58 protein-coding genes, 2 tRNA genes and 1 other annotated feature (2 of these 61 only partly in view) are annotated in these 57,671 nt (G+C 36.0%); of the genes, 41 read left to right on the plus strand and 19 right to left on the minus strand.

All coding sequences use genetic code 11. The annotated features are described in order from the left end of the window. The 4 genes from LA20249_RS01205 to LA20249_RS01220 all read left to right on the plus strand — a co-directional run. Positions 1-1,596, plus strand: partial view of an ABC transporter ATP-binding protein gene (locus tag LA20249_RS01205; RefSeq protein ID WP_057739217.1) — the 3' portion only. 162 nt of this gene lie to the left of the window's left edge; only the last 1,596 of its 1,758 coding nucleotides appear in the window; its start codon lies off the left edge, out of view; it ends in the stop codon at positions 1,594-1,596. Next, positions 1,589-3,385, plus strand: a complete 1,797-nt coding sequence (locus tag LA20249_RS01210; protein ID WP_057739218.1) for an ABC transporter ATP-binding protein — start codon at positions 1,589-1,591, stop codon at positions 3,383-3,385. The genes LA20249_RS01205 and LA20249_RS01210 overlap by 8 nt, the downstream gene beginning before the upstream one ends. A 111-nt stretch (positions 3,386-3,496) precedes the next feature. Then, on the plus strand, positions 3,497-4,348 hold the full coding sequence (locus LA20249_RS01215; protein ID WP_057739219.1) for a DUF3737 family protein: 852 nt from the start codon (positions 3,497-3,499) through the stop codon (positions 4,346-4,348). Positions 4,349-4,359: 11 nt separating this feature from the next. Next, positions 4,360-5,526 carry a MalY/PatB family protein gene (locus LA20249_RS01220; RefSeq protein ID WP_057739220.1) on the plus strand — a complete coding sequence of 389 codons (1,167 nt, stop codon included), beginning with the start codon at positions 4,360-4,362 and terminating at the stop codon, positions 5,524-5,526. A 68-nt stretch (positions 5,527-5,594) separates the two neighbouring features. On the opposite strand, the gene LA20249_RS01225 is transcribed toward LA20249_RS01220, so the two are convergent. Together LA20249_RS01225 and LA20249_RS01230 are read right to left on the minus strand one after the other, a co-directional pair. Further along, the gene (locus LA20249_RS01225; protein ID WP_057739221.1) at positions 5,595-6,269 is read right to left on the minus strand and encodes a hypothetical protein; all 675 of its coding nucleotides are present in this window, start codon (positions 6,267-6,269) and stop codon (positions 5,595-5,597) included. An 83-nt stretch (positions 6,270-6,352) separates the two neighbouring features. Then, positions 6,353-7,069 carry an alpha/beta hydrolase gene (locus LA20249_RS01230; RefSeq protein ID WP_057739222.1) on the minus strand — a complete coding sequence of 239 codons (717 nt, stop codon included), beginning with the start codon at positions 7,067-7,069 and terminating at the stop codon, positions 6,353-6,355. An 82-nt stretch (positions 7,070-7,151) separates the two neighbouring features. Further along, positions 7,152-7,385, plus strand: a binding site (T-box leader). A 57-nt stretch (positions 7,386-7,442) separates the two neighbouring features. On the opposite strand from LA20249_RS01230, the gene asnS reads away from it, so the two are divergent. The 4 genes from asnS (at position 7,443) to LA20249_RS01250 (ending at position 11,130) form a co-directional block, all read left to right on the plus strand. Further along, positions 7,443-8,834: an asparagine--tRNA ligase gene (asnS, locus tag LA20249_RS01235; RefSeq protein ID WP_057739223.1), complete on the plus strand. Its 1,392-nt coding sequence runs from the start codon at positions 7,443-7,445 to the stop codon at positions 8,832-8,834. A gap of 207 nt (positions 8,835-9,041) precedes the next feature. Beyond that, a complete protein-coding gene (locus LA20249_RS01240; RefSeq protein WP_057739224.1) occupies positions 9,042-9,551 on the plus strand; it encodes a MerR family transcriptional regulator in 510 nt (169 codons plus the stop codon). A gap of 241 nt (positions 9,552-9,792) precedes the next feature. Beyond that, a complete protein-coding gene (locus LA20249_RS01245; RefSeq protein ID WP_057739225.1) occupies positions 9,793-10,158 on the plus strand; it encodes a VOC family protein in 366 nt (121 codons plus the stop codon). 18 nt (positions 10,159-10,176) lie between these two features. Then, a complete protein-coding gene (locus LA20249_RS01250) occupies positions 10,177-11,130 on the plus strand; it encodes a zinc-binding dehydrogenase (protein WP_057739226.1) in 954 nt (317 codons plus the stop codon). A 49-nt stretch (positions 11,131-11,179) separates the two neighbouring features. Here LA20249_RS01250 and LA20249_RS01255 read toward each other — a convergent pair whose 3' ends face one another. Further along, on the minus strand, positions 11,180-11,593 hold the full coding sequence (locus tag LA20249_RS01255) for an Lrp/AsnC family transcriptional regulator (RefSeq protein ID WP_057739227.1): 414 nt from the start codon (positions 11,591-11,593) through the stop codon (positions 11,180-11,182). A gap of 264 nt (positions 11,594-11,857) precedes the next feature. On the opposite strand from LA20249_RS01255, the gene LA20249_RS01260 reads away from it, so the two are divergent. Continuing rightward, positions 11,858-12,787 carry an ATP-binding cassette domain-containing protein gene (locus LA20249_RS01260; RefSeq protein ID WP_057739228.1) on the plus strand — a complete coding sequence of 310 codons (930 nt, stop codon included), beginning with the start codon at positions 11,858-11,860 and terminating at the stop codon, positions 12,785-12,787. Next, complete coding sequence (locus LA20249_RS01265; protein WP_057739229.1) at positions 12,787-14,316, plus strand: ABC transporter permease/substrate-binding protein; 1,530 nt, start codon at positions 12,787-12,789, stop codon at positions 14,314-14,316. The genes LA20249_RS01260 and LA20249_RS01265 overlap by 1 nt, the downstream gene beginning before the upstream one ends. Positions 14,317-14,388: 72 nt before the next feature. On the opposite strand, the gene LA20249_RS01270 is transcribed toward LA20249_RS01265, so the two are convergent. Both LA20249_RS01270 and LA20249_RS01275 read right to left on the minus strand, forming a co-directional pair. Beyond that, entirely contained in the window at positions 14,389-14,658 is a 270-nt protein-coding gene (locus LA20249_RS01270) for a SemiSWEET family transporter (RefSeq protein WP_083477970.1), read from the minus strand. Between the two features lie 199 nt (positions 14,659-14,857). Then, complete coding sequence (locus LA20249_RS01275; protein WP_057739230.1) at positions 14,858-16,042, minus strand: acetate/propionate family kinase; 1,185 nt, start codon at positions 16,040-16,042, stop codon at positions 14,858-14,860. A 209-nt stretch (positions 16,043-16,251) separates the two neighbouring features. On the opposite strand from LA20249_RS01275, the gene LA20249_RS11720 reads away from it, so the two are divergent. After that, positions 16,252-16,395, plus strand: a complete 144-nt coding sequence (locus LA20249_RS11720) for a hypothetical protein (protein ID WP_164477435.1) — start codon at positions 16,252-16,254, stop codon at positions 16,393-16,395. 70 nt (positions 16,396-16,465) lie between these two features. On the opposite strand, the gene LA20249_RS11800 is transcribed toward LA20249_RS11720, so the two are convergent. Further along, positions 16,466-16,798 (minus strand): HPP family protein, encoded by a 333-nt coding sequence (locus LA20249_RS11800; RefSeq protein ID WP_236900094.1) that lies wholly within the window; start codon positions 16,796-16,798, stop codon positions 16,466-16,468. Continuing rightward, complete coding sequence (locus tag LA20249_RS01280; protein WP_235806774.1) at positions 16,776-17,369, minus strand: hypothetical protein; 594 nt, start codon at positions 17,367-17,369, stop codon at positions 16,776-16,778. Before LA20249_RS01280 ends, LA20249_RS11800 begins: the two co-directional genes overlap by 23 nt. A 306-nt stretch (positions 17,370-17,675) precedes the next feature. Here LA20249_RS01280 and LA20249_RS01285 point away from each other — a divergent pair, with 306 nt between their 5' ends. The 8 genes from LA20249_RS01285 to yjeM all read left to right on the plus strand — a co-directional run bounded on the left by LA20249_RS01285 (position 17,676) and on the right by yjeM (position 23,390). Continuing rightward, entirely contained in the window at positions 17,676-17,969 is a 294-nt protein-coding gene (locus tag LA20249_RS01285; RefSeq protein WP_146983792.1) for a hypothetical protein, read from the plus strand. 142 nt (positions 17,970-18,111) lie between these two features. Further along, a tRNA-Gln gene (locus tag LA20249_RS01290) sits at positions 18,112-18,183 on the plus strand. A gap of 191 nt (positions 18,184-18,374) precedes the next feature. Beyond that, complete coding sequence (locus LA20249_RS11960; protein WP_257790476.1) at positions 18,375-18,506, plus strand: hypothetical protein; 132 nt, start codon at positions 18,375-18,377, stop codon at positions 18,504-18,506. An 86-nt stretch (positions 18,507-18,592) separates the two neighbouring features. Then, positions 18,593-18,781, plus strand: coding sequence for a CsbD family protein (locus LA20249_RS01295; RefSeq protein ID WP_057739232.1), 189 nt, complete (start codon positions 18,593-18,595; stop codon positions 18,779-18,781). 182 nt (positions 18,782-18,963) lie between these two features. Then, positions 18,964-19,896 (plus strand): IS30 family transposase, encoded by a 933-nt coding sequence (locus tag LA20249_RS01300; RefSeq protein ID WP_083477941.1) that lies wholly within the window; start codon positions 18,964-18,966, stop codon positions 19,894-19,896. A 172-nt stretch (positions 19,897-20,068) separates the two neighbouring features. Next, positions 20,069-20,395 carry a heavy metal-binding domain-containing protein gene (locus LA20249_RS01305; RefSeq protein WP_057739233.1) on the plus strand — a complete coding sequence of 109 codons (327 nt, stop codon included), beginning with the start codon at positions 20,069-20,071 and terminating at the stop codon, positions 20,393-20,395. Between the two features lie 9 nt (positions 20,396-20,404). After that, complete coding sequence (locus LA20249_RS01310) at positions 20,405-21,835, plus strand: C69 family dipeptidase (RefSeq protein WP_057739234.1); 1,431 nt, start codon at positions 20,405-20,407, stop codon at positions 21,833-21,835. A gap of 40 nt (positions 21,836-21,875) precedes the next feature. Next, complete coding sequence (yjeM, locus tag LA20249_RS01315) at positions 21,876-23,390, plus strand: glutamate/gamma-aminobutyrate family transporter YjeM (protein ID WP_057739235.1); 1,515 nt, start codon at positions 21,876-21,878, stop codon at positions 23,388-23,390. A 115-nt stretch (positions 23,391-23,505) separates the two neighbouring features. Here the strand turns inward: yjeM and glyA are convergent, their stop codons facing one another. Then, positions 23,506-24,744 (minus strand): serine hydroxymethyltransferase, encoded by a 1,239-nt coding sequence (gene glyA, locus LA20249_RS01320; RefSeq protein ID WP_057739236.1) that lies wholly within the window; start codon positions 24,742-24,744, stop codon positions 23,506-23,508. Between the two features lie 3 nt (positions 24,745-24,747). Continuing rightward, a complete protein-coding gene (locus LA20249_RS01325) occupies positions 24,748-25,560 on the minus strand; it encodes a DNA/RNA non-specific endonuclease (protein ID WP_057739237.1) in 813 nt (270 codons plus the stop codon). A 392-nt stretch (positions 25,561-25,952) separates the two neighbouring features. On the opposite strand from LA20249_RS01325, the gene licT reads away from it, so the two are divergent. The 3 genes from licT to LA20249_RS01340 all read left to right on the plus strand — a co-directional run bounded on the left by licT (position 25,953) and on the right by LA20249_RS01340 (position 30,270). After that, positions 25,953-26,795: a BglG family transcription antiterminator LicT gene (licT, locus tag LA20249_RS01330; protein ID WP_057739238.1), complete on the plus strand. Its 843-nt coding sequence runs from the start codon at positions 25,953-25,955 to the stop codon at positions 26,793-26,795. Positions 26,796-26,915: 120 nt separating this feature from the next. Then, positions 26,916-28,814 carry a beta-glucoside-specific PTS transporter subunit IIABC gene (locus LA20249_RS01335; RefSeq protein ID WP_057739239.1) on the plus strand — a complete coding sequence of 633 codons (1,899 nt, stop codon included), beginning with the start codon at positions 26,916-26,918 and terminating at the stop codon, positions 28,812-28,814. Between the two features lie 16 nt (positions 28,815-28,830). Further along, a complete protein-coding gene (locus LA20249_RS01340; RefSeq protein WP_057739828.1) occupies positions 28,831-30,270 on the plus strand; it encodes a glycoside hydrolase family 1 protein in 1,440 nt (479 codons plus the stop codon). 121 nt (positions 30,271-30,391) lie between these two features. Here LA20249_RS01340 and htpX read toward each other — a convergent pair whose 3' ends face one another. Beyond that, positions 30,392-31,303 carry a zinc metalloprotease HtpX gene (gene htpX / locus LA20249_RS01345; RefSeq protein ID WP_057739240.1) on the minus strand — a complete coding sequence of 304 codons (912 nt, stop codon included), beginning with the start codon at positions 31,301-31,303 and terminating at the stop codon, positions 30,392-30,394. A gap of 12 nt (positions 31,304-31,315) precedes the next feature. Beyond that, entirely contained in the window at positions 31,316-31,864 is a 549-nt protein-coding gene (locus LA20249_RS01350) for a LemA family protein (protein WP_057739241.1), read from the minus strand. Between the two features lie 167 nt (positions 31,865-32,031). Between LA20249_RS01350 and LA20249_RS01355 the strand changes: the two genes are divergently transcribed. From LA20249_RS01355 to LA20249_RS01365, 3 genes are all read left to right on the plus strand, one after another. Next, on the plus strand, positions 32,032-33,108 hold the full coding sequence (locus LA20249_RS01355; RefSeq protein ID WP_057739242.1) for a serine hydrolase domain-containing protein: 1,077 nt from the start codon (positions 32,032-32,034) through the stop codon (positions 33,106-33,108). Positions 33,109-33,300: 192 nt separating this feature from the next. Further along, positions 33,301-34,140, plus strand: a complete 840-nt coding sequence (locus LA20249_RS01360) for an aldo/keto reductase (RefSeq protein WP_057739829.1) — start codon at positions 33,301-33,303, stop codon at positions 34,138-34,140. 190 nt (positions 34,141-34,330) lie between these two features. Next, positions 34,331-36,103, plus strand: coding sequence for an oleate hydratase (locus LA20249_RS01365; RefSeq protein WP_057739243.1), 1,773 nt, complete (start codon positions 34,331-34,333; stop codon positions 36,101-36,103). 78 nt (positions 36,104-36,181) lie between these two features. Here the strand turns inward: LA20249_RS01365 and LA20249_RS01370 are convergent, their stop codons facing one another. The 7 genes from LA20249_RS01370 to LA20249_RS01400 form a co-directional block, all read right to left on the minus strand. Further along, positions 36,182-36,808: an NUDIX hydrolase N-terminal domain-containing protein gene (locus tag LA20249_RS01370; protein WP_057739244.1), complete on the minus strand. Its 627-nt coding sequence runs from the start codon at positions 36,806-36,808 to the stop codon at positions 36,182-36,184. A 33-nt stretch (positions 36,809-36,841) separates the two neighbouring features. Then, positions 36,842-37,678, minus strand: a complete 837-nt coding sequence (locus tag LA20249_RS01375) for a helix-turn-helix domain-containing protein (protein WP_057739245.1) — start codon at positions 37,676-37,678, stop codon at positions 36,842-36,844. 198 nt (positions 37,679-37,876) lie between these two features. Next, positions 37,877-38,614: an oxygen-insensitive NADPH nitroreductase gene (gene nfsA, locus LA20249_RS01380; protein WP_057739246.1), complete on the minus strand. Its 738-nt coding sequence runs from the start codon at positions 38,612-38,614 to the stop codon at positions 37,877-37,879. Further along, complete coding sequence (locus LA20249_RS01385) at positions 38,614-38,991, minus strand: nuclear transport factor 2 family protein (protein ID WP_057739247.1); 378 nt, start codon at positions 38,989-38,991, stop codon at positions 38,614-38,616. The genes nfsA and LA20249_RS01385 overlap by 1 nt, the downstream gene beginning before the upstream one ends. 559 nt (positions 38,992-39,550) lie before the next feature. Then, positions 39,551-39,623 (minus strand) — tRNA-Glu (locus tag LA20249_RS01390). Between the two features lie 53 nt (positions 39,624-39,676). Further along, positions 39,677-39,898 (minus strand): hypothetical protein, encoded by a 222-nt coding sequence (locus tag LA20249_RS01395; RefSeq protein WP_057739248.1) that lies wholly within the window; start codon positions 39,896-39,898, stop codon positions 39,677-39,679. Further along, positions 39,898-40,590, minus strand: a complete 693-nt coding sequence (locus LA20249_RS01400) for a CPBP family intramembrane glutamic endopeptidase (RefSeq protein ID WP_057739249.1) — start codon at positions 40,588-40,590, stop codon at positions 39,898-39,900. The genes LA20249_RS01395 and LA20249_RS01400 overlap by 1 nt, the downstream gene beginning before the upstream one ends. 97 nt (positions 40,591-40,687) lie before the next feature. Between LA20249_RS01400 and LA20249_RS01405 the strand changes: the two genes are divergently transcribed. From LA20249_RS01405 to LA20249_RS01415, 3 genes are all read left to right on the plus strand, one after another. Then, complete coding sequence (locus tag LA20249_RS01405; RefSeq protein WP_057739250.1) at positions 40,688-42,409, plus strand: ABC transporter ATP-binding protein; 1,722 nt, start codon at positions 40,688-40,690, stop codon at positions 42,407-42,409. Next, positions 42,409-44,280 (plus strand): ABC transporter ATP-binding protein, encoded by a 1,872-nt coding sequence (locus tag LA20249_RS01410; RefSeq protein WP_057739251.1) that lies wholly within the window; start codon positions 42,409-42,411, stop codon positions 44,278-44,280. Before LA20249_RS01405 ends, LA20249_RS01410 begins: the two co-directional genes overlap by 1 nt. Before the next feature lie 138 nt (positions 44,281-44,418). Then, positions 44,419-45,387 (plus strand): serine hydrolase domain-containing protein, encoded by a 969-nt coding sequence (locus LA20249_RS01415; RefSeq protein WP_057739252.1) that lies wholly within the window; start codon positions 44,419-44,421, stop codon positions 45,385-45,387. A gap of 71 nt (positions 45,388-45,458) precedes the next feature. Here the strand turns inward: LA20249_RS01415 and LA20249_RS01420 are convergent, their stop codons facing one another. After that, complete coding sequence (locus LA20249_RS01420; RefSeq protein ID WP_057739253.1) at positions 45,459-46,802, minus strand: Mur ligase family protein; 1,344 nt, start codon at positions 46,800-46,802, stop codon at positions 45,459-45,461. A gap of 152 nt (positions 46,803-46,954) precedes the next feature. Here LA20249_RS01420 and LA20249_RS01425 point away from each other — a divergent pair, with 152 nt between their 5' ends. The 13 genes from LA20249_RS01425 to LA20249_RS01485 all read left to right on the plus strand — a co-directional run. Further along, positions 46,955-47,533, plus strand: a complete 579-nt coding sequence (locus tag LA20249_RS01425) for a thymidine kinase (RefSeq protein WP_057739254.1) — start codon at positions 46,955-46,957, stop codon at positions 47,531-47,533. A 21-nt stretch (positions 47,534-47,554) separates the two neighbouring features. Next, positions 47,555-48,652 (plus strand): peptide chain release factor 1, encoded by a 1,098-nt coding sequence (gene prfA / locus LA20249_RS01430; RefSeq protein WP_057739255.1) that lies wholly within the window; start codon positions 47,555-47,557, stop codon positions 48,650-48,652. After that, positions 48,597-49,478, plus strand: coding sequence for a peptide chain release factor N(5)-glutamine methyltransferase (prmC, locus tag LA20249_RS01435; RefSeq protein ID WP_083477942.1), 882 nt, complete (start codon positions 48,597-48,599; stop codon positions 49,476-49,478). The genes prfA and prmC overlap by 56 nt, the downstream gene beginning before the upstream one ends. Before the next feature lie 2 nt (positions 49,479-49,480). Next, entirely contained in the window at positions 49,481-50,491 is a 1,011-nt protein-coding gene (locus tag LA20249_RS01440) for an L-threonylcarbamoyladenylate synthase (RefSeq protein ID WP_057739257.1), read from the plus strand. A gap of 11 nt (positions 50,492-50,502) precedes the next feature. Then, entirely contained in the window at positions 50,503-51,132 is a 630-nt protein-coding gene (gene upp, locus LA20249_RS01445; protein WP_057739258.1) for a uracil phosphoribosyltransferase, read from the plus strand. Positions 51,133-51,219: 87 nt separating this feature from the next. After that, entirely contained in the window at positions 51,220-51,930 is a 711-nt protein-coding gene (atpB, locus tag LA20249_RS01450; protein WP_057739259.1) for a F0F1 ATP synthase subunit A, read from the plus strand. Positions 51,931-51,953: 23 nt separating this feature from the next. After that, the gene (gene atpE / locus LA20249_RS01455) at positions 51,954-52,166 is read left to right on the plus strand and encodes a F0F1 ATP synthase subunit C (RefSeq protein ID WP_010020175.1); all 213 of its coding nucleotides are present in this window, start codon (positions 51,954-51,956) and stop codon (positions 52,164-52,166) included. 76 nt (positions 52,167-52,242) lie between these two features. Then, the gene (gene atpF, locus LA20249_RS01460; protein ID WP_371861831.1) at positions 52,243-52,764 is read left to right on the plus strand and encodes a F0F1 ATP synthase subunit B; all 522 of its coding nucleotides are present in this window, start codon (positions 52,243-52,245) and stop codon (positions 52,762-52,764) included. Then, on the plus strand, positions 52,751-53,299 hold the full coding sequence (gene atpH / locus LA20249_RS01465; protein WP_057739260.1) for an ATP synthase F1 subunit delta: 549 nt from the start codon (positions 52,751-52,753) through the stop codon (positions 53,297-53,299). The genes atpF and atpH overlap by 14 nt, the downstream gene beginning before the upstream one ends. A gap of 15 nt (positions 53,300-53,314) precedes the next feature. After that, positions 53,315-54,853, plus strand: a complete 1,539-nt coding sequence (atpA, locus tag LA20249_RS01470; RefSeq protein ID WP_057739261.1) for a F0F1 ATP synthase subunit alpha — start codon at positions 53,315-53,317, stop codon at positions 54,851-54,853. Between the two features lie 17 nt (positions 54,854-54,870). Continuing rightward, positions 54,871-55,788 carry a F0F1 ATP synthase subunit gamma gene (locus LA20249_RS01475; RefSeq protein ID WP_057739262.1) on the plus strand — a complete coding sequence of 306 codons (918 nt, stop codon included), beginning with the start codon at positions 54,871-54,873 and terminating at the stop codon, positions 55,786-55,788. 20 nt (positions 55,789-55,808) lie between these two features. Then, the gene (gene atpD / locus LA20249_RS01480) at positions 55,809-57,260 is read left to right on the plus strand and encodes a F0F1 ATP synthase subunit beta (protein ID WP_057739263.1); all 1,452 of its coding nucleotides are present in this window, start codon (positions 55,809-55,811) and stop codon (positions 57,258-57,260) included. Between the two features lie 17 nt (positions 57,261-57,277). Further along, on the plus strand, positions 57,278-57,671 hold the 5' portion of the coding sequence (locus LA20249_RS01485; RefSeq protein ID WP_057739264.1) for a F0F1 ATP synthase subunit epsilon. The gene runs 35 nt beyond the window's last position; only the first 394 of its 429 coding nucleotides appear in the window; it begins with the start codon at positions 57,278-57,280; its stop codon lies off the right edge, out of view.

Consider the following 57,671-nt stretch of genomic DNA (forward strand, 5'->3'; position numbering starts at 1 on the left):
TTTCTTCTAGTTAATATGTTGGTCTTTTTAGGAACAGCTATTGCACAGTATTTATTGCGCTATTTATGGCGGAAGATGATTTTTGGCAGTTCTTTTGTTTTGGAAAGAGACTTAAGAAGTCGACTGTATCGCCAATTCATGAAGATGGATGCAACTTTTTATCAAAAGTGGCGAACAGGTGATCTAATGGCTCATGCGACTAATGATATTGATGCGGTTCGTGAAGTTGCTGGACCAGGTATCTTAACGTTAGCTGATTCTATTATTACCGGTACTTCGACAATCCTGGCAATGGGATTAATGATCAGCTGGAAATTAACTCTCTGGGCAGTTTTACCATTACTATTATTGGGAATTATGGCTAATGTCTTAGGTGGAAAAGTTCATGATGCTTTTTCCAAGTCTCAAGCAGAATTTTCCAATATTAATAATAAGACTCAAGAAAGTATCGTTGGTATCAAGGTTCTTAAAGCCTTAGGTCAAGAAAAAGAAGACGAAGAGGATTTTAATAAGTACGTTGAAGATAATATCAAAGCTAATAAACGTTCTTATAGGTTGGATTCATTGTTTGATCCTATGACCACATTGATCATGGGGATTTCATATGTTGTAACAATTATCTTGGGTGGTCTGTCAGTACTTAATAAGCAGATCACAATTGGTCAATTGGTTTCTTTCATTACATATATGGCTCAATTAACTTGGCCAATGTATGCAGTTGGTAGTTTATTCAATGTTTTGGAACGTGGTTCAGCTAGTTATGATCGAATCAGTGAACTGTTAGGTGAAAAATCTTCTTTGGTTCATCCAAAGCACGCAGTGGAATCAGCTCCAGATGGAACTTTGGATTTCAATGTTCATTCATTTCACTATCCAGATGATTCAGCAACAGCTTTGCAAAATGTGCATTTTCAATTAAAAGAAGGGGAAACTCTAGGTATTGTTGGTCCTACTGGTGGTGGTAAATCAACCATCATCAGCTTATTAATGCGTGATTTCGATCATTATGACGGCGCAATCAAAGTTGGTAATCATGATATTCGTAAATATGATGTTGATAATTATTTGAATACGATTGGTTATGTTCCTCAAACTAATTTCTTATTTTCAACTAATATTCGTGACAATGTTCGTTTCGCTAATATTGAAGCTAGTCAAGAAGAGGTTGAAAAAGCTAGCCGGGTGGCTGATTTGGATACTGATATTGAAAAAATGCCTAACGGCTACGACACTCAAGTTGGTGAATTAGGTGTTTCCTTGTCAGGTGGTCAAAAGCAACGTTTGGCGATTGCTCGGGCCATCTTGAGTAATCCTAAATTGTTGATTCTCGATGATTCGCTCTCAGCGGTCGATTTCAAAACTGAACGAAATATTGAACAAAGAATTGCTCAAAATCGTCGTTTTGCGACAACAATTATTGCAGCAAGTCGTTTGAGCTCAGTGGAAAACGCTAATCAAATTCTTGTGATCGACCACGGAACGATAATTGAAAAAGGTAATCATCATGAATTATTGGCTCAAAAGGGTTGGTATTATAATACGTTCCATTTGCAAGAGAAAACAGCCCAATTAGAGGGGAGGTTGAACAATGGATAATAATGAGCAAGAAAATATTCTAAAGAAAGTTCGGTCCCTGTCACGCAAGGATCAGAACGCTATTTTGAAATGGCTCTTTAAATTCGCTTGGAATTTTAAGTTGCAATTTGGAGTTGCCATTGGATTTGCTTTAGTTTTAAGTATCATCAATATTATGTTGCCACGAATGTTGCAATACTATATGGATAATTATTTGACTAATCAAAGTACGGCCTTGAGATTGATCGTAGGTTTTGCAATTCTGTATGCCTTCGGAACAATCGTTCAAGCAATCGTGCAATTTATCCAGAACTTCTTCTTCTCAATGGGTGCAGAACGGACTTTGGAAAGAATCCGGAGCCAATTGTTTCACAAGCTGCATACGTTGGGATTAAAGTATTTCGATGTCACGCCAGCAGGATCAATCGTTTCACGAGTTACCAACGATACTAAAACGCTTTATAACTTTTGGACCTTATTTTTGATGGTGATTATTGCACTTTTCTCAATGATATCGGCCTTTATTGCTATGGCTTCAGTTAATCTTTGGTTAGCTGTTTTGACAGCTTTGTTTGTGGTCTTGTTGTACTTAGTAGTCTGGATCTATCAACACATCAGTTCAAAGATTTACCAACGACTACGTGAGTATTTGAGTCAGATCAATACAAAGTTGAATGAATCATTGATGGGTATCAGTATTATTCAACAATTCGGTCAACAAGGACGTAAAACTTCGGAATTTGAAAGTAAGAACAATGCTTATTATCAGATGCGTTCACAAATGATCAATGTTAATTCATTCCTTTTGAACCCAATGATCAATTTGATGTTTACCTTAGCTGAATTAGTAGCTCTATTAGGCTTTGGAATTCAAAGTATGAACAGTCTGGTTGCTGCAGGTGTGATTTATGCTTTCATTTCTTATCAACAAAACTTTTTCAACCCGCTTTCAAATGTGATGAACTACATGTCGTTTTTCCAAGACGGTTTAGTTGCGGGTTATAGGATTATGCGGATGTTCAATAATCAATCCATTGCTCCTAAACAAAATGAAGATAGTCAAAGTAAAATTACAGAAGGTAAGATTGAATTTCGTCATGTAACATTTGGTTACAATCCAGATGAACCTGTTTTGAAGGATATTTCATTTACAGTTGAACCTGGAGAGAATGTGGCTTTCGTTGGTCACACAGGTAGTGGTAAGAGTTCAATTATTAATATCATGCTGCGATTCTATGAATTTGGCGAAGGTCAGATTCTGATTGATGATTACGATATTAGAGACTATTCTACGAAAGAATTGCGTCAAAAATTAGGTCTTGTGATTCAGGAGCCTTATTTGTTCTATGGCGACATTGCTAAGAATATCAAGATGTTCGATGATACGATCACGGAAGAGGAGATTGAGCAGGCTGGGAAATTCGTTGACGCTGATGAATTTATTCAAAAATTGCCAGAAAAATACCACGCTCCGGTAACTGAACGTGGCGGTGGTTTTTCGACTGGACAAAGACAATTGATTTCCTTTGCTAGAACAATTGTCCGTAATCCCAAAGTATTGATTTTAGATGAGGCCACGGCCAATATTGACCCTCAGACTGAGCAAAGTATTACGAGAAGTTTAAAGAAAATGCGTGATGACCGTACGACAATTTCGATTGCTCACAGGTTATCAACAATTCAAGATGCTGATCAGATTATGGTTTTAAGTGCTGGTGAAATTGTTGAGCGGGGAACGCACGAGGAATTATTAGCCAAGGGTGGCAAGTATGCTGAACTTTATGCCTTACAATCGGTTGAAAATAATTAATTATAACTAAAATGCATGGAACACTATTTGAAATAAGTATTTAACATATGTCGCTTTATGAACGACAATTGGATTTATAAAGATTTTATAAAAAAGGTTTGGTAGATATTAATGAAAAAAGAAATAAACGAGGGTTACTTTGAGGGTGAACGTCCTCTATTCAAAGCTCATGATGTAAAGGTTTCTGACACAACCTTTGGTGAGGGTGAATCCCCACTTAGAGAGTCACGCAATGTGGATTTAAAAGACGTAGTTTTCAAGTGGAAATATCCACTTTGGTATGCTAAGGATATCAAGGTTGATGATTCAATCTTTGAAACGATGTCACGCTCTGGAATTTGGTATACCGATAATATTGAGATCAACAATTCAGCTTTACAAGCTCCTAAATTGTTCCGTCGTGGTTCACATATAACATTGAATAATGTTCATTTCGCAGACGCTGAGGAAACCTTGTGGACTTGTAATGACATTAAATTAAACGACGTTCAAGTTAACGGAAATTATTTTGGCAAGGATAGTAAAAATATCTATGCTGAAAATTTAAACGTTGTCGGTAATTATGTTTTCGATGGTGCAAAGAATATCGAAGTTCACAACTCGACTTTTGTTTCCAAAGATGCTTTTTGGAATTGTGAAAATGTTACGATTTATGATTCTAAGATCAATGGTGAATATTTAGCTTGGAATACCAAGAATTTTACGTTGATAAATTGTACAATTGAAAGTGATCAGGGTCTTTGTTACATTGATGGCTTGAAGATGATCAACTGCAAGCTCTTGAGAACTGACTTGGCATTTGAATACTGTTCAAATATTGATGCTGAGATTACAACTAATGTTATGAGTATTAAGAATCCTATCAGTGGTTCAATCAAGGTGAAATCAGTTGATAAATTAATCTTTGATGATCCTGAAATTGATAAGAACAAGACCACGATCAGAGAGGCTCAAAAAGTTTAAGGAGTGGCTGTATGAAGTATGATTTTGAAACGTTGAATAAGAAACGAGCTGGAAATTCAGCTAAATGGGATGTTGGTAAGAATGAATTGCCAATGACTATTGCTGATATGGATTTTCCTACGGCACCAGAAATTGTGAAAGCCTTGCAAGAAAAGGTTGCGATGGGATTATTTGGATATGAGGAAATACCTGATGAATATCGTAAAGCTGTGGCCGATTGGTATGAAACAGAGCACGGCGTTCGACCAAAAGAAGATTGGATGATTTTTGCAACTGGAGTAGTGCCTTCAATCTCCTCAGCGGTACGTCGTTTAACTTCTTTGGGTGATAATGTCTTAGTCCAAGCACCAGTTTACAATGTCTTTTATAACTCAATCGTTAATAATGGACGTCACGTTGTCTCAAACGATTTAGTTTATCTTAAAGAGAGTCATCAGTATGTAATTGATTTTAATGACTTGGAAGAGAAATTAAGTGATCCATTGACGAACATGATGATTCTATGCAATCCTCATAATCCAGTCGGTAAGATTTGGACTGTTGAAGAATTAACTAAGATTGCTGGTTTGTGTTTGAAATATGATATTAAATTGTTTAGTGATGAGATCCACGGTGACATTACTTTTAACAAGGATGGATATAATCCGGTCTTTGGACTAGAAGATAAGTATTTGAAAAATGTCGTTGTGGCTGTATCGCCAAGTAAAACATTTAACGTTGCTGCCTTTCATGCTTCAACAGTAATTGTCCCTGACAGCAATCTAAGAGCTCAAGTGAGCCGCGGTTTAAATAGTGAAGAACTAGCCGAACCTAACTTAGTAGCTGTTCCTGGAACAATTGCCGCTTATACAAAGGGACATGAATGGTTACAACAATTGAAGCAAAAGGTTTTGGCTAATCGTAAATTAGTACTAGACTTTCTAGCGGAAAATATTCCTGATATCAAATGGGTTGAGGGTGAAGCTACATATTTACTTTGGTTCGATGTTTCTCAAATCACTGAAGATGTCGATGAGTTGACCGATTTCATTCGTCAAGATACTGGCTTGATTGTTACCCCTGGAGATGTTTACGGTGGGGACGGTCAGCACTTCATTCGAATGAACATTGCTAGTCCAACTGAAATGATTCAGGATGGTTTGGATCGTCTAAAAAAGGCTATAAATGATTATAAATAGGATAGAACGAATAAAGGACCCTGATAAAATGTCAAATACATTTCATCAGGGTCCTTTTGTAAGTTAAATTAATTTGCTTGTTTGGGTTTATAGGAATTGGACAGCAATAAAGTATATGAATTAAAGCCGAAGAAAGCAATAATTACTACTAATCCTGTCATAAGAAAACCTAAGAACATAAAACCGATTCCTAATACTAAACCAATCAAGGCAAAAAGCGACATCAATATTTTAGAAAGATTGACTAAACTCTGTTCGTTTTTGAAAGTATGATGATAGAGTTTATCGAATTGTTTAATTTTCTCATTGACGATTTCGGGCTGATGTAATTCCAGAACAATTCCATAAGGTTCAAAACCATTAGAGATCTTATCCTCAAACGAACCGGAAACGACTTCTTTATATTGACCACCGGTGATTCTAATTGTCGGATAAGCACCGTGATTTATCATTTTTTCCAATTCGGAATTGAGAGGATAGGTCCCAATAATAGTGGCTTTTGAGTCCGGTATTTTAGCTAAAACTTCAATGTTTTTTGAAGTCAGATGTAAACTAATATTAGCTAAGTCCAGATTAGTGATTTGTTGAATCTTAAAGATAAACTTGTTTCTTAAGATCTGTTTATCATTCTTTCCCTCAAAGACATCGTTTGGATTGATTGTTTTTACATATTTAATATATTTCGTTATGAAATGGTTAGCATTTTTAGTTAAATTTAAATTTTTACTCAATAAATTAGTCATGTTTCCCCCAAAAATTGTAACGACTAAAGTTAGTATAACAAAAATGTATGCGCTTTTGTTGAGAAATATGAAAGCGCTTTAATTTATTTAATAATTTTTTGATTTAACCAATTTATTAAAAGTTGACTTATAATATTTTGCTGTTTTTGATTACTGATTGAAGCTTGTCTATCACCCTTTTGTGTGCCATAACTACCAAAGCCGGCGTGATTTCCACCTGAGATACTTGTGTAGATTGTTTTATCAGGAAGGAACTTCTTGGCTTTTTGATAGTTTTTGTGCTGTAAAACGCCATCTTGGGTAGCTGTGATTGATAAAACGGGGACGGAGGTTTTCTGTAGGTTACCTTTTTTCTCAGGATAACTGGCTAAGAAGAAAACGCCTTTGAGATTTTTTTGATGATTATGAGCATATCGACTAGCCATGGTTCCACCTAAAGAGTGACCACCGATAACGTAGCCGGATTTCTTAGTTATTTTATCTGCAGCATTAGTTTTTAGAACAGCTAAATCTAGGGGAAATCTGACGATATAAACGTTGAATCCTGCTTCTGAGACTTTTTTAGCCCAAATACTGTAACTCTTGGGCTCGACTAGGGCTCCAGGGTAAAAAATGATACTAGGATTTTGGCTGTTGCCGGAAAATTTTGTGATTCCATTAGTAGTTGTGGCTACCTTACTAGCATTGACGGCTGAGGCAGTGGGCTGATACTCTTTATTTTTAACGACAGCGATTGAAGCAATCAGTAAAATAAGGATAGTTGCGACAATGCCTAGTAACCATTTATAAATCTTTTTCAAAATGAATTCCCTCCTTTATCTATTAATTATATTCTACTTTACAAAGCGACTTAAAATATGCTACATTTAAGAAAATTAATATGTCAAAATATTAAAAAGAAGGAGTACTGTATACTTTATCCACAGGGAGTTAAGAGTAGTGAGAACTTAACGTGTCGGTATATAGGAAAAACATCTTTGGTTTTCTAGCTGAAATTTTTAAGAGTAGGCTCAGACGTAACCCAGTACGTTATAACTGGAGAGTATATAATGTACTTTTGAGGTGTTTTTTACAAAAAACTTGGGTGGTACCGCGGAAAGATCTTTCGTCCCTTTTAATGGGGATGAAGGATCTTTTTTTGTATGCAGGATTCTAAAATTAAAGGAGAAGGTTATGCAAAACGTTTTAGTTAAAGATCTATATAAAAAAGAATTTGCTGACGGTGACAAGATCACTGTTTCTGGTTGGATTCGGACAATCAGAGGTTCAAAGAGAGTCGGTTTTATCGAATTAAACGACGGTTCATTTTTCAAGAATGTTCAAGTAGTTATTACTAGTGACATGGAAAATTATGCTGAAGTAGTCAAATATCCTATCAGCACAACTATTAAAGTTGTCGGTGAATTAGCTTTGACACCTAAAGCACAACAACCATTCGAGATTCACGCAACCGAAGTCATTGAGGAAGGTAGCTCCGACGCAGATTATCCATTGCAAAAGAAAGCTCACTCATATGAATTCATGAGAACAGTAGCTCATCTTCGTCCTAGAACTAACACATTCTATTCAGTATTCAGAATTCGTTCACTAGCAGCTTTTGCTATCCACGAATATCTTCAACACAATGACTTTGTTTACATCCACACACCAATCATCACTAGTTCCGATGCCGAAGGTGCTGGGGAAATGTTCCAAGTAACAACTCTTGATATGAACAATGTTCCTAAGACAGACGATGGCAAAGTTGACTACAGTGAAGATTTCTTTAGAAAAGAAACTAACCTAACAGTTAGTGGTCAACTAGAAGTTGAACCATTTGCTCTAGCCTTCAGAAATGTTTATACCTTTGGACCAACTTTTAGAGCTGAAAACTCCCATACAGGACGTCACGCTTCAGAATTTTGGATGATTGAACCAGAAATGGCCTTCGCCGATTTGAAAGATGAAATGGACTGTTCAGAAGAATTATTGAAGTATGTAATCAACTACGTGATGGATCATGCTAAAGAAGAATTAGACTTCTTGAATGAAAATGTTGATAACACATTGATTGATCGCCTAAAGGCTACTGCCAATGAACAATTTGCTCATGTTACATATACAGACGCTATTGATATCTTGGAAAAGGCCACTGATGTTGAATTTGAAGTTAAACCATATTGGGGCTTAGACTTAGATTCTGAACATGAACGTTACCTATCAGAGAAAGTCTATAAGAAGCCTGTTTTCATTACTGACTATCCTAAAGACTTCAAGGCATTCTACATGCGCGCAAATGACGATGGTAAGACCGTTGCTGCAGCTGACTTATTGGTTCCAGAAATTGGTGAGTTGATCGGTGGGTCACAACGTGAGGAACGTTTGGACAAACTAGAAAAGAGAATGGCCGAACTTGATATGAACGAAGAAGACTACAAGTGGTACTTAGAATTACGTAAGTACGGTGGTACAGTTCACTCAGGATTTGGTATTGGATTTGAAAGATTAGTAATGTATATCACAGGTATGGAAAATATCAGAGATGTCATCGCTTATCCAAGAACACCTGGTAACGCTGAATTTTAAGAGATAGAAAAAAGGAACTCAGAAATTAATTTTTCTGGGTTCTTTTTTACTTGCTTAATAATAAAATCTTTCATTCCTAACTTTATTGTGGTTGATCTGCTGGCAAGGAAATTTTACGTAAGCCTTTAATTAAATAGTTATTTATTAAATACGTGTGTTACAATACTGCCTAAACTATGGTTTAAGTCAAGAAAGGGTTGAAATATTTTGCGATATTTAATTGGCGATGTTGCTAAGAAGTTGAATTTACCAACGTCTACTTTAAGATTTTATGATAAAAATGGATTATTGCCATTCGTTGATCGTGATCAAGCTGGTCGACGTTCATTTAAAGATAATGATCTTAATTTTTTAGAAGTAATTAATTGTATGAAAAAATGTGGAATGACTATTAAAGAGATTCGTCATTTTATTAATCTTTGTATGAAAGGAGATATTACTCTTCAAGAAAGATATGATCTACTTAATAGCGAAGAAGAATCAGTAAAGAGTCAAATTGAGAATTTACAAAATCAATTAGATTTTTTACATTATAAAATGTGGTATTTTAAAACCTCATTGCAAGCTGGTACTGAAGAGATTCACATGGTCGATACAGATGAAGGTGAAAGGGTAAATCCTGATATTCATGAACAATATCAAGAGGCTCTATCAAAGTGTCAAGATATTAAGGAATTAATTGAATATCAAGAACAGTATCAATCAGAATATAAATAAATAGATATTAAATCTTAACTAATTCACTACCTAAGATACAAAAAATGGGTAGTGATTTTTTTATGCAATCTTACAAGTTAAAGGTCATTATGCTTTTGTGTCTATTAGTGTTTGGTTAAATTTTACAATTTGTAGCTTTAAAAAATAAAATATTTAGTCAGAATACTTTATTTTATGTATTCGGTTATTAAACCTTTTGTCTTAAACTATTTTAGGCAGTTAAGAAAGAAGGAATTTCAATATGAACAACAATAATGTAAATTGGTTTGAAATTGGAACAGATCATCCTCAAGAAACGATGGACTTTTATGGAAAAATGTTTGGCTGGAAATTCCAAGAATATACAGATATGGAAAATGAATACTATAATATTATTGAACCAGGTAATGAATATCCAACCGGTGGTATTTTGGGTACAGCCGGTAAAATTGCTGAATACTCGACATTCTATACCTTGGTAAGTGATGTTGAAACGGCCATTAAGGCAGCCAAGGATAATGGAGCAAGGGTTATTTGGGGTCCAGTTACTGATAAGACAGGTTTAACATTTGCTAGATTGAATGATAATACTGGGCATCAATTTGGAGTATTTTCAGCAGGCAAATAGAAAGGTGGTATTAATTTTATGAAAGCAGTTGTCGTTTCTAAAGCTGGTGGTCCTGAGGTATTGGAATATAAAGAAGTTCCAACGCCAGAGGTAAAAGCTGGTTGGTCATTGGTAAAAATTAAAGGATTTGGAATTATTCACTCAGAAATTTTCACACGTCAAGGTAAGTCCCCGTCTGTGAAATTTCCAAGGATTTTGGGTATTGAATGTGTCGGTGTTATTGAACAAACTAGCGATCCAAAACGTCTTCCAGTTGGTCAAAAGATTATCGCCATGAACGGTGAAATGGGACGAGATTTTGATGGAAGTTATGCAGAATATGCACTATTACCAAACAAAATAATTCATCCAGTAACAACTAATATACCTTGGGAAGACTTAGCGGCCATTCCAGAAACCTTTCATACTGCTTATCGAGCATTATTGCAGCTTCAAATCGATAAGGCCAATTCATTATTGATCCGTGGAGGAACTAGTGGTGTTGGAATAGCAGGCTTGAAGTTAGCTAAGGCAATGAACCCTGATATTAAAGTTTTTGGTACTTCAAGAAAAGAAGCTGCTAAAGAAGAGGTTCTTCAATTGGGTTATGATGGTTTTGTGTTGGATGACCATCAGAAGTTACAGATGAGTAAACAAGTGGATAGAATTTTTGATTTGGTTGGGGCTGCCACAGCTATAGACTCAATGAACAATTTGAAGCCGTTTGGTATTGCAAGTATCACTGGTGATATGGGTGGAATTTGGGATATTGAACATTTTGATCCAGTCACGAATATTCCAAATGATCGTTATATGACATCATTTGCTAGTTATGTAATTGACGAAGAACAATTAAATGATCTTTTGAAGTTGATTTCTGATAAAAAAATAGATGTTCATCCAGTTAAAGTATTTTCTTTAAAGCAATTACCAGAAGCACATGAATTTTTAGAAAATCAAACTAAACCAGGAAAAGTAGTTGTTTTGCCATAAAAAAAATTCACAATCGTTATTAATTAGTCTAACGGCTGTGAAGTCTTATTTAAATCAGTTCGGAAATAACATCCAAAACTTTGTAATTGGCGTATTTATTTAATTTTTCTAAAAAATCATTTAATTCAGAACTGGAATGGAAAGCTCCATGAATCATATAATTCATTTCACCTGATATTTTGTAGTGATGACGAATGAAGTTTCTTTGAGAATGGATAAATTGTAGATATTTCTCGTGGCTATAATATTCCATTTGGGTTTCGATAAAAACTTGGTGGGTGTAGCCCATTTTATCTAAATTGACTTCAATTGTGTAACATTTGATAACACCTTCAGCTTCTAATTGCTCAATCCGAGTATTAACAGCAGGAGGAGTCATATTAACGATTTTTGCTAGTTCAGTTTTAGTGATACGACAGTTACGGTTTAATTCTTTGAGTATTTTTTGATCAATATTGTCCATGTTGTTTCTCCCATTAATATAACTATACTATATGATAAGTTTTTTATAAAAATGAAATGTTTGATTATATCAATTGTTACAGGGTAAACGTTCATCCTACAAAGGTTTTCTCTTTAAATCAAATTCTTGACTGTAACGTTCATGTATAGTTTATGCTTTATAAATTGATGGGTTACAAATATCAAAGTATAACTGTGCTAATTTTTTGTTTAAAAGTCGGAATATATTTATTATTAAGGTAAGTTAAAAGAGAGGGGAAACAAATTGATAACTTATAAGGGTGTCGGAATGAAATATGGTCAAAATACCATTTTGAATGATATCAATTTGACCATCAATGATGGAGAATTATTTGTACTAGTTGGGCCTAGTGGTAGTGGTAAGACGACGCTTTTGAGAATGTTAAATCAATTAACGATTCCTACTAGTGGGGATGTTTACTTCTCTGGCAAAAGAATCAAGGATTACGATGTTCAACAATTGCGACTAGATACGGGTTATGTTTTACAAGATAGTAGTCTGTTTCCTAATCTAAGCGTTGAAGATAATATTGCTATTCAATTAGAACAAAAAGGTGTTACAAGAGCTAAACGGCGCAAACGGGCTGCTGAATTATTAAAATCAGTTGACCTTGATCCGGTTAAGTACGCTAAGAGAATGCCGGATGAATTATCTGGTGGTCAACAACAGCGTGTGGCAATTATTCGAGCCTTAGCGACCGAACCGAGTTTGGTTCTGATGGATGAATCATTCAGCGCTTTGGACCCGGTGTTACGACTTAAGTCACAAGATCTTGTTTTGAAATTGCATAAAGAATTTAAAACGACAATTGTTTTTGTGACGCATGATATGCAAGAAGCATTACGGATGGGCCAGAGGATTGCCGCCTTGAATCAAGGAAAGATTCAACAGATTGGAACACCACATGACATTATGCAAAATCCTGCCAATGATTTTGTTAAGAACTTTTTTGGCTCTAAAACGCCGCATTGGTGGAGTATGGATTTCTTGGTGGGCTCGGAAATGTTGACTCAAGTTAATGATAAAGATCTCCCTCAAATCAACAAATTTAGCGATTTAGTTGACAAATTAAAACAAGTTCCTGAATTGAAATTTCAGTATCAGGATAAAAACTACGTTATAACGACGACGCAATTACTAGAATATTTTCAAAAAGAGGGGGGTAATCAATAATGCAAATGTTAATGCAAACGATGGTCAGTCAGCGTGCTGAAATTTTAAAATCGTTATATCAACACATTGAGATCTCCTTTATTTCTTTGTTGATTGCTATGTTAATTGCGATTCCAGTGGCAATCTTGTTACGAAATCACCGTCGATTTGGTGAGATTGGGTTACAAATAGCTGGAATCATTCAAACAATTCCTAGTTTAGCTTTATTAGGACTGTTGATTCCTATTGTCGGAATTGGAACGGTACCTGCGGTAGTCGCTTTGACAATGTATGCAATTATGCCACTGTATCAGAATACTTATTCCGGATTGACGAATATTGATCCTAATTTGGAAGAAGCTGCTGTAGCCTTTGGATTATCGAAGTGGAAACGACTGCAACGTTTAGAGTTTCCTTTAGCTTTACCGATGATTATTTCAGGAATTAGAATTGCCTTAGTTATGATTATTGGTACGGCAACATTAGCTGCCTTTATCGGTGCCGGTGGTCTGGGTGATTATATTATGTTGGGAATTCAACAGAATAATAATTACTACTTAGTTATCGGTGGTGTTTTGTCAGCTTTACTAGCTTTTATTTTCAGTGGTTTGTTGAAGTATATGGGTTCATCGAAGAAACGAATTTACACTGGTGGCGTTGTGATTTTGGTGCTTTTGTTAGGATTGGGCGGTAGTAAAATTTATCAAGCCGTTAAACCTCAACCAGTTCAAATAACGATTGCCGGTAAATTAGGCAGCGAGCCTGAGATTCTAATGAATATGTATAAAGACTTGATTCAAAAGGATAATCCGAATACCGAAATAACTTTGAAACCAAACTTTGGTGGAACCTCATTCCTATATAAAGCCTTGAAGCGAAATCAAGTTGACATTTATCCAGAATTTACTGGTACTGTTTTGGAGTCATTAGTAAAGTACGATAAAAAGACTCCTAAAGACCCTAAAAAGATTTATCATATTGCTAAAGATGAATTGGCCACAAAAGAAAATATGCGTTTCTTGACGCCAATGAAGTATGAGAATGGTTATGATTTAGCAGTTACTAAAGAATTTTCAGAGAAATATCATGTTACTAAATTAAGTGATCTAGAGCGTGTCAATGACAAAGTCAAGGCCGCTTTTGATCCTGATTTCTCTAACCAAGCGGATGGATACTTAGGATTGAAGAAAAAGTATAATCTTGATTTTGCCCAAGTAACACGAATGGAGCCAACCTTACGTTATAAGGCGATTGCTAATAAGAAGGTTAACTTAGTCGATGGTTATACGACCGATCCACAAGTTGAACAGTATAATTTGGTAGTCTTAAAGGATGACAAGCACTTCTTCCCACCTTATCAAGGAGCACCATTGATGAATGAGAAGTTTGCTAAAGATAATCCTGGTATTGTGAAGAGTTTGAATCGTTTAGGCGGTAAGATCTCGACTGAGGATATGCAAGATATGAATTACCAAGTGACCGTCAAAAATAAGAAGGCAAGTGTTGTAGCACATAATTATTTGGTTAAAAAAGGTTTGTTAGACAAATAAGAATATAGAAAAAAGTCGATATAACAATGATTTCATAATTGTTATATCGACTTTTTTTATTTAATAATTTTTCTAACTGAAACTAAATACAGCGGTGATAAATGTTGCTGCACCAAGAAAAATTCCGGGAACATTAGCCCAAACTATTGGCCAATCTTTTTCCTTTTTCATCAAACCATAGGCTGTCCAAATTGTACAGTTGATAAAGGCAACGAGTGGTTGGATGGGATTTCCCTTACTGCCTGATAGGTTGGAGATAATCTGTGGGATATAAGAAACGTACATTAGAACAGACATAGCGCTAGCAATTGTCCCGATTCTTTCTACTTTTTCTGGATTGATTCTCCGCAAATTAATTAACTTCCTTTCATTCCTCACAGCTTTTTTTGTCTTCAGGTAATTGTTGGACAAAGTCGTTATTGTTGAACAAGACTTCTGTGCCAAACGACCGTATATACAACCTAAATCAGACGATTTGTCTTGTCAATCAAGACACTGTTTCATGAAACAATTGTGAAGAATTTGAAGCGGAAGTTAAAAATTATTTTTCTAAAGAAGCAACTTGTCTAACCATCATCAATTCTTCGTCGGTTGGAATCAAAAGAACTTTGATAGCTGAGTCAGGATTACTGATGAGACCTTCTTGAGCAGCTTCGTTTAATTTGTCATCAATTTTTACGTTAAAAATTGATAGTTCTTCGATGATTTGTTTTCTCAGCCAAGCGTTGTTCTCGGCAATACCACCAGCAAAGACCAAAGCGTCAGCTTGATGCAATTCAGTTAAGAAACTTCCGGCGTATTTGACGACACGGTTAACAAAGATGTCGATAGCCAACTTAGCTTGTTTATTAGTGGATTCTTGAGACTTGATGTCACGCATATCGGAGGAAAATTCAGAAATACCCAGAAGACCGGATTTTTGATTGAAAATATCTAAGACTTCGTTAGGATCTTGAAGTTTCAATTGTTTCATCAAATAAGGAACTAAAGCGGGATCAATGTCACCCGAACGTGTTCCCATAGTGACACCATTTAGTGGCGTGAATCCCATTGAGGTATCAAATGCTTTCCCATTTTTAACTGCGGCTAGTGAAGCACCGCTGCCTAAGTGCATTGTGACTAAATTGAGTTTTTCTTGGGACTTGTTTAGTAGTTCAGCGGCACGACTGGTTAAATAACTGTGGGAAATACCGTGTTCTCCGTAGCGACGGATCTGATATTTCTGAGTTAATTCATAAGGCAAACTGTAGATGGCGTTTTTTTCAGGCAGGTCGGTGAAGAATTGACTGTCAAAGACGGCATACTGTTTAACATTAGGAAGGGTTTGGGCCATAGCTTTGATACCCTTGGCTTCCATAGGATTGTGTAGTGGGGCAAAGTTACTTAATTGTTGGATTTGTTTCAATACCTCTGGTGTAATTTCAACGGCATGTTTAAAGACTTGTCCTCCAGCAACGACTCGATGAGCTACAGCGGTGATTTCAGAGAGATTCTTGATAATGTTGCGTTTTTGTAACTCGGTGAAAACCATTTGTGAGGCTTGACCTTGAGTTAATTTGTCTTTGGTAATTTCATCTTTTTTACCAGCATATTTAATCTTGAATAGAGAATTTGGAGCATCTATTCTTTCCACGGTACCACTGGCAAGGATTTTTTCGGAAGGCATTTCGAACAACTTCCATTTTAAAGATGAGCTACCAGCGTTGACGACCAATGTTTTTTGCATTACAAAACCACTCTTTTCTTTGAATTGAGATACTTATCATTAAATATGGTATATAAATAGTCCAGTCATTGCAACAATTGTTCGATGATGGGTTTAAATACTTGTAGAAAAATATTGACTTATGTTGATAGCATATTTCGTGCGTAATTTACTGGAATTTAATAATATTAGATTATAAATATTATTAAGGAAAGTTACGAGGTGGAATAATGAAAACTCTTAAATCAGTCTTTAAATTCATGGCAATAAGTACGGTAGTAGTTGGTGGTGTTTTAGTTGGAGGAACCATTTTAACCGCCAAAGGAATTGATAAAGCAGGCAATAGCTTGAAGGAAAAAATTCATAATAGCTAATCAAAAGACCGCTATAACAATCATTAGGTGTGATTGCTACAGCGGTCTTTTATTGGATTCTGTTTTAAAATTATTCAGTAACTTTTATAGGTGAGAAGTATTTCTTTAAAATTACAATAGTACCAAGGAAAAAAGTTGTGGCTAGTATTGCTGTAACAGGGAGCATGTGAAACATATTTTCTGGCAGAACTAAGGCTAATAATGGAAAGGCAAAGGCTGCCGGAAGTTTGATTCTAAGCAATTGTAATAGGACAAAGACTAATGGTAAGGCGATAATAGCGCTCAATAACCAGGAACTAAGGAATGTGTGCACCAAAACTCCGATACTAGCGGCCCCTACAAGGGCTAGAAAATGTTTACTAGCCATTTTTAAGCTATATTCAGGTTTCTTGTAGGACTTCAAAGAAAACTACCATTACAGGAGGGATAGCGGCCATCTGTGAAAAGCCAAAGAACCAGACTGCTCCTACCCAGACAAGAGCCATAATGGCAAAAATTATCATATGATGTTTTTTCATAATAGAACTTGGTGTTGTATTTTTATAGTTCCCTTGTAAGAAGACCCCACAGGTTAAAACAAGTGTGAAAAGTAAAATTGCAACGATAAATGACCAATGGGTAGCGTTGATAATAATAGGTAATAAGCCGGTTGCAAATGAAGGAGCAAGGTTAGAATGGAGAACGCGCAACAAAATTAACATTAATAGTAAACCAAGCAAAACCTTTTGGGCATATGAAATTGTTAGTTGGTTAACTAAGAAACCAATTATTGCCGTGCCAGAAGGTGCTAAAAATATTTTTAGTGGCTGATTTATCCAAGTTCCGTTTTGATATATCCAGGTGCCAGCAGTCAAAGCTCCAATTTCTGGCAAAATAATTTCCATATCATTCAACATCGTGGCACTAGCCACCATGATAATAATAAATGAAAACCCTATAAGATAATTTTTCTTCTCAGTAGTACTTAAATGCATGTGTTAGTTCACCTTTCTTTAATAATAATTGCATGTAAATTTGTTGAATGTTTTCAGCAAAACTAGATAAGTCTAACACAGAAATATAACTTTTGAAAATATTTAATATATATTATAGGAATATAAGTAACTGAAATAATTTTTCTTATAGTTGATAAATATGAATTTGGTATAAAGGTTTACATTTTGGATAGTAGTGTATATTTAGCCATAAAAAGCCTTTAGAATAGGATTTGGGTAAGGAGGAAGTGAAGATGTAATTACTTAGTTGATAATATTATGATGATGAAAAAGGGGAAATTTATTATGGATGAATGCAAGGAAAAGAACTTAACGAGAACTTACAATATGGATGACATTGATGATCTTTTATGTGAATTGGATGATTCAAAAATTCGGATCAATGCGTTGATGGATTATAACTTGAAAATAAAACGCGTAGACGATGAACAAATGAATAAGGATCTACTTTCACATGAGTATAAAAGATTAAGCCCAATCATTGAGCTTTTGAATACTGAGATATTTGAATCAATCGATAAATCCATTAAAATTCTTGAGGCTGGTTCCAAAACAGAAAAAGAACTAAATGAAAATTAGCTTTTTTAGGTCCACCTTGACCGCAAAAAGTTAAGATGCTCCTTTTTTTGTTAAAAAAATGGTGAAAATAATAGTAAATTGGAGCTGAATACCTATTTGCTATTGACATTGGAGTGTTTTTTTTATAACATTTTATTGTTAATGGGCATTCGCCAAATGGTAAGGCAGCGGACTCTGAATCCGCAATTTATTGGTTCGAACCCAATATGCCCAATAAATTGAATAGAAATTGTTAATATTATGATTAGATAGTCATCACATTACTTAGGTGGTGGCTTTTTTTGTATTATTAATATTTTTTGTAGTTTTCTTTTTTAAAGTAATTTTTAAGGATTCTTTAAAAAATGGGTTTTATAATTTAAGTATTATAAAATAAAGATATAAGTAAGAAAGCAGGTGTAGCAATTGACAAGAATTGACAGAGTACACCAAAGAAGAAAAGAACAACGTTTAAACCGTAATTTAATGATCATTAAGGTGTTTATCTTAGTTACTGTCGTTTACTTTATTTGTCAAGCTGTTTTAACGATCAACTAAACAGAGGGCTAATATCTTGTTCAAGTAAGCAGTAATTTGCTAATCTCTATATATAAACAAATTATTTATATGAGAGGAGTTTTATTATGAGTATTGAAAGCAAGAAAGATATGATCAAGGGTAAAACAAATCAAGCTGTAGGTAAGGCCACTGGCAATGACAAGCAAGAGGCAAAAGGTAAAGCTCAAGAAGCTATGGGTAAGGCTAAGGATAAAGTTGATGAAACTGTTGACAAGGCTGCCCATAAAGTTAATGAAAAAACTGATAATAATTAAGACAAATTAAAACTGCTCGATTTAAAAATATTTAGTTATTTTTAAATCGGGTAGTTTTTTTGTTTGGTAGATTGTAAGATTAAATAGAATTCTACCCAGACGAAAAATTTGGATAGAAAAAGGGCAATGGACCCGGTATTGTTTTAAGTGACAAAACTATAAACAATAGGAGTCCATTACCCATGAGTCACATTTTAACATTATCGGATAGAACTGTCATCCAAACGCTGCTTAAGGTTGGTTACTCACAAAAACAAATTGCTGAAGAAGTTGGTGTAGTTCCTTCAACCATCAACTATGAACTAAAGCGCTGTCCTAAGGGATACTATGACGCTGATCAAGCTCAGGAAAACTGCGAAAAGAAGCTAACTCACCGGGGGCGGAAAACTCTTCTAACAGAGAATTTAAGAGAATTCGTCCGTGGGATCATTCTCGAACAGCGGTGGAGTTTTGAAGTCATCGCGCATATTCTCCAAATGCCATTCAAAACCCTCTATAACTGGCTGGACAAGGGCTGGTTGGACATCAAACGCGAGGTCCTTCCAGACCACGGTGTGCGGTACCGAAAGAGCCACGACGGTCGTGGTCAGTACACACGTGGGGCGAAGTTTATCAACCAACGCCCGGACGAGGCTAACCTGCGTCAAGAGATTGGTCATTTTGAAGTCGATACCATTCTATCAGGAAAAACCAGGGGCGAGGTCCTAGCTACCTTTACTGATCGTAAGTCCCGACTAATGATTATTCGTCGTTTACCGGGACGTGATAGTAAAGCTATGACTAAGGCAATCCTAGAGCTTAACGAGGAGTTGCGCGGCTTGATCAAGTCAATCACCAGTGATCACGGTAAGGAATTCGCAGGCTTCAAGGAAATTGAAGCCTGCGGAATTGCCCATTATTTTGCCCACCCGTATGCGCCACATGAACGCGGAACCAACGAACGGTTGAACCGCGAGATTCGGCTACACATTCCAAAGAACCAGCCAATTGAGAGCGTTACGGACGAAGAGCTGACTATGATCTCAAAGTACTTAAACTGGCGTCCCCGGAAATGTTTAGGGTGGAAAACGCCACTCCAAGTCTTCTTTGGTGACTTGTCCGAAAAATTCGATTAATTGTTGCAATCTACCGTTTGTTAAAGATTTGTACAACGAAATATAGTTATTTTGTTGTTGCCGTTTACATTGTAATAAGACCATTAAAATTTTCCAGCGAAGGCTTATAATTTGTCCTAATTGTGTTACATTATTTAATGGAGTGAAATAAATATTTTTGTGAGGTGAATAAATGGAGAAAAGCGAGATATTAGTGACGACAACTGAACATGTTCCAGGACATGATTATGAGATTATTGGCGAAGTCTTTGGTTTGACGACTCAGTCCAAAAATGTTGTAAAAAATATCGGCGCAGGTTTCAAAAACATTGTCGGTGGCGAGATTAAAGCTTATACCGAATTACTGACAGAGGCACGTGACATTGCAATTGATCGTTTACGACAGAATGCAGTGAAAATGGGTGCTGATGCGGTGGTAATGATGCGTTTTGATTCAGATTCTATCAGTGCAGATATGGAAACAGTTGCGGCATATGGTACCGCAGTAAAATTTAAGTAAGGTGATTTTATGGCATTAGAATATAACAAGAGCTCTTTGTCCGCATGTACGAGCATTTTGATTGGGAAGAAAGCTACTGTCGATGGTTCTACTATTATTGGTAGAAATGAAGACGCTAAAGCATCTTGGCCCAAACATTTTGTGATTCACGAGCACAAAGAATCTACTGAGAAACAACGATTTGTTTCTAAAGCCAATGATTTTCAAATGGACCTACCTAAAATTCGCAATAAATATTCTGCCACTCCTGAATGGACCTTCAAAGAAGGATTGTTTGAAGAGGATGGTTTTAACGAATATGGCGTTGGAATGAGCGCGACCGAAAGTGCCTATTCGAACCAACGTGTTTTAGGCGTTGATCCTCTTGTCGAAAATGGTATTGGTGAGGAAGCTATGATTACAGTAGTTTTGCCTTATGTAAAGACAGCTAGAGAAGGTGTTTTACGTTTAGGTGAAATTGTTGAAAAATATGGAACTTGTGAAACTAACGGAGTCTTATTCTCAGATCAAAATGAGGTTTGGTACTTCGAAAATGGATCAGGTCATTATTGGGTAGCACAGCGTATTCCCGACGATAGTTACGCTGTTGTTGCTAACCAATTGGCAATCCAAGAGATTGATTTTAATGATGAGAATAATTTCTTGTATCATCAAGATATTCAAAAATTTGTTTCTGACAATCACTTGAATACTCGACCAAATACTTTCAACTTTAGAGAAATTTTTGGTACACATAATTTATCAGATGAGATCTACAGCACGCCTCGTGTATGGTGGGGTCAACAGGAATTTTCTGGCAAAACCGATGAAAGTCCCGAGAGTGAGAATCTGTCCTTTATTAAAAAGGCTGATCGTCTCTTGAGTGTCGATGATGCAAAGAATTACTTGTCTTCCCATTTTCAAGGTACGCCATATGATCCATTGAATAAATCTGACGATAACAAACGTTACCGTCCAATTAGTTTGGCTAAAACTCAAGAGTCACACGTCTTACAAATCAGACCACAGATGGCTCCTGAAATTGCCTGTGTTCAGTGGTTAGCCATGGGTGTTGCTTCACAGAGTGTCTATGTTCCATTTTATATGGGAATAAATAATACTCCTGAAGCATACAAAATTGGAGAACTACCATATGACAGTAAGTCAGCTTATTGGACGTATAAGTTGGCCGGAGTTTTATTAGATGGTCATTATAATGAACTTGGAAAAATGTTCCAAGATAAGCAAGAAGCTATCAATATCACGCTATACAATAAGTTGCATGAATTTGATCAGCAAGCTTTAAGCAAAGATGATGAGGAATTACCTAATTATTTAACAAAAGCTTCATTTGAAATGGCAAAAATTTCACTTGATGGTTATAAAGAGCTAATCGCTCAATTAATTACGGACTCGACTGATTTTTCACCTCTAAACTTCAAGACAGATATGAATTTATAAAAAATTTGTACATTGAAAATTGAATGAGGGGTTTTATAAAATGAATGATGGTAACTCGCCGAAAAAAACAATCACGTTATTTGGTTTAATAATGATGATTTTCACGGCGATCTTTGGATTCGCTAATACAACTGTAGCTTATGAGCAGATGGGATTAGCAAGTATTATTTGGTACGTTTTCGCTGCTTTGTTCTTCTTTTTACCAGTAGGATTTATGATGGCAGAATATGGTTCCGCTTTTAATGAAGCAAAAGGTGGAATTTATTCTTGGATTGACGGTGCCGTTGGTGCTAAATGGGCCTTTATCGGTACTTTCATGTGGTTAGCTTCATGGGAAGTTTGGTTAGTTTCGACTTCTTCAAAAGTTTGGATTCCGTTGTCCACAATGTTTACAGGACATGATTCAACTCAGACTTGGGGTATGTTTGGTTTAAGTGCAACCCAAGTAATCGGTATTTTAGCCGTTTTGTGGATCGTTTTTGTCACATACACAGCTACACAAGGTATGGATAAGATTTCGAAAGTTTCTAGTTTCGGTGGAATTATGACAATTGCTTTAAATGCTATCTTCTTTATTTTGAGTTTGGCAGTTTTGTTCATGTCAGGATTCCACACTGCAGAACCAATTCACGGATTAGATACATTTATCCACTCTGCTAATCCAGCGTTTGCGTCACCACTAGGGATGGTCTCATTCATCGTTTATGCAATATTTGCTTACGGTGGTATGGAATCAGTCGGTGGTGTCACTGATAGTATGAAGAATCCTAAAAAAGATTTTCCTCGCGGTGTGTTAATTTCTGCCGCTGTTATTACCTTGCTTTATTCATTGACGATTCTATGTTGGTCAATGAGTGCTAACTGGAATGCAGTTGTTTCCAAAGGCAACGTTAACCTAGGTAATATTACTTATGTTATGATGAGCAACTTAGGCTATGAATTTGGAACGCATATTGGATTAGGAAGTGCTGCCGCAATTACTTTAGGGGAATGGCTAGCGCGCTTTACTGGATTTGATATGTTCATCCTTTACATGGGTGCTTTCTTTGTTTTGATCTATTCACCATTGAAGTCCTTTGTTCTAGGTACACCAAAAGACTTTTGGCCTGCAAAAGTTACTAAGTTAAATAAACATGGTATGCCAGCCTACGCTATGTGGGTCCAAGCTATCGTTGTCATTGTCTTGATTTTGATCGTTGATATGGGTGGTAAGAATGCTAAAGCTCTATACAACGTTTTGACATTAATGGCTAATGTTTCAACGACTGTTCCATACTTATTCTTAGTTGGAGCATATCCATTCTTTAATTTAAATAAAGATATTGAAAAGCCATATTTGTTCTATAAGAATAAAACCGCTATGTGGACTGTAAGTATTATCGTCTTCTTAGTGTTGGCTTTCGCAATTATCTTTACATTAATCCAACCAATTGTTGAAGGAGCATATACAGATGCACTTTGGACAATTATTGGACCAGTTGTCTTCGGTCTAGTTGGATTTATACTTTATTACAGGTATGAACATAAAAATAAAATAGCTAAAACTACAGATTAATTAAAGTATTATAAATTAAGGTTCAGAAATCGAAATTGATTTCTGAACCTTATTTTTTATATCAATAATTTTATGGTCAAAAAAAACAGAGCCTAAACTCTGTCTTCGTTAATTACTATTCAACTGGATGTTTATCTGTCAAAGCCTTTGTCCGGGCATCTAATTTCTTTAATTCTTCTGGATCATTGTGGTATTTAATAGCGTCAACGATAATGTGTGCTACTTCTTCACAATCCTCTTCATTAAAGCCTCTTGATGTAATAGCGGGTGAACCTAAACGTAAGCCAGATGTAAACTTAGGTGGCAATGGATCATTAGGGATGGCTTCCTTGTTAGTTGTGATGTGGATTGAATCTAATAAGTTTTGAACTTCCATTCCATTCAAACCGCTGTCGGTTAAAACGACATTCAACAGGTGATTGTCTGTACCACCGGTTAGAACTGATAAGTTGTCGGCTTCATTGATTACTTTTGCCATGGCCGCAGCGTTTTTCACAACTTGTTCCATGTAGGTCTTAAATTGTGGTTGGAGATCCTCACCAAAAGCTACAGCTTTACCAGCAATCACATGTTCCAAGGGTCCACCTTGTGTTCCAGGGAAGACGGCTGAATTCAATTTTCTACCGAGTTCTGCTTTAGCAAGAATCATACCACCACGAGGGCCACGAAGTGTTTTATGGGTTGTCGTAGTGACAATGTCAGCTACGCCTACTGGAGTAGGATGAAGACCAACAGCAACAAGACCTGCAATATGGGCCATATCGACCATCAAATAGGCACCAACGGAATCGGCAATCTCACGGAATTTTTTGAAGTCGATGATACGACTGTATGCTGAAGCACCAGCGACAATTAAATGTGGCTTAACTTCTTGAGCAATTTTTAAAACGTCATCGTAATCTATTAAACCTTCAGCGTTAACTCCGTATGAGTGAAAGTTATACATTTTACCAGAGAAATTCACTTTTGACCCGTGAGTCAAGTGTCCACCAGCGTTTAGATCCATGCCTAGAACTGTATCACCGGGCTTTAAAACGGCCTGGTATGCGGCAGCATTGGCTTGGGATCCTGAATGTGGTTGAACGTTGACATACTCTGCGTTGAAGAGTTTCTTGGCACGATCAATGGCAATCTGTTCGATTCCGTCGATATATTCACAACCACCGTAGTAACGATGTCCGGGATATCCTTCAGCGTACTTGTTAGTTAAAACTGAACCTTGAGCTTTTCTTACGTTGTCAGAAACGATATTCTCGGAAGCAATCAACTCAATATTTCTATTCTGTCGTTCTTCTTCCTTTTTGATTAGATCAAAAACCTCTGTATCTCCTGTACTATATTGCACTACGACCATCTCCTAATAATTATTATTAACTACACTTGTACCATCGCTATAATTAATCTTAACACCTTGTTCAACGTTAAAAATGTACACATTGAACGACACTGCCTTGTCAGGTTGGCCATCGGAGGTCATTGATTCAGCCATCATCTGCACGCCACGAGCAACTAATTCATTATTTCGATAAATTGGTTTGACCCGATATCGAATATAGTTATTAGGATTTTGTTTTAGGTAGTAAGCAATATCATTTTCGTGTTTGAGCATTTCTGGTGAGTTCAGTGAACGTGTTCCGGTCATCAAATTCTTAGGATTATTGTTTTGTCCACTTAATTGATAACCGATCAGGTGTGAACGATTATATAGCCAGCCACTCTTAATCCGCTTGTTGTGCCAACCGGTTGGGTTGACGTAAAGTGCTTCACGTTTTTGAGTAGGCATTAAGCTCTTGCTTAACAGTGCATCAGCTTGAATTGCGCGATTAAGATTATCTAAATCAGCAAATTCTTGCCAGGGACCATTTGAGACATTTAGTTCGGATTTTGTGAAGGTAGGAACATTTCCATTAACAGCTATTTCTTGTTGATCAGAATAGGTGAGGTTAGCTAGATTCGAAGTTGAAGTAGTTTTAGCTTTTTCTACTTGCTTGGGATCGTCACCAGTTTTAACACCATTATTCTGATAGTTTTCATAAACCCCTGAGCCACCAACTACAATCAGTAGTAAGCCTAGTGATACTAGTTTGCGGTGCAGACGTTTTTTCGGTTTGACCATGAATGTTGTGAACAACACGATGGCGCCTAATAAAACAAGTAATAACATATACATAAAATCGTTCCCTTCACGACGAAGATTTTAGCGAATCTTCATGTATGATTTTATCATAGATTTTCAGAAATCTTGAACAATATTTGTGAAATTACTGAGATTTATTCGGAATTAATACAAATAAAACTAGAATTATTTTGAGTAATGATTATAATTTTATATGCCAAAAGGAAGAATAAGAATATTTTTATTTGACAACGCATACATAAAAAATTACAATACATATTAATGTTGCGTGTTACTAAGTATTAGTAAGCGTTAGCAATTATGACGTAGATCAAAAACAATAAGGTATTAGTAATAAGGTGTTATCTATTCTTGGTAATTGAGCATGACTTATTCTTAATAAAGTATCTTAAGTTATGAAGCTACTTTTGAATAGGGGTGACCACTTGAAAATTGAACGTACACTTAATAACAATGCAGCAATTGCCACGAATCAGAATGGAGTAAATGTTCTCGTCATGGGTCCCGGAATAGCTTTCAATAAGAAAGTGGGGGATCAAGTCGAAATTGCTAAAGTGGAAAAGACTTTGTTTTTGAATGACAAGGAGACGATGAACAAGTTTACCGACTTGGTTATTGATGTTCCGATGTCAGAGGTTGATATTTCTGAACGAATTATTAACTTTGCTAAAATAAAGATTGGTAAAAAACTGAACGAAATCATTTACGTTAATTTGACAGATCATATTCATATGGCTATCAAACGCGCAAAAGAAGGAGTGTTCTTGAGCAATCCTTTGAAATGGGATATAGCACGTTTTTATCCTGATGAATTCGCAGTTGGTCAAAAGGCTGTCCAAGTAATTAATGATTCTCAGGAAGTTGGATTGGCAGATGATGAAGCAGCGTTTATCGCCGTTCATTTCGTCAATGCAGAGAATGAGGACAGTTCGCAACAGAATTTAGCCTATGGAATTACTAAGATAGTTAAAGAATGTGAGGATATTGTTAAAGATTATTTTCACACTGAGTTTGATGAACAATCATTGAATTATTATCGTTTCATAACTCATTTAAAGTTCTTTGCCCAAAGAATTTTGCAGGGTAAGCACTATGATGATGAAGAAGACGATGACTTATTAGAAACACTGGAACACAGATATGCTAAGCCATACCAGTGTTCACAAAAAATAAAAGAATATATTTCTGAAAAATATAATTTTACGATCACGAGTTCGGAATTGTTATATCTGACTGTTCATATCAGTCGATTAGTTAAGAACTTGTAAGATTATATTTGTAGGGTGTTATCGCAAATGCGAGCATGACCTGATTTGTTTCCTTAGTGGAAATGGATGAGGTCTTTTTTATTTGTTGAAATAAAAATTATTTTTATAGGAGATAGAAACATGAGTGCAAAAGATTCTGCTAAGCAGATCTATGACGAAGTTGGCGGAGAAGCCAATATTAATTATTTAACTCATTGTGTAACAAGATTAAGATTTCGTCTAAAGGATGAATCTAAAGTTGACGATGAGAAAGTGAAACAGATCCCCGGTGTCATGGGAATCAATCATCAAAATGGCCAATATCAAGTTATTATTGGTAATGCTGTTTCGGATTATTACGATCAGGTGGTTAAGTTAGGTAACTTTCCAACTGATGAGAGTGCTGATGCCACTGATAATACTGGTAATGAAAAAAAGGGTAATCTCTTTGATCAATTTACTAGTTTTATTTCATCTTGTATGTCGCCTTTGATTCCTGCCTTAATCGGTGGTGGGATGATCAAGGTTATCTTGATTCTGTTGACGACGGTCGGTTGGATGAGTACTAAGAGCCAAACTTATACGATTATTAGTGTCTTCGGTGATGCACCATTCTACTTTTTGCCTATCGAGTTAGCTATAACAGCTTCTAAGTATCATAAAGTAAATCAGATGATGGCTGTTATCGCTGGTGCTATTTTGATTCATCCTGATTTTATTTCCTTGGTAAATTCAGGGAAGACCATTCATTTGATGGGATTGCCAGTGACTGCTGCTAGTTATTCTAGTTCAGTTATTCCAATTTTATTGATTGTTTGGGCTATGAAGTATTTAGAGAAATTTCTTGATAAAGTCGTTCCTGCTAGTTTTAAGAGTATTTTGAAACCACTATTGGAAATTTTTATCGTCGGTGTCGTTTCTCTAGTTATCATTGGACCTATCGGTACATGGGCTGGTGAATTATTGTCAGGAATTGTCTTGTTGATACAGAAACATGCTGCTTGGTTAGCTATGCCATTGATGGCTGCCTTTATGCCACTTATCGTTATGACAGGGATGCATTGGGCCTTTTCACCAATTTTCTTAGCTGCTTCATTTGCTACACCAGATAGTTTGATTCTACCAGCAATGCTTGCTGCAAATATTGGACAAGGTGCTGCTAGTTTGGCCGTAGCTGTTAAAACTAAGAATAAGAATACTCGTCAAGTTGCTTCAGCTGCTGCGGTTTCAGCTCTTTTAGCTGGTGTCACTGAGCCAGCTCTTTATGGTGTTACTTTGAAATATAAGAAGCCTTTATATGCTTCAATGATTTCAGGTGCTATTACAGGATTGTTTATGGGAATTGTTAATTTGAGATCATTTGCTTTCGCTGTTCCTTCAATTCTATCTATTCCCCAATTTGTTAATAATAAGATTCCAAGTAACTTCATCTATGCCATTATCGTGTTGATTGCTTCATTTATCATAACTTTTGTTTTGACAATGGTTTTAGGATTCAACGAAGAACCTCAAGTTGCTAGCGCCACAGATACAGATAGTAAGAAGAATAATGATGTTGCTGCAACTAAGATTGAATCAGGAGCTAAGGAAACAAAGAAAGTTTACAGTCCAGTTAAAGGTGAGCTGATTACGTTGGATAGCGTCAATGATCCAACTTTTGCTCAAAAAATGTTGGGTGATGGCGTGGCTGTAATTCCTGAGGATAACAATTTCTACGCCCCATTTGATGGTGTCGTCGAAACGGTCTTCCCAACTAAGCATGCTATTGGTTTGAAGAGTGATACCGGAATTGAAATGTTGATTCACATTGGTTTGGATACGGTTGAGTTAAAGGGTGAGCCTTACGATGTGAAGGTTAAAGACAAGCAAAGAATCAAGAAGGGTGACTTACTGGTTGTCGCTGACTTAGCTGCTATTAAAAAGGCTGGGTATGATACTGTTACACCTTTGGTTGTTACTAATTCAAAAGAATTTGTAGAAGTCGTACCAAATGAGAAGACGACAGTTGATAATGGTACTGTTGCATTCTATGTTGTTTAATTTGAAAGGAGAAAATATGACTAAATTTCCTAATGATTTTTTGTGGGGTGGCGCTACTGCTGCTAATCAATTAGAAGGAGCTTATGATGAGGATGGCAAGGGTCTTTCGATTGCTGATGCTTTGCCGGGTGGTCCGGAAAGATTCAGTATTGTAAATCAAGCTAACTTTGATTGGAAGATTGATACTACAAAATATAAATATCCTAATCATAAAGGGATTGATCACTATCATCGCTATCAAGAGGATATTAAATTATTCGCTGAGATGGGATTCAAATGTTATCGTTTCTCGATTGCTTGGAGTCGGGTTTTTCCAAACGGTGACGATAAAGAACCTAATGAAGCAGGATTGAAATTTTACGATAGATTAATTGATGAGTGTTTGAAATATAAGATTGAACCAGTAATCACAATTAGTCATTACGAGATGCCGCTTAATTTGGTAACGGAATACGGTGGTTGGAAGAATCGCCAGTTGATCGATTTTTATGAGAATTATGCTTCAGTCGTTTTGAATCGTTATGCCAAGAAGGTCAAATATTGGATGACATTCAATGAAATCAATTCAGCTTTGCATTTCCCAGTAATGGGACAAGGCTTGGTCAAGTCCAATGGTGCCGATGAAAAGAAAAATATTTATCAAGCTTGGCACAATCAATTTGTTGCTGGAGCAAAGGCTGTTAAGATTGCTCATGAAATTAGACCTGATTTGATGATTGGTTGTATGTTACTTTATGCAACGACTTATGCTTATGATTCTAATCCAGCTAATCAATTGGCTGCTTTGAAAGAGAATCAAGCTTTCAATCAATTCTGTGGTGACGTTCAAGTTCGAGGAACTTATCCTGCCTATACTGAATCTGTCATGAATCGTTATGGTTTCAGTTTTAAAGATCTCGATGTGACGGCTGATGATTTGAAAGTATTGAAGGAAAATCCGGTTGATTACATTGGCTTCTCTTATTACATGTCGACTGCTATCAATGTGACTGATAAGAGTTTGGAAACTGCTAATGGAAATCTTGTTGGAGGAGTAAAGAATCCATTCTTGAAGGCTTCTGATTGGGGATGGCAGATTGATCCAACTGGTTTGAGAATTGCTTTGAATGAATTGTACAATCGTTATCAAAAGCCCGTCTTTGTAGTTGAAAATGGACTAGGAGCAGTTGATAAACCTGACGAAAATAATTTTGTGCAAGATGATTATCGAATCAGTTATCTGCGCAAGCACATTCAAGCTATTGCGGGTGCCTTGGAAGATGGCGTTGACGTAATGGGATACACTCCTTGGGGTTGTATTGATTTGGTCAGCGCTTCAACTGGTCAGATGAGTAAACGTTATGGTTTCATCTACGTTGATTTAGATGACGAAGGTCATGGTAGTTTAAATAGATATAAAAAAGCTTCATTTAATTGGTATCAAAAGGTTATTGAGACTAATGGAGAACAACTTTAATAATATTAAAAGGTCAGTGTGGGATTCCACATTGACCTTTTTTTAGCTAGACGTAAAAAAAGACTATTTAAAGTCATTCAAAATCGAATTACTTTAAATAGTCTAAATATTTTTATAGTAATTATTCAAAAGTCTTTTTCAAAGCTGCGATTCGATCATCCAATGGCGGATGGGTATCAAAAAGTCCCGAGAAATGTTTTTTCTTGTTAGGATCGTCAATGTACAAAGCAGCACTAGCATCATCGACACGTTGCATCGGTTTTGTACTTTCCTTTAATTTCTCTAAAGCGTTGATCAATCCTTGTGGATTTCTCGTCAACTCAGCACCAGAGACATCAGCTAAATATTCACGGTTTCTAGAGATTGCCATCTGGACCAAACTAGCAATCAGTGGTCCTAAAATAGCAAACACTAACCCAACTAACCAGAGCACGACACGAATGGCCCCAGAATTATCATTGTCACGATCATTACTACGATTCATTGGAATCCACCAACGATAGGCGTTTCCGATGATAGAACAGATCAAAATAATGGCTGAGGACAAAGCTACAGAGATTGTTGAGACTCTAATGTCGTAATTTTTAACGTGAGAAATTTCGTGGGCTAATACACCCTCGAGTTCTTCACGATTCATCATTTGATAAAGTCCACTAGTTACGGCAACTGCTGCATGCTCTGGATCACGTCCGGTAGCAAAAGCATTGGGGCTAGGGCCGTCAATGATATAAATTTCTGGTAAAGGAATGTCAGCTACCATGGAAAGGTCCTCGACAATATGCCAAAGATCAGGTGCATCTTTAGCCGATTCCAACTTCTTGGCACCATTCATTTGCATTACGATGCTAGTTGATTGGAAATAGGTGATTAAGGTGTAAACGATGGCGATTACTAATGCAATGGCAATTCCAGAGTAGATATTGTCAAAAAAGTAAGCACCAATGAAACTTCCTAAAGCAGCCAATAATAGAAAGAAGAAAAAGAAAATAAAGTAAGTCTTGCGTTTATTACGATCAATTTGTTCGTAAATCATCCTAGACCTCTACTAAAACTTAACTTTTGGAGCTTCTTTATCAGCGTCAGGGATTTGGAGAAAGTCCATTTCTTTGAAACTGTGAATACTAGCAATAATGTTGCGTGGAAAAGTTTGGATTGCGGTGTCATAAGCTTGAACTTGACTGTTGTAAGCTTGACGTGCATAAGATACTTTATTTTCAGTATTGGATAGTTCTTCCATTAATTGTGAAAACTCTTGATTAGCTTTCAAATCGGGATAATTTTCTGCCAAAGCAAATACTTGTCTCAAAGCGCCACTCAAAGCACTATCGGCTTGGACTTTGTCTTGAAGCGTATCAGCGTTAGTAACATTATTTCTCAAATTAACTACGTTACTAAGAGTTTCCTTTTCATGTGTAGCATAACCTTTAACAGTTTCTACAAGGTTAGGAATTAAGTCAGTCCGACGCTTCAATTGAACGTCAATTTGTGAACTGAATTCACGGGCACGGTTGCGGTATTTAACTAAACTATTGTACATACCCGCATAAGCGATAATTACTATCAGAATAATAACAATTATGATTATTGTTTTCATTTAAATCTCCTTCTTTTCGTGTTGGCTATATTTTACCATATTGCATTCAGACACGTATTAAACACGACTGAATAAAAAAATAGGTTAATTAGTATTACTTTTCTGAAAAATAAATTATAATCAGAAGTTAGGGAAGATATTTGAGCGGTTTTTAAGGTGAATAATATATGAAAAAAATGTTTTTACCCATTTTGATGTTTTTAGCAGCTATTTTAGGAATCGTACCGACGACGTCTTCGGTTGGAGGTTCAGTAGATTCTAACTATAGTAGTGAATTCGGTCAAAAAGCGAACGCAATTTTAGATAAAAAAAGTTTTTCCGGTAGTGTATTGGTTGTTAAAAATGGCAAAATAATATTTCAGGCTAGCCGTGGCTATTCAAATTATGGAATTAGTCTTTCTAATACAATAGATACATCGTATGAGATAGACTCAATCCAAAAGTCAATGACTGCCGCAATGGTCATGAAAGAAATTCAGAATAAAAAATTGAGTTTAACTGATAAGTTATCTAAATTTTATCCTGAGATACCTGGTAGTAATAATATTACTATTAAAGAAATGATGGACATGACTTCGGGATTGATCTTAAAGGGTGGTGTCGGTCCTACTAAAGTTATGTCAGATACTGATATTATTGATGAAGATATTAAGAATATCCGTTATGTCAATGTGTTGCATGGCAAATGGGATTACTCAGCTATTAATTTTAATTTGCTAAGTGGTATTCTGGAAAAATTAACTGGAAAAAGTTATCGTAAATTGTTTACGGAGAGTTATATTGATAAATTAAATTTGAAACATACCATTTTTGCCTATGATGAATCTCCTAAAATTCAAAAAGCTACAGGTTATAATAACCCAGACCCTCTATCTCCAAGTCTGAATTATAAGAATGTATTTGATGCAGATAAGTTCTTAGAGTATGACGAATTGGGAACTGGTCAAGTCTATATGAGTGTTTATGACCTCTATAAAGTAGAACAATATATCACTCAAGGCAATATGTTGAGTGCCAAATCTAGAGACCAACTATATGCGCCTGGTAGTATTAGCACTTATGGTGGTGGGCTATATCATACTAAAGATGATAATTTTGCTAATGGTTGGGGCTATGGTTTTCAAGGCGTATCCCATATTTCTGATGATGGAAAAGTAACGGTAATTGCTCTGGAAAACTATACGAGAAGAGCAGTTGATCTAAAACCTATGGCTAATCAACTTTATAAGCTAGCTAAAGACTAATAATTGTGTTACTATTACTTGTGCAGATAAAGCCTATCTGTTATTTAAAATGACTGTTTCATACATTCCAAAGTTTTCTATGAAATAGTCTAGAGTCCTACATCTCGGATTGATGTAGGACTTTTTTTGTGCCTAAAAGTTAAAGTAATTGTCCGTTTGAAAAATTTGAGTTACGTTAATACTAGTTTGTTTATGAGGAGGAAGAAAATGTATAAATTAAATGATGGACGAGATATCCCTGAATTCGGATTTGGAACATATAAATTAAATGGTCACAGTGGCGTTCAGAGTATCGTTTCAGCCATTAACAATGGTTATACGATGTTAGATACTGCCTATAATTATGAAAATGAGGGAGCAGTCGGACGTGCTATTTCTGAAAGTGGGATTAATCGTGATAAGTTAACAGTCACTTCCAAATTACCGGGAAGATATTACGCTTATAATGATGCCATTACGGCGTTACAGGAATCGCTTTATCGTACCAATTTAGATTATTTTGATCTTTATTTATTGCATTGGCCTAATCCTAAAAGAGGGATGTATGTTGAGGCCTGGCAAGCATTGATTGATGCTCAAAAATTTGGTTTGGTCAAATCAATTGGGGTATGTAATTTCCTTCCAGAACACTTACAAAAACTCCAAAAAGAAACTGGAATTTTACCAGCTATCAATCAAATTGAACTACATCCTTATTTCAATCAAGCTGATATGTGTAAATTTGATAAGGATAACGGTATTGTAACGATGGATTGGAGTCCATTGGGGCGTGCCAGTTCAGTCTTACAAGATCCAGTTCTAGTAGAATTGGGTAAGAAGTATCATAAAACAGTTGGTCAAATTATCTTGAGATGGGAATACCAATTAGATACTATTCCTATTCCTAAGTCCTCATCACCAGTAAGACAACGCGAAAATTTGAACATATATGACTTTGAAATTTCAAATAGTGATATGGATAAGATTAATGATCTTACTAAAGCTGATGGTCGGACACATGACCAAGATCCCGCGGTTTATGAAGAATTTTAAAAATGAGAGTGATGTTTGAGATTATCTCAAATACCACTCTTTTTTAAAATTGTCTCAAAATTTAATTAAAAATAAATCTAATTTTTACAAAAAGTATTGCTTTTGCTATTGTATCTTCTAAATATAAGAACTATATTTTAGTTGTAATCGGTTGCACGAAGAAAACTAACATATTCGAGAGGTGGTTCTTATGTATAGAAGTAATGGTAATTACGAAGCATTTGCTAAACCTATTAAACCAGCTGGAGTTGATGACAAGTCGGCGTACATTGTTGGTTCCGGATTAGCTGGATTAGCTGCAGCAACTTTCTTGATTCGTGACGGTCAAATGAAGGGTAACAGGATTCATGTTTTAGAAGAATTAGCATTACCTGGTGGTAGTATGGACGGTATTTGGAATGAACAAAAGGGCTATATTATCCGTGGTGGTAGAGAAATGGAACCTCATTTTGAAACACTTTGGGATTTATTCAGATCAATTCCGTCTTTGGAAAATCCAGATGCTTCTGTTTTGGATGAATTTTATTGGCTTAATAAAAAAGATCCAAGTTTCTCGCATGGAAGAGTTATTCAAAAACAGGGCAAGGAATTGCCAACTGAAGGTGATTTGACTTTAACACCCAAGGCAGTTCAAGAATTGTTAGATTTGGTTATGACACCGGAAAAGGATTTAGGGGATAAAAAGATCAATGAAGTATTCACTGATGATTTCTTAAATTCTAACTTCTGGTTATATTGGTCAACAATGTTTGCCTTTGAACCATGGGCTAGTGCCATGGAGATGAGACGTTACTTGATGCGCTTCTGTCATCATATTGATTCATTATCAAATCTTTCATCATTGAGATTTACTAAATATAATCAATATGAGTCATTAATTCAACCAATGATCAAATTCTTGGAAGATAAGGGTGTTAAATTTACTTATAATACTCATGTTAATAATATTAAGGTCGCTACAAATAATGGCGATAAAGTTGCCCAAAAACTTGAAATAACGACTGATGATCAAGATAAGACTATTGATTTGACAGAAAATGATTTAGTCTTTGTAACTAACGGTTCAATCACTGAGAGTACAACTTATGGTGACAAGACTCATCCTGCACCAACTGAACATGAATTAGGCAGCAGTTGGCAACTTTGGGAAAACTTAGCTAAACAAGATGAGGCTTTTGGACATCCAGATAAATTCTGTAAGAATATTCCTGAAGCTAATTGGACAGTTTCTGGAACAATTACCTTAACAGATGATCAAGTTGTTCCTTATATTGAAAAGATAAGCAAAAAAGATCCCCACAGCGGCTCAATTGTAACTAGTGGACCTGTCAGTATTAAAGATTCAAATTGGCTCTATGGTTACTCGATAAGTCGTCAAAAGCATTTCAAGAGACAAAAGGACAACGAATTAGTCGTTTGGGTTTATGGATTGTTCTCCGACAAGCCGGGTAATTTCGTTAATAAAAAGATTACTGAGTGTACCGGAGATGAACTCTGTGAAGAATGGCTTTATCATATTGGTGTACCAACTGATAAAATTAAGGATATTGCAGAAAATCATGCTAGTACAATTCCAGCACATATGCCTTATATTACGTCATACTTTATGCCAAGAAAACTGGGCGATCGTCCACTAGTAGTTCCAAAGGGATCAAAGAACTTAGCTTTCATTGGTAATTTTGCTGAAACTGAGCGTGATACAGTCTTTACAACAGAATATTCAGTTAGAACAGCTATGGAAGCTGTCTATACTTTGCTGGATGTTGATCGTGGCGTTCCGGAAGTCTTTGACTCAGCCTTTGATATTCGGACATTAATGAGAGCTGTTTACTACTTAGATGGTAAGAAGAAACTTGAAGATATTAAATTACCATTTAAAGAGCGGATTGTTGAAAAGAAAGTTATGGAGAAGATTCATGGAACTTATATTGAAGAATTGTTAAAGGATGCACATTTGCTCTGATAAGACATCAAATTTTAAAGAAAATGGTTGTGGTAATTATTTTTAGTTATCACGACCATTTTTTGGTAGAATAATTTTTTAGTTAAAATAGGTTTGCCATTCTTGGGAACGATGACAGTTAAAAGCCATCTTGAAATCCTCGGGAAGGTTTCTGGCTAATGAAAGATCTAAATTGAGAGCTTTATCTAAAGTAAAGTAGCGAGCTTCTGACGTTTCAACGCCACCATGGATATCATTTTCAATGGGAGAGCACTCAAAAAATATTTTATAAATATAACTCAGATTCTTTTTAGGATAGTGACTCTTTTGCATATCTTTAATGGCAATCAAGCGTTTAGGTTTAACCTTGATTCCAGCTTCTTCAAAAGTTTCTTTGGTTGCAATTTCACTAGCTGAATAACCGATATCAGCCCAACCACCTGGAATTGACCATTGACCACTACTTTTTTCATGAACAAGCAATATCTTATCGTTCTTAAATGTTGCTGCTCTGACATCTACTTTGGGAGTGACGTATCCAGTATCAGAATCAAAATAAAGATCCAAATTTTTTGGAGTAGCGTTATTGACTAATTTTCCAGTGAGTTTTTTAGCAACCACTTCTAATTGGTGATAACGTTCTTGATCAAATATATCTTTTCCATAATGTTTACCACTTTGTGCAATTGCTTGTAATTTTTCTAGTAATAATTCTACATCATCCATCTAAAAGCCTGCCTTTTCTAAAAAGTATAGCATTTATACAGTTTTATAGAAAACGGTTGCAGGAAGCTTTCTGATTTTTTTATTAGAATATTTATGAATATTTGAGTGTTTTATTTTGAGTCGACGCTCACAAACTGTCTTTTTTATATAAGCTAGTAAATAGAAATTATTAATCAGCATAAAAGCGGAGGCATTTCTTTGAGAAAAATTTATTCCTCTTCTAACCATATCAAGTGCAGGCTTATATCTTGATATTTGGAAGTACGATAAGGCAGCCACGAAATAAATTATATTTAAATTCTCTTCATATTTAACGTTTTCTATATTATTTAATGCCATTTTAATTTGTTGAATAGAGGAAGAACGTAAATTTTGTTTGGAATAGATGTAAGCTAAAATAATATTTCCCAATCTTGTTAAAGTCGTTTGTTTACGGCTGTTGTTAGAGCTTGCTAGAGATAATTTAATTAATTCTTTAGTGTGATCGAGCTTATGATCGAGGTGTAAAGCACATAAGGAGAGGTAAAAGTAATAAGCCTGAGTATGTTTGTCAGTTTGAACATCGGCTAGAACTCTTTTACGAACTAAAAAAAGATTCAGATCTTGATAATTATGAGCATTGTAGAGAGTACTTATCCTTTTGTTTAGTTGAATATCTCGACAGACTTTAAAGTTTTGAGCTAAAATAATTTCTTCAAAACTAATTGACATTCGTTGACATAGATCAATCAATAATTGTGTACTAGGATTATATTTATTATTTTCAATTTCTGAAAGGGTAGATTGAGAACAAATATTATCGGATGTTTCTATCTGTGAAAGTTGATGACTTATACGTGTTTCTCTTAATATATCTCCTAAGTTATCCATGTTTTACACCTGCTTAGTATGAATTAATGATTTATGATTAAATAATATAAAAGTAGTGTAAATTTTATGTTGAATTAATGTAAAGTTTTGTAAAAATATCTGTATTATTTCAGAAATAAAAAAAGTATAACAAACGCAGTTTCAATGGAGAAGACTGTATTTGTTATACTTTGCTCTTTCAGGAAAATTATAGACTAATTATTTGAGAGTAAATCCCTGTTGTTTCAAGAATTGAGCGACTTCAGGACGTCTGATTTCTTTGAAAATTGCTAAATTCTTTTCAGACCAATTTGTGTCACTCGCATTAGAATTACGATTGGCATAATATTTACGAACAGATGCATCGTAATCCTTCAAGTCAGATAGATTCTCATTGTTGTAAGTATTTGTAGAAACTTGATTCTTTCTAGGAAGGCGAGGTTTGTGCTGATTCTTAGTTTTAGGAACGCCAATCGCCATACCGAATAGGGGAATTGTTAATTTTGGTAAATTTAATAATTCAGCAACTTTTTGAATATTGTTGCGAATGCTTCCAATGTAACAGATACCTAAATCCATGGATTCAGCGGCAACGGCAACATTTTGGGCAGCAATCGTCGTATCAACAATGCTGACAATTAATGATTCCATATTTTTCAAACCGTCGAGATCTTGATTATGAGATTTTAAAATTGAAGCCTGACGATTGAGATCAGCGACAAAAATATAAAAAGTATCGGCTTTTTTAACGTGCGGTGAACTGATAGTGATATCAGCTAATTGTTCGCGCAGTTTTGAATCAGTTATTTCAATAATAGAAAAAGCTTGAACAAACTCTGAAGTAGAACCACTTTGAGCTGCCGTTAAAAGGGCATCCTTTTGTTCGTCAGTAACAGGTTCATCTTTGAAATCACGTACGGAAACGTGTTGGGTCATTTTTTTTATAGTAGAATTCATTATTGCTCCTTTTTAGAAAATGGTCTAAATGTTTCATGTTTTGATTGATATTCGGAGACATCAGTTATTTTATTGTCTTTAAATTGAATAATTGAAACTCCATCGAAATCATACTCAGTATGCTCAATTGCATGAAAGTACCATAACACTGTGAAAGTGTTTTTGTCCGATTGAAGAATTTTGTCAATCCGCCAACTGAGAACTTTTTGTTGCTTAGACATAGTGCTTATCCATTGATGTAACTCACTTAAGCCGATATAGATAGGACCATATGATTCACGATAAATTATTTTTGAATCAAAATAGTCATCGAGTTTTGAGAAATCTTTGGTAAGCCAAGATTGAAAATATTGCTGAATAATATCGATTTTTTCCATTATTTTCCTCGAAATTGTAAAAATATTGTCAATAGTAATTATAAGAATATGTTCATGGTTTTTCTAGTTCAAAATGACAATTTAGCAAGGTGTATAATAAAATTCATATTTAAAAAGATTATTTTTTAAGTGGGGATGTAAAAATGAATAATGGTTCCGGTTATTATTGAAAGTTTTATTTCTGGTTAGCACTTATTGTGGTTGGCTTAGCGGCAGTTTATATGTATATGAGTGGTCAAAAACCTAACTTAGTGGAAATTATAATTTTAGTGGCGTTAATTATTGGCGCTGGAATCGTATCCTTTCGGAAGTGATCTTGGGGAAATAGGGGAATTTTGATTTTCTGTGTAATTTGTCTGATAGAAATATCAGACTATTTTTATACAAAAAAAATCGCTGGTCATTTAAGACCGGCGATTAAACACTGCTCCCACCATTATTTTAATCATTTGGTGGTTCACTCGTGGCTCACTTTTTTGAGCCATATAAAAATGTATCGAAACTATAATTTAAGAATGCTGTTACATCAGCGTTTTTTAGGCTTACCGTAACTCTATTATCACCCGTATGGGAATCGAACCCATAACTCCACCTTGAGAGGGTGGCGTCTTAAACCATTTGACCAACGGGCAATTAAACAACACACATAATATTACCTGTAAAGGCAGTCTCCTGTCAACAATATTTATGAATTATTTTTATCTTTTATTTTAATGATTAAAATGTAAATCATCATCCCAATTAAGATGATTGTATAAATAGCACTGACGAAACCAGCATATTCCATAATGATCCAGCCTGTGATTCTGGCACTAGCCATTAGTAACATTGATAAAACGCCAAACATGACGATTTTACGTAGGAGATTTTGATAGATCTCATTGAATTTCTTTTGATTATTCTTCATTAAATCACTCCTGAAATAGCTAAACCGGCGAAAATAGCTAAGAAGTTATTTAAAAAATGGACGGTAATGTTAGCTTTAATATTTTTGGTTCTGTAATAAACGCCTGCCAAAATAATTCCTAAAAGAATTTTCGACAGAGCATAGATCCAATCTGTTCCGGTGCCAAAGGGTGCGTGAACGTAACCAAAAATAATTCCACTGAGAAGAATTGAAACAAATGGCCGGTTTAAAAAGAACCAATTCATAAAGATACCACGAAAAATTATTTCTTCTAATGTGGGAGCTACGATGACACTAAAAAGAATCAAGATTACCATATTATTTTGACCGATTAAATTTAAGGCGTCAACGTTAGCATTGCTGCTTTTCATAAATGGAACGGTTGCAAAATTGGTTAAAGCTACCAGGATAGTGGCGATAAGAATAATCAACCAGGTTTTTTTAGTAAATTTTTGAGTGGAAAAATTCTGGGCTTGTTTGAATACAAAAATAATTATGGTAGCTGAAACAATTAGTAATATAATAGTTATTATTGGCGCAATTTTTATATATGCCTGATACTTTGAACCTAATTGTTTTTTTGTTAAAGTTAAGATACTTAATGGGAGTTGTTCCAGTAAAAAGAGTAGGAAAAAGGCTATAATATGAAATATAGTTTTTATAGGATGATAACTGATTTTAGGATTATTCATTAAAATGCCACCTTATTTAAGATAATTATTAGAATTATTTGATAATTAGTGTTTTAATACTATAATGCTATGTGAGTTTTTTAAAGGGAGTGAATTAATGTTCAAGATTGCTCGAGGTAGGATCAATGTATTACAGGTGCTTGCGGCGGTTATTTTTATGATTTTTCAAGTCGTTGCAACGTTATACATTCCTAATCTGACATCAGACATTGTTAATAAGGGTGTTATTACCGGTGACAACAATTATATTGTCCATGCAGGGATGCAGATGATTTTAGTTTCGTTTATTAGCGTTATAGCAGCTTTTGGAAATGTTCTAATGGCGTCACAAGCGTCACAAGGTTTAGGACGTAAATTGAGATCCGATTTATTCAAGAAGATATTATACTTTACACACGATGAATTCGACAAGTTCGAAACGTCATCATTAACGACTAGAACGACTAATGATGTTGTGCAAATTCAAAATGTGATGATCATGATGTTAAGAATGATGATCATGGCACCAATCATGTTAATTGGTGCTAGTTTCATGGCTTATCAGAAAAATGCTGAGATGACTAAGATATTTTTGATTTCAATTCCTATCTTAATTGTTTTGGTTGGTGTTGTAATGTACTTTGCAGTGCCCTTATTTAAGGCTATGCAGAAAAAGACTGATCGTTTGAATTTGGTCTTTCGTGAGGGATTGACTGGTGTGCGTGTCATACGTGCCTTTAGACAGGATAAGTTCGAACAGAATCGTTTTGATAGTGCCAATAAAGATTACACTAACAATGCGGTAAAGGTATTTAGTATTGTCGCTTTGATGTTCCCAATCGTAACTCTGATCATGAGTGGAACTAACGTAGGGATCACTTGGCTAGGTGCACATTATATTGCCAATCAATCTATGGAAATTGGTAATATGATTGCCTTTATGACTTATGCTATGCAAATTTTAATGAGTTTTATGATTCTTTCAATGGTCTTTGTATTTGTTCCACGTGCTTCGGCTTCAGCTGCACGTATTCAAGAGGTTTTTGAAACAAAAAGTAAGATTGATGTTGTTGCTAAGCCAGCTAAGTTAAAAGATGAACCAGCTCTTAGTTTCAATGATGTTAATTTCAGATATACTGGTGCTGAAAAATTGGCCTTGTCAAATCTTAATTTCAAAGTAACTAAGGGGCAAACTTTGGCCATTATCGGTGGTACTGGTTCTGGTAAGAGTACTCTGATTAATTTAATTCCTAGATTTTATGATGCTGAAACTGGTATTGTAAGCATTAATGGGACTGATGTTAAGGCTTTGAGTACTGAAGACATCAACAATCGTGTTTCGATGGTTCCACAGACGGCTTATCTTTTCAGAGGAACAATTCGTGAGAATATGCTCTATGGTAAGGAGAAAGCTACCGATGAACAGATTTGGCATGCTTTAGAAGTAGCCCAAGCGGATGATTTCGTAAAAGAACTAGATGGTCAATTGGATGCTGAGGTTGAACAGGGTGGCGAAAACTTCTCTGGTGGTCAGAAACAACGTTTAGCCATTGCCAGAGCTTTGGTCAAAGATGCTTCGATCTATGTCTTTGATGATTCCTTCTCAGCACTTGATTTCAAGACTGACTTAAATCTCCGGACAGCTTTGAAGAATGATGAAAAAATCAGTCAGAGTGTCGTTGTTATTGTTGGTCAACGTATTTCAACTGTTGCTGATGCAGATCAAATTGTCGTCTTGGATAACGGTAAGATGGTCGGCCTCGGAACTCATGCAGAATTAAAAGAAAATAATAAGACTTACCAAGAAATAATTGAGTCTCAATTAAAGGAGGGTAAGTAATGGCTGAGAAAAAGAATCAATCGCCTTCAGTAGGACATGGTCCGGGTAATCATGGACCAGCAGTTGTAGTAAAGCCCAAGAACTTCTGGAGAACCACTGGACGTTTAGCTAAGTACATGTCTAGTTATATGGTCGGAATTGTTTTTGTATTGATTTTGGCAATTGCTTCCGCCGTCTTCCAAATTAAGACTCCTAAAATTTTAGGTGAAGCAACAACTGAAATTTATAAAGGTTTAATGACCGGTATGGCGCAACAAAAGGCCGGAATAAAGATCAATGGCTTGCCAATTAATTTTACAAAAATTGAACATATTATTTTAATTGTTATTTTAATGTATGTAGCTTCGGCCGTTTTCAATTTTATACAACAGTTTGTGATGACGCGAATTTCACAACGGACTGTTTATAAATTACGACTGGATCTAAAGGGCAAGATGGCTCGTTTGCCTATCGTGTACTATGATTCCCATTCTAATGGTGATATTATGTCACGTGCTATCAATGATATGGATAACATTGCCGGAACTTTGCAGCAAAGTTTGACGCAATTTGTTACTAGTACCGTTACATTTATCGGTGTTATCTGGATGATGCTTACAATCAGTTGGAAGATGACTCTGATTGCTTTGGCAACTGTGCCATTGAGTTTAATTGTTGTCGGAATAATTGCTCCTCAATCACAAAAATTCTTTAAACGTCAACAAACTTCTCTAGGTCTTCTCAATAATCAAGTTGAAGAAAACTACGCTGGACACGTTGTTGTTAAGAGTTTTAATCATGAACAAGATTCTATAGATGAATTTGAACAAGAAAATACTAAACTCTATAAGGCTTCTTGGAAAGCACAGATGATCTCTGGTATCGTTATGCCATTGATGATTTTTATCAATAACCTAGGTTATGTGTTGGTTGCCATTTATGGTGGAATGCAAGTTGCTAGTGGACATGTTTCTTTAGGTAATATTCAAGCTTTCTTGCAATATATGAATCAATTTTCACAACCAATTTCACAATTAGCCAACTTAACTAATACTATTCAGGCAACTATTGCGTCTGCTGAACGTGTCTTTGAAATTTTGGATGAACCTGAAATGGAAGAGACTAAAGTTGATGTTCCTGATGTTCAGACTGACGATAAAGTTACGCTTGATCATGTTAAGTTTGGTTATGAGAATAAGCCAATTTTATTGGAAGATTATAATTTGAATGTCAAACCAGGAGAAATGATAGCTATCGTTGGACCAACTGGTGCTGGTAAAACAACTATTATCAATCTTTTGGAACGCTTCTACGATGTTAAAGGCGGTTCCATCAAATTAAATGGTAAAGATATTAGGAATATGAGTCGTGAACAAGTTAGAAGTCATTATGCAATGGTACTTCAAGATACTTGGCTATTCACTGGTTCAATTTATGATAACTTGAAGTATAGCCGTGAAGACGCAACTAAAGATGAAATTATTGAATCTGCTAAAGCAGCTCACGTTGATAATTTTGTCCGTCAATTGCCAAAGGGCTATGATACTGTCTTAAATGAAGAGGCTTCAAATATTTCTCAAGGTCAAAGACAATTGATTACAATTGCTCGTGCTTTCGTGGCTGATCCTGAAATATTGATTCTCGATGAAGCAACTAGTTCAGTTGATACAAGAACTGAATTACATATTCAGCATGCGATGGAACGTCTCTTGAAGAATCGGACAAGTTTCGTCGTTGCTCACAGATTATCTACAATTCAAAATGCGGATAAGATTATTGTGATGAATCATGGATCAATCGTGGAAACTGGTAACCATGATGAACTTATGGCTAAGAATGGCTTCTATGCTGATCTTTATAATTCTCAATTTGCGGGAAATGTTGCCGAATAAAATTAATTTATAGACAATAAAAGTCAATGTGCTTAACCATATTCAGTGGTTATCACATTGATTTTTTTATTACTAAGGATGCTTGTAGTAAAATTGAAGGGTAATATGTTAACTTTTAATTATAAGAGGTAGAAATCTATGGCAAATTTTGTGGAAACGAAAGCACAGATTATAGACTTGGCGAATAAACAAATTGTTCCGGGAGTTAGTTTTGGCTTTATTTCAGCGTCTCACACGGATAAATATATTTATGGCAATAAATCATGGGAACCGGAAATAACTCCTCTTAAAGGGGACGAATTACATGATTTAGCGTCATTAACGAAAGTGATGGGCACTGTTCCATTGGTTTTAAAAATGTTAGATGAAAAATTGCTTGATTTACACGATCCAGTTAACAAATATTTGCCAGATTTTAAAGATAAACGAGTTACATTGTTTAATTTGATCACACATACCTCAGGAATCAAAGGATATATTCCCAATCGGGATTCGTTAGATAGCGAAGAGTTGATTAAAGCCTTGTTGAACTTGCCAGTGACTGATACTTTTAATAAAAAAGTCGTGTATACCGATACTGGTTTGATTTTTCTGGGATTGATTGTGGAAAAAATCTATCGAATGCCAGTTCAAGATGTCATTATGAAATATATTATTGAGCCAGAAGGATTAGAGGATGCCACTTTTGAACCCGAACCTGATCGTTGTGTTCCAACTTATCCAGTGGATGGGAAAATGCTTTACGGTATTCCTAACGATCCTAAAGCACGACAATTAGGAAAACGTTGCGGGTCAGCAGGGATGTTTGCGACTTTAGATGACGTCTTAAAATTTGCCAATGATATGCTTAAACCAGATAAGGAGTTTTTATATCACAATTATACTGAATTGAATCCTGGTCGTTCCTTAGGCTGGGATGTTAAACCAGATGGATTGGGTCACGTTTTGTTTCACACTGGTTATACGGGTGAATTTATTGCTTTAGATTATAAGCATCAAAACGCAATGGTTGTGATGACTAATCGGGTTCACCCCAATCAATATAATCAATTATTCTTAAATCGTCGAGAAACAATTTTAAATTCATTTTTAGCTGAAAGTAAATAGTGATCTAAGTTGTAAAATAAAAAGTTCGATATAGGTTTTGAAATAAATCCTATATCGAACTTTTTTGTATTTTATTTATTTTTAATGTAGCCCTGATCTCCAAGAACCCTACGCAAACCTAGCATAGCAGTGTAGGTAGCTAGAACGTAGATTTTATTAGTTGGAATTTTTGGTATTTGTTTAACGAAGTCCGCAATCTCTTCTGTTTCAATGTTCTTGCTCATATCTAAGCCGGCAATCTTGAATCTGTAAGTAACATCTTTGACACGTTTGCCACCGGTAATAACTAGCGGTAATTTCTTATAATCGAAATCTTCAAAATTAGCATCCCAGATCCAACTAGTATCGATACCATCTGCGTAATTAGCATTCAGTAAAAAGGCTAGCGTGTAGGGGTCTTTATCACTTAAAACGGTTTCGATAACTTGATTTAAACCAACAGGATTCTTTACAAGAATGATGTTGACATCTTTGCCATCGACATTGATTGTTTCTTGACGACCGAAGACTTTTTCATCATAGGCAAAGGCTTTTCTGATCTGTTCAACGCTGATGCCCATTTCTGAAGCAATAGCATATGCTGCCAAAGCGTTATAAACGTTATATTTACCACCAATATTCATAGTAAATTTATTGCCATCAATTTCAAATTCAGTTTTATTAGGCAATAAGGTGGAAATTTTGTTTACTTGATATTTTAATTCGCCACGTTTGAAATTACAATTAGGACAGAAGTAGCTGCCAAGGTTAGCGTAAGAAATCATATGATAATGCATGATATGATTACATCTAGGGCAAAGAACGCCATCAGTATTGGTAGGAGCCTTGAAATCTTCATCTTCATGCCCCTTGTCAGAGAAACCGTAATTGATTACTTTATTAGGCAATTTCTTTGAAGCAAAGATGGCAGCGTCGCCATTAGCAATAATTGTAGCTTTTGGTGCAAGTTTGATCCCATCAAGAATTTTTTGGTAAGTTGTATAGATTTCACCGTAACGATCCATTTGATCACGGAAAATATTTGTTAGAACAAAATATTTTGGCTTAATGTATTTACAAATGATTGGTACGTTAGCTTCATCCACTTCTAGAACTGCCAAAGGTTTCTTACTTTTCTTGTGATGAGTAACAAAGCTAGTTACAATACCTTGAATCATGTTGGAACCAGTTGGATTAGTCAAAACATCATCGTACTTTTGAACTAACATTTTGTTGATCAATGAAGTTGTCAAAGTTTTTCCATTAGTTCCTGTAACAACGATAAGATCATAGTCTTTTCCAAGACTCTTTAAAATATCAGGATCAATCTTGTAAGCAATTTTTCCGGGATATGAAGAACCACCGTTGAAAAATTTGCTCAAAATGAAATAAGATGTTTTTCCTGTTAATGTTGCAATACCTGATTTAAATGTCATTAGTAAAACCCCGAATTGAATTAATTAAAATAATATTATCATACCTAAGGAGTATTTTATCTGTTTTTGTTTGAAAATGAAAAATGTTTAATGTGTTCAAGAGCATGTTTTTTCGTTATAATTTTGAAGGACATTATTTTGGAGGCGTAAAAGTGGCTCAATTATTTTTTAAATATGGTGCTATGAATAGTGGAAAATCGATTGAGATTTTGAAAGTGGCACATAATTATGAGGAACAGGGTAAGTCAGTTATTTTAATGACGAGTATTCTGGATACTCGCTCGGGTACTGGAAAAATAGAGAGTCGAATGGGTTTGACACGTTCAGCGATTGCTCTTAAAAAGGATTCAGATGTTTTTGAAATTGTAAAAAATAGAAATCCTGATGCATCATGTGTTTTAATTGATGAATGTGAGTTCATGACTAAAGACCAAGTTTTACAAGCAACTAGGTTAGTTGATGATCTAGGAATTCCTGTGATGGCATTCGGATTGAAGAATGATTTTCGAAATGAATTGTTTGAAGGAACTAAGTATTTATTGTTGTATGCGGATAAATTGGAAGAAATGAAGACTATCTGTTGGTTTTGCACAAAAAAAGCTACAATGAATATGCGTATGGCAAATGGTAAACCAGTTTATGATGGTGATCAGATTGCGATTGGTGGCAATGAAATGTACTATCCGGTTTGTCGACGTCATTACAACCATCCTCCAATGCTAAATAATTAATAATAAGAAAGGATTGTTAAGTTGGATAAAATATTTGAACAACTAGAAACATTGCTCGATAGATACCAAGAGCTGCAAGAATTAATGAGTGATCCGGAAGTTATCAATGATACAAAGCGTTATATGGCTTATTCAAAAGAAGAAGCTGACATGCGTGACGTCGTTGCTGCATTCAGACACTACAAAGAGTTAAAGAAGAGTATCAGTGATAGTGATGAAATTCTTCGTGAAACCGATGATCCTGAAATGACGGCGATGGCCAAAGAAGAAATGGAATCATCTAAAAAAGAACTAGATGAGGTCGAACACAAGATCACACTATTGATGTTGCCTAAGGACCCTAATGACGATAAAAATATTATCATGGAAATCCGTGGTGCTGCTGGTGGGGATGAAGCCAGTTTGTTTGCGGCCGATTTGTTAAGCATGTATAGTAAATATGCTGAAAAACAAGGTTGGACTTTTGATATCATTGATGAGACAGATACTGAAGTCGGTGGTTATAAAGATGTTGCTGTAATGATCACTGGAGATAGTGTCTATTCAAAATTGAAGTATGAAAATGGAGCCCATCGTGTTCAAAGAATTCCTGCAACTGAATCTCAGGGACGTGTTCACACTTCAACAGCCACTGTAGCGGTTATGCCCGAATATGACGAGGTTGATATTGATATTGATCCTAAAGATATCAGAACAGATGTATATCGTTCATCTGGTGCTGGTGGTCAACATATCAATAAGACATCGTCAGCTGTTCGTATGACCCATTTACCAACTGGTATTGTTGTTGCGATGCAAGATCAACGTTCTCAACAACAAAACCGTCAAAAAGCTATGCAAATTTTGAAGTCTCGTGTTTATGATTATTATGAATCTCAAAATCAAAGCGAATACGATGAAAAACGTAAGTCAGCTGTTGGTACAGGTGACCGTTCAGAACGTATCAGAACTTATAATTATCCTCAAAATCGTGTCACAGACCATCGAATCGGTTTATCATTGAATAAATTGGATCGTATTATGAATGGTGACCTTGAAGAAATTATTGATGCCTTGATTGTTGATGATCAAACCAAGAAGTTGGAGCAAATTCAAAGTGGAGAAGCTAAGCTATTCTAATGCCCTGAAAGGGGCTTTTTTAATGTTGAAGAGGGAAAACAAATTTCCCGAGGATGCTCAATATCTAATGGAAGAATTGAGTGGATTTAATTATACTCAACTACAGTTGCATCGAAATGATGAAGTTCCCAGTGATATTATGCACAAATTTCGTCAGGGAATCGTGCAATTGAAGATGGATGTACCAGTTCAATATATCTTAGGCTATGCATATTTTATGGACCGGAGTTTCTTCGTGAATGACAAAGTGCTTATTCCTCGACAAGATACAGAGGAAATGGTTCAAAAAATCATCGATGATCATGGTGCTAGTAAAAAGAGTATTTGTGATATTGGTACTGGCTCAGGAATAATTGCAATAAGTCTCGGACTTAATTTTCCTAATGACGATATTTTAGCGACGGATATTTCAAGTGAAGCTTTATCTGTTGCCAAAATTAATCTTGATAATTACCAAGTAAATAATGTTTGGCTTCAGGAAAGCGATCTGTTTAAAAAAGTTAAACCACAGAAATTTGATATCATTGTTTCTAATCCACCTTATATTGCTGAGAACGAAAAAAAAGATATGGATCCAAGCGTAATTAAATTTGAGCCCGATTTAGCTTTATATGGGAAAGATAATGGGTTAGAATTTTATGAGAATATTGTAAAGAATGTCGATGATTATCTTTCAGATCAGGGAATTTTATATATGGAATTCGGTTTTAAACAAAAAAATGCAATAAATCAAATTTTTTGTGATAATTTACCCGATTATGTTGTAGAATTTCATAAAGATATGAGTGGTAATTATAGATATCTAAAAGCTAAAAAGGAGATGTAGTATTGGAAACTGAGATACTCAAGAGTACACAGATTCAAGAAGCATCAGATTTTCTGGCCGATGGACAGTTGGTGGCTTTTCCCACAGAAACTGTTTACGGCTTAGGAGCTGATGCAACTAGACCTGATGTAGTCAAAGAGGTTTATGCTGCAAAGGGACGTCCCAGTGATAATCCATTGATTGTTCACGTCTCTGGACCAGAGATGGTTTGGGATTATGCCGACATTGACTACAAGCCATTGGCAGAGAAGTTGATGAATGCATTTTGGCCGGGTCCTTTGACGATAATCATGCCGATCCAACCTGGTAAGCTATCTAAAGCAGTAACTGGCGGTCTAACGACGGCGGCTTTTCGTATGCCTAATAACCAAGCAACTTTGAATCTTATCAAAACTTTTGGTAAACCAATCGTAGGACCATCTGCTAACACCAGTGGTAAACCTAGTCCAACTTTGGCAAAGCATGTTTATCATGATCTGCATGGTAAAATTGCCGCTATTTTGGATGATGGACCTACAAAGCTTGGTGTCGAATCAACGGTAATTGATTTATCTGTTGATGTACCAACTATTTTGAGGCCTGGAATGGTAACTGTTGATGATTTGCTCAAGGTTATAGATAATGTCAATAGTGATCATCATAAGGTTAAGGCAGGAGAAGTCCCTAAGGCACCAGGAATGAAGTACAAGCACTATGCACCAAGCGCTCAAGTTGTCATCGTCGACGACAAGAGTGATTTCAACCAAGCTATCGAAGAATATCTTGCCAAGGGAGTTTCCCTAGGTGTCATGGCAGTGGACGATATTTTGAAAGAAGTTCCAGCTGGAATCAAAACATTTTCCTTAGGGGATGATGTCATCAGTGCTTCTAGAGATTTATTTGCCGGTTTACGTCAACTGGATTCTGACAAAGTTGAATATATTCTAGCTCAAGGTTTTCCTGACGCTGATCATGGAGAAGCTTATAGCAATCGTTTAAATAAATCAGCAGGTAACACACATTATAAAAACTAAGGAGACAAAAAATGTCTAAATTTACTGTATTAAATCATCCCTTGATTCAACACAAACTAACAATCATCAGAAATAAGCACACTGGTACTAAGGTGTTCCGTGAAGTTGCTAATGAAATTGGTGAATTGATGGTTTATGAAATCACACGAGATTTGCCTCTAAAAGATGTTGTTGTTGAAACACCAATGGGTAAATCAACACAAAAAATACTTGCTGGTAAAAAACTTGCTGTCATTCCAATTTTGCGTGCTGGTCTAGGAATGGTCGATGGCGTTCTTGAATTGATCCCTGCTGCAAAAGTTGGACATATCGGAATGTATCGTGATGAAAAAACTTTGAAACCACACGAATACTTCGTTAAACTTCCTAGCGATATTGATCAACGTGAATTGTTCATCGTTGACCCAATGCTTGCCACAGGTGGTTCTGCTAATATGGCAATCGATGCCTTGAAGAAGCGTGGTGCTAAACATATGCGTTTGGTTGTACTTGTTGCTGCTCCAGAAGGTGTCAAAGCTGTTCAAGAAGCCCATCCAGACGTTGATATTTACGCAGCTTCCCTTGATGAGAAGATTACAGATAGTGGCTATATCTTCCCAGGACTAGGCGATGCCGGTGATAGATTATTTGGGACAAAATAACGATTTCATTGTTTGAATATGTTTAATTTAGTGTTATTATTTCATGGTATCAATTGTTTTCAATAAGCGAAGAAAGGAGGGTTATTATTGGATGATAAGTATAAGTTTATTGATTTCTTAGGGTTAAGATTCAATGTTGCAAATGACTTATCAGTTCTTATCTCTGCGATCCTTGTTTTCATTTTGGTGTTTGCACTATCACGCAAAATCACAATGAGACCAGGTAAGGCACAGAATGTACTCGAATGGATGATAGATTTTACTAATAGTATTGTAAAATCGGCAATGCCTGATGGGTCTGGTAGACGATTCAACCTATATGCTTTCGTATTATTCCTATTTGTCTTTGTAGCTAATCAATTAGGATTAATATTCCAAGTTAAGGTTGGTGGTTTCACATATGTTAAGTCACCGACGACCAATCCACTAATAACAATGGGGCTCGCTACGATCTCATTGTTACTTTCACACTATTATGCTGTGAAGAAATTTGGATTTGGCGGTTACTTATCCAATTATGCGAGACCGGTAAAGTTCTTACTACCAATTAACCTTCTGGAAGAGTTTACAAACTTCCTAACATTGTCACTACGTCTTTACGGTAATATATTTGCCGGTGAAGTGCTTCTTGCACTTATTGGAACTGTTGCAAAAAGCGTTGGTGCTGTGACATTCGTTGCAGCAATACCACTAGCCATGGTATGGCAAGGCTTTTCTGTATTTATTGGAGCCATCCAAGCGTATGTATTTACCACATTGTCTATGGTATATATTTCACGTAAACTGGAACAAGAATAACTTTTATTGGAGGATTTTTAATTATGAAAGATATTGCGGCAGCTCTTGCAGCTGGTATCGCTGCTCTTGGAGCATCAATCGGTAACGGACTTGTTATTTCAAAAACTCTTGAAGGTATGGCCCGTCAACCAGAAGTAGCTGATAAATTAAGAGGAACAATGTTCATTGGTGTTGGTCTTATTGAAGCTGTTCCTATCATTGCTATCGCTATTGCGTTCGTTATTCTTTTCGTTTAATACAACAATTATTTGGCGATAGATTATACATCGCCTTTTTATATTGATGCATTTATTTGAGAGGAAGGAGTGAAGAATATTGGCAGGTTTATTAGTTCTCGGAGCTGGTCAAGTAGCTTTGGGTGACATGCTTTTCATTCTTGTTTCTTTCATCATTTTGGCACTCTTAGTTAAGCATTTTGCTTGGGGTCCGGTTGTAAAGATGATGGACGCCAGATCTGAAAAGATCACTGGTGATCTTGATTATGCGGATCAAGAGCGTGCTCGTGCTAAAAAGTTGGCTAAAGAACGTGAAGATGCACTGAAGAATTCACGTGCTGAAGCAGTCGGTATCGTTAATAAAGCTAAGGAAAGTGGAGAGACTCAAAAGAAGTCTATTCTTTCTGATGCCCATAGCGAAGCTGAAGAAGTAAGACAAAGAGCTAAATCGGATGCTGATAAGGCAAAACAAGATGCTATGGCAGGTGCGCAAAAAGACATAGCAAACTTGTCCTTGGAAATTGCTTCTAAAGTTATTTCTAAAGAACTTAATGCAGACGATCAAAAGTCACTAATCGACTCTTATATTAAGGAGTTGACGGTTAATGAAACTAAGTAATAAACAAGTGGGAAAACGCTACAGTAAGGCACTTTTTGAAGTTGCCGAAGAACAAAACTCCGTAGAAGAAATGCTTGAAGATTTAAAAGCTTTAAAGCAAGTATACGAAGAAAATCCTGGCTTGGGTTTTGCTCTAGCAGGACGTTCTATTTCTCGCACTGAAAAACTTAAGATTTTAGATACATTGAAGGAAAAGTTTAGTACTTTGATGCAAGATTTCTTGGGATTGGTTTTTGATAATAATCGTATGGACTGTATCATTGATATTGCCGATGCTTACATTAGGAAATATGATGAAGTACATGGCATTGTTGAAGCTTCAGTTACAACAGCGATTAAAATAGATGATTCTCAAGCATCAAATCTGAAATCTGTTATTAAAAAGAGATTTTCAGTAAATGAAGTAAATTTAACGAAAATAGTCGATTCAAACATCATCGGTGGAGTTATAATCCGTGTTGGAGACCAAATTGTTGATGGTAGTGTTATTAAGAGATTTAATGACATTAAGAATTCTCTATTAGTTAATAATTAAGTCGAGGTGAAAAGAATGAGCATCAAAACTGAAGAGATTAGTTCGCTGATCAAAGAACAGTTAAAGAACTATAAAAATGAACTCTCAGTTGATGAAGTAGGTACAGTTACATACGTCGGTGATGGTATTGCTCGTGCTAATGGCCTTGAAAATGCTATGGCTAGTGAATTATTGGAATTCCAAGACGGTACTTTTGGTGTGGCTCAAAACCTTGAAAGTGATGATGTTGGTATTATCATTTTAGGTAATTACGACAAAATTCGTGAAGGCGATACTGTTAAGAGAACAGGTCGTATCATGGAAGTCCCTGTTGGTGATGCAATGGTCGGACGTGTCGTTAATTCTTTGGGTCAACCCGTTGATGGTCTTGGTGAAATCAAGACAGATAAGACGAGACCTATTGAATCACCTGCACCCGGTGTTATGCAACGTAAGTCAGTTTTCGAACCTCTACAAACAGGTTTGAAAGCCGTTGACTCTCTTGTTCCTATTGGTCGTGGTCAACGTGAGTTGATCATTGGTGACCGTAAAACTGGTAAAACATCAATTGCGATTGATACTATTCTTAATCAAAAAGATGAAGATATGATTTGTATCTACGTCGCAATTGGACAAAAGGAATCAACAATTAGAGCCCAAGTTGAAACCTTAAGAAAGCATGGCGCAATGGATTATACAATCGTTGTTGAGGCTGGTCCTAGTCAACCAGCTCCTATGCTTTATTTCGCACCATATGCTGGTGCCGCAATGGGTGAATATTTCATGTACAATGGTAAGCATGTTTTGATTGTCTATGATGATTTAAGCAAGCAAGCTAATGCCTATCGTGAAATTTCGCTATTGCTTCGTAGACCACCTGGGCGTGAAGCATATCCTGGTGATGTTTTCTACTTGCATTCACGTTTGCTAGAACGTGCTGCTAAGTTGAGTGACGATTTAGGTGGCGGTTCAATGACTGCCTTGCCTATCGTTGAAACACAAGCCGGTGATGTGTCAGCCTATATTCCAACTAATGTTATTTCCATTACTGATGGACAGATTTTCTTGAGTAGTGATATGTTCCACTCAGGTTCACGTCCAGCTATCGACGCTGGTACATCTGTTTCTCGTGTTGGTGGGGATGCCCAAATTAAGGCTATGAAGAAAGTTGCTGGTACTTTACGTCTAGATCTTTCTTCATATCATGAATTGGAATCATTCGCTCAGTTTGGTTCAGATCTTGATGAAGCTACAAAGGCAAAACTAGACCGTGGACGTCGTACAGAGGAAGTTCTAAAACAACCAGTGCACTCCCCAGTTGCTGTTCAAAAACAAGTTTTGATTTTGTTTGCTTTGACAAGAGGATATTTGGATGATGTCAAAGTCGAAGATATTAAAGAATATGAAGCTTCACTTTCTGAATATTTTGATGCAAACCATTCAGATCTCTTACAAACAATCAAAGAAAAAGGTACATTACCTGATGAGGATACTTTGAAGTCAGCTGTAAGTGAATTTACACAAAACTTCTTAGCTTCAAAATCAGATTCAGATAGTAAGCAAGACGAAAAATAATACAGGAGGTTTAAATAATGGCTGAGTCCCTTATGGATATTAAGAGAAGAATTTCTTCTACTAAGAAAACCGGTCAAATAACAAAGGCCATGCAAATGGTCTCTGGTGCTAAACTCTCTCGTATTGAAAAGAAGTCAGTTGCTTATCAATTGTATGAAAAAAAGGTTGAAGATATCGTCAGACATTTAACAGCGGCTGATGTGTTCAAGGAATTGTCAGTTGCTGATGACTCTACTGATCCGCTGAGTTTGAACAGTCTTTTAAAAGTTCGTGAAGTTAAGAAGACCGCCTATGTCGTCATTACTAGTGACCGTGGTCTTGTTGGCGGATATAATAGTAATATTTTGAAAGCTATGATGGATCTTTTCCAAAAGAAATATCATGGTGACAATAGTAAATTTACTATTATTTCTTTAGGTACTACGGGTACTGAGTTCTTCAAAACACGTGGTTTCGATGTAGCATACGAATATACAGGTTTACCTGATATTCCTACTGTTGAAGATATAACGCCAATTATGAAGACAATATTACAAATGTATCAAGCAGAATTGTTTGATGAAATTATAATTTGTCATAATCATCACGTTAATTCATTGGTTTCTAATTTTACAACTCAGAAACTTTTGCCATTAACAGAACCTGATGATGTTAGTGCTGAAGAACAACAAGTAGCTGGTGAATACATCACAGAACCAAACCCTAAAGCAGTTCTATCTGCAATTGTGCCTCAATATATTGAGTGTTTAGTTTTAGGAGCAATGATGGATGCAAAAACAGCAGAGCATGCCGCTTCTGTAACTGCTATGAAGAGTGCTTCTGATAATGCTGACGACCTCATTTCAGGCTTGTCATTACATTACAACCGTGCTCGTCAAGCTCAAATTACTACAGAAATCACCGAAATTATCGGTGGTGCTGCTGCACTTGAATAGTTTAGAAAGGAGCCAAATATATGAGTAGCAAAGGTAAAGTTATTCAGGTAATCGGACCTGTTGTCGATGTCGAGTTCGCTATTGATAGCGACTTGCCAGAAATTAACGATGCACTTAAAGTTAAGAAAAATGATGGATCCGAAATTACCCTTGAAGTTGCCCTAGAATTAGGTGATGGCGCCTTGCGTGCTATTTCCATGAGTTCTACTGATGGACTTCAAAGAGGTGCTGAAGTTATCAATACTGCCGGTCCAATTTCCGTACCAGTTGGTAAGGAAACATTGGGTCGTGTGTTTAACGTTTTAGGTGAATCAATCGATGGAGGAAAAGAGTTTCCTGCTGATTTTCCAAGAAAGAGTATTCACCGTCAAGCACCTGCTTATGATCAATTAAATACATCAACTGAAATTCTTGAAACAGGTATCAAAGTTATTGATTTACTCGAACCTTACGTTCGTGGTGGTAAAGTTGGTTTGTTCGGTGGTGCCGGTGTTGGTAAAACCGTTCTAATCCAGGAATTAATTCACAATATTGCCGAAGAGCATGGTGGTATTTCAGTATTTACTGGTGTTGGTGAAAGAACACGTGAAGGTAATGACCTTTATTATGAAATGAAGGAATCCGGTGTTCTTGCTAAAACAGCCATGGTTTATGGTCAAATGAACGAATCACCCGGTGCTCGTATGCGTGTTGCCTTAACAGGTTTAACAATTGCTGAGTACTTCCGTGATGTTGAAGGACAAGATGTTCTATTATTTATTGATAACATCTTTAGATTTACCCAAGCTGGTTCAGAAGTTTCTGCCTTGCTTGGTCGTATGCCTTCAGCCGTTGGTTATCAACCAACATTGGCTACAGAAATGGGTCAATTGCAAGAAAGAATCACTTCTACTAAGAAGGGTTCAATCACTTCAATTCAAGCCGTTTATGTTCCTGCCGATGATTATACTGATCCTGCTCCAGCTACAACTTTCGCTCATTTGGATGCTACAACCAACTTGGAACGTAGGTTAACACAACAAGGTATTTATCCAGCTGTTGATCCATTAGCTTCATCATCAGTTGCTCTTGATCCAGATGTAATCGGACAAGAACATTATGACGTTGCTACAGAGGTTCAAGAGGTTCTTCAAAGATACCATGAACTTCAAGATATCATTTCTATCTTGGGTATGGATGAATTGTCTGATGAAGAAAAGACCGTCGTTGCACGTGCAAGACGTATCCAATTCTTCTTATCACAAAACTTTAGTGTTGCTGAGCAATTTACTGGTATACCTGGATCATATGTTCCAGTTGCCGATACAGTTAAAGATTTCCGTGCTATCTTGGATGGTAAATACGATGATATTCCTGAAGATGCCTTCAATGGTGTTGGTGGAATGGATGACGTTATTGCTAAAGCTAAGAAGATGGGCTGGAAACCAGCTGATGAACAAGAAGACAATGCTAGTGAAGCAGTTGCTAATTAACAGAAGGAGGAAATAATATGCCTGATAATGTTATGAAGGTCAATATTGTTACTCCTGATGGTGTCGTTTATGACCATCATGCAAGACTCGTTGTATTGAGTACTATCGACGGTGAGATTGGTGTCATGGCACATCATGCTCCAATCATCGCCCCATTGATTATTGACGAGGTTCGTGTTCGTCGTGTCGACAAGCCTCATCATGAGGACTCAATTGCTGTTAATGGCGGGTTCTTGGAGTTTAGTAATGGTCTAGTATCGATCGTAGCTAATAGTGCCGAAAGAGCTAGAGATATTGATTTAAGACGTGCTAAGTATGCTAAGCAAAAGGCTGAAAAGACAATTAAGGTTGCGGAACAAAAACACAACGTTGATGATTTGGCTCGTGCACAAGTATCCTTACGTAAAGCTA

It is taken from the genome of Companilactobacillus alimentarius DSM 20249, from assembly GCF_002849895.1.
GTDB classification, from domain to species: Bacteria; Bacillota; Bacilli; order Lactobacillales; family Lactobacillaceae; genus Companilactobacillus; species Companilactobacillus alimentarius.

Bases quoted from the DNA above. Each gene is read 5' to 3' on its own strand.
- LA20249_RS01210 (WP_057739218.1), top strand. From the start codon at position 1,589: ATGGATAATAATGAGCAAGAAAATATTCTAAAGAAAGTTCGGTCCCTG.
- LA20249_RS01215 (WP_057739219.1), top strand. From the start codon at position 3,497: ATGAAAAAAGAAATAAACGAGGGTTACTTTGAGGGTGAACGTCCTCTA.
- LA20249_RS01220 (WP_057739220.1), top strand. From the start codon at position 4,360: ATGAAGTATGATTTTGAAACGTTGAATAAGAAACGAGCTGGAAATTCA.
- LA20249_RS01225 (WP_057739221.1), bottom strand. From the start codon at position 6,269: ATGACTAATTTATTGAGTAAAAATTTAAATTTAACTAAAAATGCTAAC.
- asnS (WP_057739223.1), top strand. From the start codon at position 7,443: ATGCAAAACGTTTTAGTTAAAGATCTATATAAAAAAGAATTTGCTGAC.
- LA20249_RS01245 (WP_057739225.1), top strand. From the start codon at position 9,793: ATGAACAACAATAATGTAAATTGGTTTGAAATTGGAACAGATCATCCT.
- LA20249_RS01250 (WP_057739226.1), top strand. From the start codon at position 10,177: ATGAAAGCAGTTGTCGTTTCTAAAGCTGGTGGTCCTGAGGTATTGGAA.
- LA20249_RS01255 (WP_057739227.1), bottom strand. From the start codon at position 11,593: ATGGACAATATTGATCAAAAAATACTCAAAGAATTAAACCGTAACTGT.
- LA20249_RS01265 (WP_057739229.1), top strand. From the start codon at position 12,787: ATGCAAATGTTAATGCAAACGATGGTCAGTCAGCGTGCTGAAATTTTA.
- LA20249_RS01275 (WP_057739230.1), bottom strand. From the start codon at position 16,042: ATGCAAAAAACATTGGTCGTCAACGCTGGTAGCTCATCTTTAAAATGG.
- LA20249_RS11720 (WP_164477435.1), top strand. From the start codon at position 16,252: ATGAAAACTCTTAAATCAGTCTTTAAATTCATGGCAATAAGTACGGTA.
- LA20249_RS01280 (WP_235806774.1), bottom strand. From the start codon at position 17,369: ATGCATTTAAGTACTACTGAGAAGAAAAATTATCTTATAGGGTTTTCA.
- LA20249_RS01285 (WP_146983792.1), top strand. From the start codon at position 17,676: ATGGATGAATGCAAGGAAAAGAACTTAACGAGAACTTACAATATGGAT.
- LA20249_RS01295 (WP_057739232.1), top strand. From the start codon at position 18,593: ATGAGTATTGAAAGCAAGAAAGATATGATCAAGGGTAAAACAAATCAA.
- LA20249_RS01300 (WP_083477941.1), top strand. From the start codon at position 18,964: ATGAGTCACATTTTAACATTATCGGATAGAACTGTCATCCAAACGCTG.
- LA20249_RS01305 (WP_057739233.1), top strand. From the start codon at position 20,069: ATGGAGAAAAGCGAGATATTAGTGACGACAACTGAACATGTTCCAGGA.
- LA20249_RS01310 (WP_057739234.1), top strand. From the start codon at position 20,405: ATGGCATTAGAATATAACAAGAGCTCTTTGTCCGCATGTACGAGCATT.
- yjeM (WP_057739235.1), top strand. From the start codon at position 21,876: ATGAATGATGGTAACTCGCCGAAAAAAACAATCACGTTATTTGGTTTA.
- glyA (WP_057739236.1), bottom strand. From the start codon at position 24,744: ATGGTCGTAGTGCAATATAGTACAGGAGATACAGAGGTTTTTGATCTA.
- LA20249_RS01325 (WP_057739237.1), bottom strand. From the start codon at position 25,560: ATGTATATGTTATTACTTGTTTTATTAGGCGCCATCGTGTTGTTCACA.
- LA20249_RS01335 (WP_057739239.1), top strand. From the start codon at position 26,916: ATGAGTGCAAAAGATTCTGCTAAGCAGATCTATGACGAAGTTGGCGGA.
- LA20249_RS01340 (WP_057739828.1), top strand. From the start codon at position 28,831: ATGACTAAATTTCCTAATGATTTTTTGTGGGGTGGCGCTACTGCTGCT.
- htpX (WP_057739240.1), bottom strand. From the start codon at position 31,303: ATGATTTACGAACAAATTGATCGTAATAAACGCAAGACTTACTTTATT.
- LA20249_RS01350 (WP_057739241.1), bottom strand. From the start codon at position 31,864: ATGAAAACAATAATCATAATTGTTATTATTCTGATAGTAATTATCGCT.
- LA20249_RS01355 (WP_057739242.1), top strand. From the start codon at position 32,032: ATGAAAAAAATGTTTTTACCCATTTTGATGTTTTTAGCAGCTATTTTA.
- LA20249_RS01360 (WP_057739829.1), top strand. From the start codon at position 33,301: ATGAGGAGGAAGAAAATGTATAAATTAAATGATGGACGAGATATCCCT.
- LA20249_RS01365 (WP_057739243.1), top strand. From the start codon at position 34,331: ATGTATAGAAGTAATGGTAATTACGAAGCATTTGCTAAACCTATTAAA.
- LA20249_RS01370 (WP_057739244.1), bottom strand. From the start codon at position 36,808: ATGGATGATGTAGAATTATTACTAGAAAAATTACAAGCAATTGCACAA.
- LA20249_RS01375 (WP_057739245.1), bottom strand. From the start codon at position 37,678: ATGGATAACTTAGGAGATATATTAAGAGAAACACGTATAAGTCATCAA.
- nfsA (WP_057739246.1), bottom strand. From the start codon at position 38,614: ATGAATTCTACTATAAAAAAAATGACCCAACACGTTTCCGTACGTGAT.
- LA20249_RS01385 (WP_057739247.1), bottom strand. From the start codon at position 38,991: ATGGAAAAAATCGATATTATTCAGCAATATTTTCAATCTTGGCTTACC.
- LA20249_RS01395 (WP_057739248.1), bottom strand. From the start codon at position 39,898: ATGAAGAATAATCAAAAGAAATTCAATGAGATCTATCAAAATCTCCTA.
- LA20249_RS01400 (WP_057739249.1), bottom strand. From the start codon at position 40,590: ATGAATAATCCTAAAATCAGTTATCATCCTATAAAAACTATATTTCAT.
- LA20249_RS01405 (WP_057739250.1), top strand. From the start codon at position 40,688: ATGTTCAAGATTGCTCGAGGTAGGATCAATGTATTACAGGTGCTTGCG.
- LA20249_RS01410 (WP_057739251.1), top strand. From the start codon at position 42,409: ATGGCTGAGAAAAAGAATCAATCGCCTTCAGTAGGACATGGTCCGGGT.
- LA20249_RS01415 (WP_057739252.1), top strand. From the start codon at position 44,419: ATGGCAAATTTTGTGGAAACGAAAGCACAGATTATAGACTTGGCGAAT.
- LA20249_RS01420 (WP_057739253.1), bottom strand. From the start codon at position 46,802: ATGACATTTAAATCAGGTATTGCAACATTAACAGGAAAAACATCTTAT.
- prmC (WP_083477942.1), top strand. From the start codon at position 48,597: ATGATCAAACCAAGAAGTTGGAGCAAATTCAAAGTGGAGAAGCTAAGC.
- upp (WP_057739258.1), top strand. From the start codon at position 50,503: ATGTCTAAATTTACTGTATTAAATCATCCCTTGATTCAACACAAACTA.
- atpE (WP_010020175.1), top strand. From the start codon at position 51,954: ATGAAAGATATTGCGGCAGCTCTTGCAGCTGGTATCGCTGCTCTTGGA.
- atpH (WP_057739260.1), top strand. From the start codon at position 52,751: ATGAAACTAAGTAATAAACAAGTGGGAAAACGCTACAGTAAGGCACTT.
- atpA (WP_057739261.1), top strand. From the start codon at position 53,315: ATGAGCATCAAAACTGAAGAGATTAGTTCGCTGATCAAAGAACAGTTA.
- LA20249_RS01475 (WP_057739262.1), top strand. From the start codon at position 54,871: ATGGCTGAGTCCCTTATGGATATTAAGAGAAGAATTTCTTCTACTAAG.
- atpD (WP_057739263.1), top strand. From the start codon at position 55,809: ATGAGTAGCAAAGGTAAAGTTATTCAGGTAATCGGACCTGTTGTCGAT.